This window comes from Agrobacterium vitis, assembly GCF_037039395.1.
Lineage (GTDB): Bacteria > Pseudomonadota > Alphaproteobacteria > Rhizobiales > Rhizobiaceae > Allorhizobium > Allorhizobium vitis_E.
Window position 1 is genome coordinate 749,182 of record NZ_CP146244.1, and the last position, 57,671, is coordinate 806,852.

The 57,671-nt window shown below is 58.6% G+C and carries 48 protein-coding genes (2 of these 48 only partly in view); 21 read left to right on the forward strand and 27 right to left on the reverse strand.

Translation table 11 applies throughout. From position 1 onward, the window contains the following. The 3 genes in view from V6582_RS24720 to V6582_RS24730 are tightly spaced (each overlapping or abutting the next) and all read left to right on the forward strand, a layout consistent with a single transcriptional unit that may run on beyond the window. Window positions 1-536, forward strand: partial view of a branched-chain amino acid ABC transporter permease gene (locus V6582_RS24720; RefSeq protein WP_156630229.1) — the 3' portion only. Its footprint begins 463 nt before the window's first position; 536 of the gene's 999 nt are visible here — the last part of the coding sequence; its start codon lies off the left edge, out of view; it ends in the stop codon at window positions 534-536. Beyond that, complete coding sequence (locus V6582_RS24725; protein ID WP_156630228.1) at window positions 533-1,276, forward strand: ABC transporter ATP-binding protein; 744 nt, start codon at window positions 533-535, stop codon at window positions 1,274-1,276. The genes V6582_RS24720 and V6582_RS24725 overlap by 4 nt, the downstream gene beginning before the upstream one ends. Then, the gene (locus V6582_RS24730; protein WP_156630227.1) at window positions 1,273-1,980 is read left to right on the forward strand and encodes an ABC transporter ATP-binding protein; all 708 of its coding nucleotides are present in this window, start codon (window positions 1,273-1,275) and stop codon (window positions 1,978-1,980) included. The genes V6582_RS24725 and V6582_RS24730 overlap by 4 nt, the downstream gene beginning before the upstream one ends. 120 nt (window positions 1,981-2,100) lie before the next feature. Here the strand turns inward: V6582_RS24730 and V6582_RS24735 are convergent, their stop codons facing one another. Then, window positions 2,101-3,999, reverse strand: a complete 1,899-nt coding sequence (locus V6582_RS24735; protein ID WP_156630434.1) for a bifunctional sugar phosphate isomerase/epimerase/4-hydroxyphenylpyruvate dioxygenase family protein — start codon at window positions 3,997-3,999, stop codon at window positions 2,101-2,103. A gap of 149 nt (window positions 4,000-4,148) precedes the next feature. Here V6582_RS24735 and V6582_RS24740 point away from each other — a divergent pair, with 149 nt between their 5' ends. Continuing rightward, window positions 4,149-4,874, forward strand: coding sequence for a TetR/AcrR family transcriptional regulator (locus tag V6582_RS24740; RefSeq protein WP_420360149.1), 726 nt, complete (start codon window positions 4,149-4,151; stop codon window positions 4,872-4,874). Here V6582_RS24740 and aroQ read toward each other — a convergent pair. The 7 genes from aroQ to treZ all read right to left on the reverse strand — a co-directional run bounded on the left by aroQ (window position 4,846) and on the right by treZ (window position 11,593). After that, on the reverse strand, window positions 4,846-5,289 hold the full coding sequence (gene aroQ, locus V6582_RS24745) for a type II 3-dehydroquinate dehydratase (RefSeq protein ID WP_156630223.1): 444 nt from the start codon (window positions 5,287-5,289) through the stop codon (window positions 4,846-4,848). The genes V6582_RS24740 and aroQ overlap by 29 nt on opposite strands. Further along, on the reverse strand, window positions 5,286-6,155 hold the full coding sequence (locus tag V6582_RS24750; protein WP_156630221.1) for a shikimate dehydrogenase: 870 nt from the start codon (window positions 6,153-6,155) through the stop codon (window positions 5,286-5,288). Before V6582_RS24750 ends, aroQ begins: the two co-directional genes overlap by 4 nt. Before the next feature lie 71 nt (window positions 6,156-6,226). Beyond that, window positions 6,227-6,985, reverse strand: coding sequence for an amino acid ABC transporter ATP-binding protein (locus V6582_RS24755; RefSeq protein WP_156630218.1), 759 nt, complete (start codon window positions 6,983-6,985; stop codon window positions 6,227-6,229). 13 nt (window positions 6,986-6,998) lie between these two features. After that, on the reverse strand, window positions 6,999-7,838 hold the full coding sequence (locus V6582_RS24760; RefSeq protein ID WP_156630433.1) for a transporter substrate-binding domain-containing protein: 840 nt from the start codon (window positions 7,836-7,838) through the stop codon (window positions 6,999-7,001). Between the two features lie 131 nt (window positions 7,839-7,969). Further along, complete coding sequence (locus tag V6582_RS24765; RefSeq protein WP_156630216.1) at window positions 7,970-8,620, reverse strand: amino acid ABC transporter permease; 651 nt, start codon at window positions 8,618-8,620, stop codon at window positions 7,970-7,972. Window positions 8,621-8,630: 10 nt separating this feature from the next. Further along, complete coding sequence (locus tag V6582_RS24770; RefSeq protein WP_070165318.1) at window positions 8,631-9,299, reverse strand: amino acid ABC transporter permease; 669 nt, start codon at window positions 9,297-9,299, stop codon at window positions 8,631-8,633. Window positions 9,300-9,829: 530 nt separating this feature from the next. Then, window positions 9,830-11,593 carry a malto-oligosyltrehalose trehalohydrolase gene (gene treZ / locus V6582_RS24775; RefSeq protein ID WP_156630214.1) on the reverse strand — a complete coding sequence of 588 codons (1,764 nt, stop codon included), beginning with the start codon at window positions 11,591-11,593 and terminating at the stop codon, window positions 9,830-9,832. A 212-nt stretch (window positions 11,594-11,805) separates the two neighbouring features. On the opposite strand from treZ, the gene treY reads away from it, so the two are divergent. From treY to V6582_RS24795, 4 genes are all read left to right on the forward strand, one after another. Beyond that, complete coding sequence (gene treY, locus V6582_RS24780) at window positions 11,806-14,337, forward strand: malto-oligosyltrehalose synthase (protein ID WP_156630212.1); 2,532 nt, start codon at window positions 11,806-11,808, stop codon at window positions 14,335-14,337. A 113-nt stretch (window positions 14,338-14,450) separates the two neighbouring features. Next, window positions 14,451-14,882: an OsmC family protein gene (locus V6582_RS24785; protein ID WP_156630210.1), complete on the forward strand. Its 432-nt coding sequence runs from the start codon at window positions 14,451-14,453 to the stop codon at window positions 14,880-14,882. 197 nt (window positions 14,883-15,079) lie between these two features. Continuing rightward, window positions 15,080-16,003 (forward strand): SHOCT domain-containing protein, encoded by a 924-nt coding sequence (locus V6582_RS24790; protein ID WP_156630208.1) that lies wholly within the window; start codon window positions 15,080-15,082, stop codon window positions 16,001-16,003. Between the two features lie 322 nt (window positions 16,004-16,325). Next, the gene (locus V6582_RS24795; RefSeq protein ID WP_197434263.1) at window positions 16,326-17,807 is read left to right on the forward strand and encodes an FAD/NAD(P)-binding protein; all 1,482 of its coding nucleotides are present in this window, start codon (window positions 16,326-16,328) and stop codon (window positions 17,805-17,807) included. A gap of 392 nt (window positions 17,808-18,199) precedes the next feature. On the opposite strand, the gene V6582_RS24800 is transcribed toward V6582_RS24795, so the two are convergent. Genes V6582_RS24800 through V6582_RS24810 form a run of 3 tightly spaced genes read right to left on the reverse strand, consistent with a single transcriptional unit; the run spans window position 18,200 to window position 20,884 of the window. Then, entirely contained in the window at window positions 18,200-19,027 is an 828-nt protein-coding gene (locus tag V6582_RS24800) for an ATP-binding cassette domain-containing protein (protein WP_156630204.1), read from the reverse strand. Window positions 19,028-19,032: 5 nt separating this feature from the next. Then, on the reverse strand, window positions 19,033-19,875 hold the full coding sequence (locus V6582_RS24805; RefSeq protein WP_234889543.1) for an ABC transporter permease subunit: 843 nt from the start codon (window positions 19,873-19,875) through the stop codon (window positions 19,033-19,035). Between the two features lie 40 nt (window positions 19,876-19,915). After that, window positions 19,916-20,884, reverse strand: coding sequence for an aliphatic sulfonate ABC transporter substrate-binding protein (locus V6582_RS24810; RefSeq protein ID WP_156630202.1), 969 nt, complete (start codon window positions 20,882-20,884; stop codon window positions 19,916-19,918). Window positions 20,885-21,266: 382 nt separating this feature from the next. Between V6582_RS24810 and V6582_RS24815 the strand changes: the two genes are divergently transcribed. The 3 genes from V6582_RS24815 (at window position 21,267) to V6582_RS24825 (ending at window position 24,185) form a co-directional block, all read left to right on the forward strand. Next, window positions 21,267-22,232, forward strand: a complete 966-nt coding sequence (locus tag V6582_RS24815) for an aliphatic sulfonate ABC transporter substrate-binding protein (protein ID WP_156630200.1) — start codon at window positions 21,267-21,269, stop codon at window positions 22,230-22,232. Between the two features lie 25 nt (window positions 22,233-22,257). Then, window positions 22,258-23,448 carry an FMNH2-dependent alkanesulfonate monooxygenase gene (gene ssuD / locus V6582_RS24820; protein WP_156630198.1) on the forward strand — a complete coding sequence of 397 codons (1,191 nt, stop codon included), beginning with the start codon at window positions 22,258-22,260 and terminating at the stop codon, window positions 23,446-23,448. 269 nt (window positions 23,449-23,717) lie between these two features. Then, on the forward strand, window positions 23,718-24,185 hold the full coding sequence (locus V6582_RS24825) for an RrF2 family transcriptional regulator (RefSeq protein WP_070147699.1): 468 nt from the start codon (window positions 23,718-23,720) through the stop codon (window positions 24,183-24,185). Window positions 24,186-24,396: 211 nt separating this feature from the next. On the opposite strand, the gene V6582_RS24830 is transcribed toward V6582_RS24825, so the two are convergent. The 3 genes from V6582_RS24830 to V6582_RS24840 form a co-directional block, all read right to left on the reverse strand. Continuing rightward, entirely contained in the window at window positions 24,397-24,945 is a 549-nt protein-coding gene (locus V6582_RS24830; protein ID WP_156630196.1) for a flavin reductase family protein, read from the reverse strand. 310 nt (window positions 24,946-25,255) lie between these two features. After that, complete coding sequence (locus V6582_RS24835; RefSeq protein ID WP_156630194.1) at window positions 25,256-26,428, reverse strand: acyl-CoA dehydrogenase family protein; 1,173 nt, start codon at window positions 26,426-26,428, stop codon at window positions 25,256-25,258. A 172-nt stretch (window positions 26,429-26,600) separates the two neighbouring features. After that, window positions 26,601-27,512 carry a LysR family transcriptional regulator gene (locus tag V6582_RS24840; protein WP_156630192.1) on the reverse strand — a complete coding sequence of 304 codons (912 nt, stop codon included), beginning with the start codon at window positions 27,510-27,512 and terminating at the stop codon, window positions 26,601-26,603. 210 nt (window positions 27,513-27,722) lie between these two features. Between V6582_RS24840 and V6582_RS24845 the strand changes: the two genes are divergently transcribed. The 3 genes from V6582_RS24845 to V6582_RS24855 all read left to right on the forward strand — a co-directional run bounded on the left by V6582_RS24845 (window position 27,723) and on the right by V6582_RS24855 (window position 33,149). Continuing rightward, window positions 27,723-28,520: an alpha/beta hydrolase fold domain-containing protein gene (locus tag V6582_RS24845; protein ID WP_156630432.1), complete on the forward strand. Its 798-nt coding sequence runs from the start codon at window positions 27,723-27,725 to the stop codon at window positions 28,518-28,520. A 58-nt stretch (window positions 28,521-28,578) separates the two neighbouring features. Then, window positions 28,579-29,769, forward strand: coding sequence for an efflux RND transporter periplasmic adaptor subunit (locus V6582_RS24850; RefSeq protein ID WP_156630190.1), 1,191 nt, complete (start codon window positions 28,579-28,581; stop codon window positions 29,767-29,769). A 179-nt stretch (window positions 29,770-29,948) separates the two neighbouring features. After that, window positions 29,949-33,149, forward strand: coding sequence for an efflux RND transporter permease subunit (locus tag V6582_RS24855; RefSeq protein ID WP_156630188.1), 3,201 nt, complete (start codon window positions 29,949-29,951; stop codon window positions 33,147-33,149). Window positions 33,150-33,290: 141 nt separating this feature from the next. Here the strand turns inward: V6582_RS24855 and V6582_RS24860 are convergent, their stop codons facing one another. Continuing rightward, entirely contained in the window at window positions 33,291-34,601 is a 1,311-nt protein-coding gene (locus V6582_RS24860; RefSeq protein WP_156630186.1) for an ABC transporter ATP-binding protein, read from the reverse strand. A gap of 78 nt (window positions 34,602-34,679) precedes the next feature. Beyond that, a complete protein-coding gene (locus tag V6582_RS24865) occupies window positions 34,680-36,413 on the reverse strand; it encodes an ABC transporter permease (protein ID WP_156630178.1) in 1,734 nt (577 codons plus the stop codon). Window positions 36,414-36,772: 359 nt separating this feature from the next. Between V6582_RS24865 and V6582_RS24870 the strand changes: the two genes are divergently transcribed. Beyond that, entirely contained in the window at window positions 36,773-37,843 is a 1,071-nt protein-coding gene (locus tag V6582_RS24870) for a sensor histidine kinase (protein ID WP_156630176.1), read from the forward strand. Then, window positions 37,843-38,478, forward strand: a complete 636-nt coding sequence (locus V6582_RS24875) for a response regulator transcription factor (RefSeq protein WP_156630431.1) — start codon at window positions 37,843-37,845, stop codon at window positions 38,476-38,478. Before V6582_RS24870 ends, V6582_RS24875 begins: the two co-directional genes overlap by 1 nt. Before the next feature lie 55 nt (window positions 38,479-38,533). Here the strand turns inward: V6582_RS24875 and V6582_RS24880 are convergent, their stop codons facing one another. The 11 genes from V6582_RS24880 to V6582_RS24930 all read right to left on the reverse strand — a co-directional run bounded on the left by V6582_RS24880 (window position 38,534) and on the right by V6582_RS24930 (window position 51,211). Beyond that, window positions 38,534-39,439 (reverse strand): sugar phosphate isomerase/epimerase family protein, encoded by a 906-nt coding sequence (locus V6582_RS24880; protein WP_156630173.1) that lies wholly within the window; start codon window positions 39,437-39,439, stop codon window positions 38,534-38,536. Then, window positions 39,436-40,584, reverse strand: a complete 1,149-nt coding sequence (locus tag V6582_RS24885; RefSeq protein ID WP_156630170.1) for a sn-glycerol-3-phosphate import ATP-binding protein UgpC — start codon at window positions 40,582-40,584, stop codon at window positions 39,436-39,438. Before V6582_RS24885 ends, V6582_RS24880 begins: the two co-directional genes overlap by 4 nt. A 40-nt stretch (window positions 40,585-40,624) precedes the next feature. Further along, complete coding sequence (locus tag V6582_RS24890) at window positions 40,625-41,512, reverse strand: ABC transporter permease subunit (RefSeq protein WP_156630168.1); 888 nt, start codon at window positions 41,510-41,512, stop codon at window positions 40,625-40,627. 7 nt (window positions 41,513-41,519) lie between these two features. After that, window positions 41,520-42,410 (reverse strand): carbohydrate ABC transporter permease, encoded by an 891-nt coding sequence (locus tag V6582_RS24895; RefSeq protein WP_156630166.1) that lies wholly within the window; start codon window positions 42,408-42,410, stop codon window positions 41,520-41,522. A gap of 76 nt (window positions 42,411-42,486) precedes the next feature. Further along, the gene (locus V6582_RS24900; protein ID WP_156630164.1) at window positions 42,487-43,830 is read right to left on the reverse strand and encodes an extracellular solute-binding protein; all 1,344 of its coding nucleotides are present in this window, start codon (window positions 43,828-43,830) and stop codon (window positions 42,487-42,489) included. Window positions 43,831-44,140: 310 nt separating this feature from the next. Further along, window positions 44,141-44,983: an ABC transporter permease gene (locus tag V6582_RS24905; RefSeq protein ID WP_156630162.1), complete on the reverse strand. Its 843-nt coding sequence runs from the start codon at window positions 44,981-44,983 to the stop codon at window positions 44,141-44,143. Window positions 44,984-44,986: 3 nt separating this feature from the next. Then, window positions 44,987-45,865: an ABC transporter permease gene (locus V6582_RS24910; RefSeq protein ID WP_156630160.1), complete on the reverse strand. Its 879-nt coding sequence runs from the start codon at window positions 45,863-45,865 to the stop codon at window positions 44,987-44,989. Beyond that, the gene (locus V6582_RS24915) at window positions 45,862-46,959 is read right to left on the reverse strand and encodes an ABC transporter ATP-binding protein (RefSeq protein ID WP_337739155.1); all 1,098 of its coding nucleotides are present in this window, start codon (window positions 46,957-46,959) and stop codon (window positions 45,862-45,864) included. Before V6582_RS24915 ends, V6582_RS24910 begins: the two co-directional genes overlap by 4 nt. Window positions 46,960-47,080: 121 nt before the next feature. Beyond that, the gene (locus V6582_RS24920) at window positions 47,081-48,256 is read right to left on the reverse strand and encodes an extracellular solute-binding protein (protein WP_070165695.1); all 1,176 of its coding nucleotides are present in this window, start codon (window positions 48,254-48,256) and stop codon (window positions 47,081-47,083) included. Between the two features lie 196 nt (window positions 48,257-48,452). Further along, on the reverse strand, window positions 48,453-50,198 hold the full coding sequence (locus V6582_RS24925; protein WP_156630158.1) for a GH116 family glycosyl hydrolase: 1,746 nt from the start codon (window positions 50,196-50,198) through the stop codon (window positions 48,453-48,455). Between the two features lie 17 nt (window positions 50,199-50,215). Then, window positions 50,216-51,211 carry an ROK family protein gene (locus tag V6582_RS24930; protein WP_156630156.1) on the reverse strand — a complete coding sequence of 332 codons (996 nt, stop codon included), beginning with the start codon at window positions 51,209-51,211 and terminating at the stop codon, window positions 50,216-50,218. 536 nt (window positions 51,212-51,747) lie between these two features. Between V6582_RS24930 and V6582_RS24935 the strand changes: the two genes are divergently transcribed. The 5 genes from V6582_RS24935 to V6582_RS24955 all read left to right on the forward strand — a co-directional run. Beyond that, complete coding sequence (locus V6582_RS24935; protein ID WP_156630155.1) at window positions 51,748-53,649, forward strand: ABC transporter substrate-binding protein; 1,902 nt, start codon at window positions 51,748-51,750, stop codon at window positions 53,647-53,649. 219 nt (window positions 53,650-53,868) lie between these two features. Next, window positions 53,869-54,855 carry an ABC transporter permease gene (locus V6582_RS24940; protein ID WP_156630153.1) on the forward strand — a complete coding sequence of 329 codons (987 nt, stop codon included), beginning with the start codon at window positions 53,869-53,871 and terminating at the stop codon, window positions 54,853-54,855. A 9-nt stretch (window positions 54,856-54,864) separates the two neighbouring features. Continuing rightward, window positions 54,865-56,004 (forward strand): ABC transporter permease, encoded by a 1,140-nt coding sequence (locus V6582_RS24945; protein WP_156630151.1) that lies wholly within the window; start codon window positions 54,865-54,867, stop codon window positions 56,002-56,004. 8 nt (window positions 56,005-56,012) lie between these two features. Next, the gene (locus tag V6582_RS24950; protein ID WP_156630149.1) at window positions 56,013-57,047 is read left to right on the forward strand and encodes an ABC transporter ATP-binding protein; all 1,035 of its coding nucleotides are present in this window, start codon (window positions 56,013-56,015) and stop codon (window positions 57,045-57,047) included. Beyond that, on the forward strand, window positions 57,044-57,671 hold the 5' portion of the coding sequence (locus tag V6582_RS24955) for an ABC transporter ATP-binding protein (protein WP_156630147.1). It continues 404 nt past the right edge of the window; only the first 628 of its 1,032 coding nucleotides appear in the window; the start codon lies at window positions 57,044-57,046; the stop codon falls past the right edge of the window. Before V6582_RS24950 ends, V6582_RS24955 begins: the two co-directional genes overlap by 4 nt.

The following is a 57,671-nucleotide window of genomic DNA, read 5'->3' on the forward strand; positions in this document are numbered from 1 at the left end:
GCTTGGTGGGCATGGAGACCTGGCCGGTTTTGGGCCTTTATGAATTCGATCTGCTTGGTCAGGTCGGTTATTGGTTCTCGGCCCTTGTCTTTCTGCTTGTCTGGCTTGGGGTGCGCCGACTGGTACATTCGCCTTTTGGACAATCGATCATGGCGATCCGCGACAATCCCGGTCGCGCCGCTGCAATCGGCATCGCGGTCCGGCCGCGCACATTGCTGATCTTCGTCATCTCCTGCTTGCTGGCCGGGCTCGCTGGTGCCCTGCAAGCCGAGGTCAATCAATTCGTTGGCCTGAAGGATATGAGTTTTGAACTGTCGGCAACTATTCTTGTGATGTTGGCGCTTGGTGGTTCAGGGCGGCTTTACGGCGCGATTATTGGACCTGCTGTCTATCTCATCGCCCAGGACATCTTGTCGAAAGACAATCCTGTCATGTGGCAGCTCTGGCTGGGGATCATCCTCGTGGTGCTCGTTCTGTTCGCACCGGGGGGTATTACGCGGATTTTGGCTCAACTGCGCGGAAGGATCGGTCGATGAGCGCTTTGCAGCTTGAAAACCTTACCTTGCAATTTGGTGGACTGGTGGTCACCAACAATGTTTCGCTTGTCCTCGAAAAGGGCGCGCGCCATGCATTGATCGGGCCGAACGGTGCTGGCAAGACGACGCTGATCAATCTCATCACCGGTAGACTGACCCCACGCAAGGGAAGGATATTTCTCGACGGTATCGACCTTACGGGCATGGCGCAGCACAAGCGCGTTGGGCTGGGGCTGGTGCGCAATTTCCAGGTCACCAATCTCTTCACCTCCTTCACCGCCCTGGAAAATATTGCGCTTGCGATTGGCGAACGTGAGGGTTTTGGGCTTTCCGTAGCACGGCATCAGGGCTTTCCGGCAAAAGTGGTGGCGGAAGCTGAAGAGATCGCCCGCCGCATGCGCCTCGCCAATGTCCCGCATGTCCCGGTTCGCGATCTGGCCTATGGCCAGCAGCGCCTGGTGGAACTGGCGGTCGCCATGGCCCTGCGCCCGAAAGTGCTGCTGCTGGATGAGCCGGCTGCGGGCCTGCCTGCGGCGGATCATGAGGTGATCCTCACTATTCTTGACGAATTGCCTGATGACGTCGCCGTCTTGCTCATCGAACACGATATGCCATTGGTTTTCCGCTTTGCACGGGAGATCACGGTTTTGGCCGAGGGAACCATCATCGCGCGTGGCACGCCAGAAGAAATTCGTCATGACGCCAATGTCCGTGCCGCTTATCTGGGGAACCGTTCATGACCGCAGACCTGCTCGAAATCAGAAACGTCGTCAGCGGTTACGGCCCGACCCGTATTATCAATGGCATTGACCTGACCCTCCCCATGGGCGGCGGGCTGGCGCTGCTTGGGCGCAACGGCGCGGGCAAAACCACGCTGCTCTGCACCATTGCCGGGCGCTTGCCGCTCAAGGAAGGCAGCATTCGCTTTAACTCTGCGGAAATCGGCGGGCTTTCCCCCAGTCAACGTTGCCGGCTTGGCATAGGCTTCGTGCCGCAGGAGCGGCAGATTTTTGCCACCTTGAGCGTCGAGGAAAACCTGCGCATTGCCGATCTCCGCCGGGGATGGACGATTGAGCGGGTCTACGAGCTTTTTCCCCGCCTTGCAGAGCGCCGGAAAAATGGTGGCAACCAGCTTTCCGGTGGAGAGCAGCAGATGTTGGCAATCGGCCGTGCGCTGATGAGCCAGCCGACCTGCCTTCTGCTTGATGAGCCTTTCGAGGGCCTGGCTCCTGTTATCGTCGATATGCTGCTTGAAGCGCTGATCAAGCTTCGCAAAGAAAGCGAAATGTCGATGATCATCGTTGAGCAACATGCCAAACTGGCGCTTGAAATCGCCGAACAGGGCATGGTTATCGAACGCGGCCAGGTCCGCGTCAGCGGTTCGCGTGAAAGCTTGCTCCAGGATTGGACCGAGATCGAGGATATGCTGGCCGTGACGCATTAAAGTTTGCCTTAGGAAAAGCGGGGTTCGATTTCCCGAAAAGGCAAACAAAAACAAGAGCATTGACGATCTGTCTGGTTCAGATTGAGGCGGACAGATCGTCAGCGATAGCGGCAGTCATTCTTATCTCGGAACGCCATCCGGGCGCAGCTGCCGTCGCTGGGCTGCGATACGGAACGGGGCGTTCATCGCACCATAACCACCATAGGCACCCCGCCGCTCGACGATTTCGAAGAAAAAGCCCTCACCGAAGGTGCGGCTGTAGATCTGGAAATACTCGCCATTGTCGTCGCGGTCATAAAGGATGCTGGCCGAACGCAGGGCATCGGCAAAATCCGGTTCCAGACCGAAACGGGCTTCCAGATCGTCGTAATAATTGCGCGAGATGGTCAGCGCCTGGAAGCCGCAGGCTGAGAGCGCCTGCGCCGTCGCGAAGATATCGTCGGTCGCTAGGGCGATATGCTGGATGCTGGTGCCGAAGCCTTCTTCGAGAAATTTTCCGGCGACGGTTTTCCGGTTATCGGCGCCGTTCAGCGTCACCCTGAACCGAGGGTCTGGTTTGCTTTCGATCGCCTGGCTGCGTACCAGCCCGCCCGGATCGACCACATCGACCATGGGTGTGCGCCGCGTGGCAAAGATCGAGCCGTAAAACAGCAGGCATGTCAGCATCTCGTCATAGCGGGTTGTCTGGGCGAGATGGTCGATGCGGGTCAGGCGGGTGTTGGCCGGAGCCGGATCGGCGTCGAGGTCTTTGAATTCCTGTTTCCAGATGCCGGATAGGGCAGGCGTGTCATCGAGGAAATAAATGACGCCATTGCTGACCCCTTGAATGGCGGGTACGGGCACTTCGCCTGATTTGCGGGGCTCGGAGAAGCTCTTTGCCCCAAGCGCCGTGGCACGCTTCAAGGCGTCTTCGGCGTGACCCACCTTCATGCCGAAGGCGTAGGCACTGGTTCCGTGGATTGCGTAGGACGCGCCGGCAAAACTGTTGTTTGTCGTATCGGTATTGATGAGAATGCGGATGTCACCCTGGGTGTAGAGGTCAAGATCCCTGTTGCGATGGGTCGCGGTTTTCGAAAAGCCGAGTGTCGCTAAGAATGCCGCCAGATCCTGTTTTTCCTCGACCGACGTCGCAAATTCCACGAATTCCACACCCCGGGTTTCGACAGGGGCTGGCATGGGCGGGGCGCTGAGCCGGATATCGGGTTCGAGGCGTTGGACCTGGTCCATGAGGTAGACCAGTGAGCGGTGGCCGTCCTCGGCAATGGCCCGCGGTGAGCCTCCCCGGAACTGGTCGTTGAAAATCTCCAGGGATAGCGGCCCGGTATAGCCTGTGGCGGCCACGGCGCGCATGAAATCGACCACCGGCAAGTCACCTTCGCAGGGCATGTTGCGGAAATGGCGGCTCCAGTAGAGCAGATCCATGTCAAACAGCGGCGCATCGGCGAGCTGGACGATGAAGATCTTGTCGCCGGGAATAGAGCGGATCGAGTTCGGATCGATCTTGCGCGACAGGGTGTGAAAACTGTCGAGGATCAGGCCGACATTGGCATGGTTTGCCCGGCGGACGACTTCCCAGGCATCCCTGTGGTCGTTGACGTGGCGGCCCCAGGCAAGTGCCTCGTAGCCGACGCGGACGCCATGCTTTGCAGCGCGTTCCCCGAGCTCCTGGAAATCGGCGGCGGCCCGGTCGATGCCGCCCAGCGAAATTGGAGAGACATTCGAGCAGATCAGCATCAGGTCGGTGCCAAGCTCATCCATGATCTCGAATTTGCGCTCGGCCCGCTCGAAAGCGCGGGCCCGGTGCAGTTCCGGCATGCCTTCGAAATCGCGGAAGGGTTGGAACAGGGTGATGTCGAGACCGTGGTCGGCGACCATTTTCGCCACATCCCGGGGGGAAGCGTCATAGGTCAGGAAGTCGTTCTCGAAAATTTCAACGCCGCTGAAGCCAGCCTTGGCAATGGCTGCCAGCTTTTCCGGAAATTCCCCACTGATCGATACGGTTGCAATCGATGTCCGCATGGTTACTGTTCCGGGGTGTGAATGGGGGCTGGCATGGGTGCTCGTCCGGTCGCTTTTGTCTGGGCTTGCCATATTGCTTCCTTTCCGGCTTTATGTACTGCTTGGTTAAGAAGTAGAGCCTGGCGTTGCGGCCTGGCGGCGGATGGATGATGAAACGGGACGCAACCACGCGAGATGGTAAAGAGGCTCGCCCGGTCAAAGGGGAGCCTGGCAAACGGGACCCGGCCAAAAGGGACCCAGAAGGCGTTCGCCGCGACATCCTGTCGGTGGCGATGGAAGAGTTCTCGCAAAACGGCCTGTCTGGTGCGCGCATTGATGAGATCGCCGCGAGAACCCGCACGTCCAAGCGGATGATCTATTATTATTTCGGTGACAAGGAAGGGCTTTACCAGCGCGTGCTGGAGGAAGCCTATGGCAAGGTGCGCGGCGGAGAAATGGACCTGGAGCTGGAAGGGCTCGATCCTATCGCCGCCCTCGACAAGCTCTGTCGGTTTACCTTCGACCATCACCGCCGCAACCCTGCCTTCATCCGCATGGTGATTATCGAGAATATTCATCACGGCCGTCATATGCAATTGTCCGAGACGATTAGGGGTCTCAACCAGCCGGCAATCGAGGCGCTGCACGGCGTTTTGCGGCGCGGGCAGGAGCAGGGACTGTTCCGGCAGGGCATCGACCCACTCGAATTGCACTGGCAGATCAGCGCGCTGTCGTTTTTCAATGTGTCGAACGCGGCCAGTTTTTCCGTGATTTTCGGCAATGCGCTGTTTACGGCCGACGGCCAGGAGACCTTGTCGCGCCACGTGGCCGACATGGTCCTGCGCTATGTGCTGCGCGCCGAGCATATCAGCCCGATCGAGCAACGCGGCCGATAAGATGGCGCAATGCCATTTCATAGCCCTCGATGCCCAGACCTGCGATGACGCCCTCCGCCCGCGTTGAGACGTAGGAGTGATGCCGGAACACCTCCCGCTTGTGGATGTTGGAAATATGCACTTCGATGACCGGTGCCTCAAAGGTGTTGAGCGCGTCGAGGATCGCCACCGATGTATGAGTGAAGGCGCCGGGATTGATGACGATTCCAGCGGCCTTGCCGCGCGCTTCGTGGACCCAGTCGATGATCTCGTATTCCCGGTTGCTTTGCGCGAAAAAGATCGAATGTCCTGCCGCCTCGGCAATCGCCCGGCAATTGTTCTCGACATCGACAAGGGTTTCACGACCGTAAATCTCAGGCTGACGTTGGCCGAGAAGATTGAGATTTGGACCGTTCAGGATGAAAAACAGGCTCATGCGGCTCCCTCCGAAAGACAAAGTTCAGTGAAATGGGCGCTCATGCGCTCGGCATCCGGCTCGTAGCCGCAGAACAGACGGAAAGCGCCGACTGCCTGAAACACCGCCATACCGCCGCCGGGCAGTGTTTGGCAGCCCTTGTCGCGCGCTGTTGCGATCAGTTCGGTGACAAGCGGCATATAGACGATGTCGGCAACCCAATGGCGCGGCTCGATCAGATCAGCGGTGACCGGCAGTCCCGGATGAGCCGGCATGCCGACCGGGGTGGCGTGAATAAGGCCATCGGCCTCAGCTAAAGACTGACCAGGATTGGTGACGGCATGGGCGCGTCCCGCGTTGAACCGCTCGTTGAGTGCGGCTGCCAGCCCTTCGGCTCGCGTTAGGTCCTGGTCGAAAATGTCCAACTGTTCGATCCCCAATTTCAGCGCGGCATGGGCAACGGCAACCCCCGCGCCGCCTGCGCCGATCAGCAAGGCACGCTTCAGTCCTGCATCCGGCAGGCCGCGCCGGAAGCTTTCGTAGAAGCCTGACCAGTCGGTATTATGGCCAATCCGCTTGCCATCCCTGAAGACCACCGTATTCACGGCACCCAGCATACGGGCATCTTCGGAAAGATCGTCAAGATATGGAATGACCGCCTGTTTGAAGGGATGGGTGATATTGGTGCCGGCAAACCCGCGTGCCTGGCACTCGTCCAGCAGATCAGGCAGCGCGCTTTCCGGCAGGTTGCGCACATGAATGTCGATCAATTCGTAGCGATAATCCAGACCGTGAGCGGCCCCTTCGCGCATATGCAAAGCGGGAGATTTGGAGAGCTGGATATCGGTACCGATCAGACCGACGTGAAGAATGGGTTTTTCTGTCATGGTTGCGTCCACTTGGTCGGCGTGGTGAAAGCTGTTGCCGGCCTGTTGCGTTGTCGCGGCGGCAATACCGCTCAGTGATGGGCGAGAATTTCGCCCAGGAAGGCGCGGGTGCGCTGATGCTGAGGATTGCGGAAGAACTCCTCCGGTGGGCCTTCCTCGACAATCTGCGCGGAGGCCATGAACACGACACGATCTGCAACCTGACGGGCAAAGCCCATTTCATGGGTGACACAGATCATCGTCATGCCGTCGCGGGCAAGACCGATCATCGTGTCCAGCACTTCCTTGACCATTTCCGGGTCAAGAGCCGAGGTGGGCTCATCAAACAACATCGCTTTCGGCTCCATGCAGAGCGCCCGGGCAATAGCGGCGCGCTGCTGCTGACCGCCTGAAAGCTGGGCGGGATATTTGTCCGCCTGGTCCAGAATGCGAACGCGATCCAGATATTTGCGAGCGACTTCTTCGGCCTGTGGCTTCTGAAGCCCCTTCACGCGCATTGGCGCAAGGGTGCAGTTTTCCAGGATCGTCATATGCGGAAACAGGTTGAAGCTCTGGAACACCATGCCAACCTCGCGGCGTACTGCGTCGATGGTGCGGCTCGCGCTGGTGAGCGTGGTGCCTTCGACGGTGATCTTGCCTTCCTGGATTTCCTCCAGATGGTTTATGCAGCGGATCAATGTCGATTTTCCGGAGCCGGACGGCCCGCAAAGGACGATTTTTTCGCCTTTGCGGACTGTCAGGTTGATGTCTTTCAGCGCGTGGTAGGCTCCATACCACTTTCCAACGCCTTCAAGTGCGATCAGTGGAACCTGTGCGGTGGATTGTTGCATGGAAGCCTCTCCATCACTTCGCGGTGAACGGGATGTCCGGAAGCGAATCCGGGAATGCCGGAACGTCGCGCTTCATCCACTTGGCGTAGATCTTTGCCAGTTGGCCATCAGCCTTGATCTTGTCGATGAAGCTGTTGATGCTTTCGTTCCAGTCCTTCTCGCCCGGACGCATCCCGGCGCCGTTATAGAGCGTGACAAGGTCGAATTTGGTTTCATACTTGCCTGCGGCGGCAGCGTTCAGGCGGTCGCCATAGAACTGGTTGCCGCCAACGGCCTCGACCTGACCTGACACCAGAGCCTGGATATTTGCCGCGTCATCGTCGAAACGCAGGATGCTGGCCTTGGTGCCTGCGCCAGCGGTGATGGCGGTATCCATGGCGCTGGATTTCGGCACGCCGACGGACACGCCGGTGAGATCGTCATAGCTGCCGATCTTCTTGTCCTTCGGTCCGTAGACCGACAAGACGTTGCCGGCATAAGGCTTCGAGAACTGGATGGTCTTGGCGCGGTCGGCGGTCATGCCCATGGTGGCAAACAGGATGTCGACCTTGCCGGTCATCAGGGCCGGAATGCGGTTTGCCACAGCCAGCGGCACGAATTCGGCCTTGACGCCGAGATAGTCCGCATAGGCCTTGCCGATATCGGCATCCAGACCGTCCTGCACGCCGCTGGAATTGACAAAGCCCCAAGGTGAATTGTCACCCTGAATGCCGATCACGACCTTGCCCTTGGCCTTGGCCTGTTCCAGCGTGCCGGCGAAGGCCGTGGCGGGGGCGACGAGCGGCAGGGCCGCCGCTGCCGCGATGAGGGCGAGCGCCGTGCGGCGCTTGATTGTCATTGTCCTGGATTTCATCATTTGCTCCTCCTTACAAAGCTGATGAGAGTGGTGCTTGGCACCAAACCTGGTGTTATCTCTTGCGGCGCTTCCCTTGGCTGAGTGCCTGTCTTCGGGAAAACCGGGTTCGTCTTGTGGACTGATAAACGTTAACGGGCGGCGGCTTGCAGCCGCCTTTCCTTTCTGGCGCCCCAGAGCGACAGCGGCCAGCAAATCAGGAAGTAGATGATGCCGACGATGGCAAAGACCGTCAGCGGCCGGAACGTCTGGTTGGAGACGATCTGCCCCGCCCGCGACAGTTCCACGAAGCCGACAATGGCGGCAAGCGAGGTGCCTTTTATCAATTGCACCAGAAAGCCGATGGTCGCAGGCAGGGAAATCTTGAAAGCCTGCGGCAGGACCACGTCTTTCATGATCGATCCGTAATGCAGGCCGAGCGCCTTGGCGGCTTCCGTCTGCCCCTTGGGAACGGCCTGAATACCACCCCGCCAGATGTCGCCCAGGAAGGCGCTGGCATGCAGCGTGAAGGCAATGGCGACAGCAATCCAGGCATCCACGTCCAGACCAAGCAAGGCCACGCCGTAATAGACGACGAAGAGCTGCATCAGCAGCGGCGTGCCCTGGAAGACAGCGATATAGCCAGCCGTTGCCTTGCGCAGGGTCGCGCTCTCGGCCACCCGGGCCAAAGCGACGCAAAGGCCGAAAAAGCCGCCGCCGACAAAGCCGATGGCGGTCAACGCCAGCGTCCATTTCAAGCCTTGCAGCAGGAAGAACAGTTCATTGGGTCCGATAGAAGCCATCGTCTCTTCCTCACTTTACCGGGTAACTGAAGAAAATGCGGGAAATGAGCGCGAAAGCCCCCATCATCAGCGAGGAAATCACCAGGTAAAGCAGGGTGATCGAGAAATAGACCTCGAAGGACCGGAATGTATCCGCTTCGATTTTCTGGGCAACCGAGGTCAATTCGTAAGCCGCAATGGACGTGCAGACCGATGTCGTCAGCGTCAGCATGATGAACTGGCTGGTCAGCGATGGATAGACGGCGCGCAAAGCTGGCTTGAGAATGATGTGGCGCAGGATTTGTGCTCGGTGCAGGCCGAGCGCAAGACCCGCTTCGACCTGCCCCTTGCCAATGGAATCCACCCCGCCGCGAATGATCTCGATGGCATAGGCGCCGCCGTTCAGGCCGAGCGCCACGATTGCCGTCACTGTCGGGTTGAGCCGGACGCCGATTTGCGGAAGGGCAAAGAAGATGAAGAAGATCTGGACGAGAAAAGGCGTATTGCGGATCAATTCGACAAAGCCGATCGTCGCGCCTCTGAGGATACGCGACGGCGACCGACGGGCAACAACCCCGAAAATGCCGATGACGGTGGCAATGGACATGCCTGCAATGGCAAGACCAATGGTTGCGAGGCATGCCAGGATCAATTCCGGCAAACGCTCGATCACAACCGAAAAGTCGAGAGTGTAACCCATTTTCCCTCCCAGGCATTGTCTAAGCCCTGACAGACAAGGCTTTTAAGCTCCCAATGCAAGCCGATAAGGCTGGCATGCTCCCTTTGTTTTCCGCGGGTCGTGGCGCTCTCTCCTCGCGCTCAACCTCTGTCGTTAATATGTTTGTACCAGTTAGTTCATACTGAGGCAATATGATTTGCAAAAGATCAATTGATGTTGATTCACTTAGTTTGGGTGTTTCAAGCGCGGGTAAGGGACTTTCCCCGTTTCATGTCCGGCCCCGTCTTCATTCTCCTGAATTGGAGGTAGCCAGACTTGGTTCTGCCAATATCTTTGCAGTAAAGATCGGCTGAGCGGGGAAATGGGGGGTACGACGGAGCATACCTCTCAGGCACCTCATGTAATATAGATATGCATCCAAAACATCGTGCATAAAAATGCTGTCTGCGCGATGTGTAATATTTGGATGCTTTCATGCGCGGGCATGTTTATGCGGTCATGAGATTTAATGCCCGGCGCTGTAGTCCAGATCGGCATGGACGCGCTTCGCGTCAGCGCGATTCGATATGCCAAACAACGGCCCAGGAACCGAGCAGGTTTCCCGGCTGGGTGCCGAACGTGAAGAAGCATTCGCCGCTTGCCTCTACGGGGCTTTTCACATCCTCAGCAGACAAATTGGCGGTGAGTGTCAGGACGTGTTCGCTGAGCGTCCAGCGCACAGTTGTCACGGGTCCCTGGCTGCTATGGCTGGCGACATGGCCGCGCATATTGCGCAGAAGAGGGGTGATTTTCTCTTTGCGCAGCGCCAGCAAGGCGCGGTAAAATTGCAAAACTTCGCCGTCTTGCTGGGCTGGTTCCCATGATAGTTTGGCGCTGTTGAATGTTGTCTGCGCTGTTGGGTCGGAGGCATCCTCGGCATCGAAGCCGGGCAGCCTGGACAGTTCCTTGCGTCGTCCCTGCCTTACCGCTTCATTCAGCTCTTCGTTGAAATCGCAGAAGAACGGAAATGGGGTCTTGGCGCCCCATTCCTCTCCCATGAACAGCATGGGTATCTGCGGGGCGAGCAGATAAACCGCAGCCAGCGCCTTCATCGCCTCTGATGGTTGGGATGCCGCCATCCTGTCGCCCATGGCGCGATTACCGATCTGGTCATGGTTTTGGATGAAGGAAATAAAGGCAGTGGGTGGCAGATGGGCGCTCGGCATGCCTCTTTCCTTCCCACTATAGGGCATGTGCTCGCCTTGGTAGACAAAGCCCTCCGCCAGCGCCCGGCCCAGTTTCGAGGTGTCGTTTGCGTAATCCTGATAATAGCCGAAGCTTTCACCGGTGGCAGTGATGTGCAGGACATGGTGGATGTCGTCATTCCATTGCGCGGTGAAATGGAGGGGCGCACCATTTTCATCACGCTCGAGCAGGGCGGCATTGTTGTCTTCATTTTCAACGATCAGATGCACGGCCCGTCCGGGCGCGCAAGCGCGTGTCCGCCTGGCGATATCATGCAGTATATGGGGTTTGCGCTCGTCCTCTATGGCATGCACTGCGTCGAAACGCAGTCCGTCAACCCGAAACTCCTCCACCCAGTACATGGCATTGCGCACGACGAATTCACGCACGGCTTCCGACTGGTCGCCGTCGTAATTGACACCCGATCCCCAGGGCGTGATGTGCTTGTCGGTAAAGATTGGTGCATAGGCGGGAAGATAATTTCCGTCCGGGCCAAAGTGATTGTAGACCACATCGAGAAAGATGCAGAGGCCCCGCGCATGGGCCTCGTCCACCAGCCGCTTCAGATCTTCCGGCCGGCCATAGCTGCTATCGGGTGCATAGGGCAATACGCCGTCATAGCCCCAGTTCCACCGGCCTGGAAAGTCATTGATCGGCATGAGTTGCAGGGCGGTTACACCAAGGTTTTTCAAGTGGTCCAGCCGCTCGATCATCGCTGTAAATGTCCCAGCCGGCGTGAAGCTTCCCACGTGCAGTTCGTAGATGACGATGTCTTCCCAGGGCAGCCCTTGCCATTGGGTCTGCTGCCAGTCGTAGGCCGGGTCTATGACCTCGCTTGGCCCATGCACATCGTCAGGCTGGTAGCGTGAGGCGGGATCGGGAACAGCAAGACCATCTTCCAGGATGAAATTATAACGGCATCCGGCACCGACTTCTGGCACTTCGATGCTGTGCCAACCATTTTCACCGGCTGTCATGGGACGAGGCTCCTGGCCCTCGATCTTCAGCAGAACCTTTTCCTGAAGTGGTGCCCAGAGCCTGAAGATCGTGCCGTTGCCGGAAAGAACCGGGCCAAATGTCATGTCCTGCATCGTGTCTCCTGCGCATTTCAATGGGTGATCGGCGGGGTGGTCGGGTAGTGATCGGGCAAACCGAGGCTTTAACTTCCAAAGTGCTCCGGTGTTCCGTCTTTCCCGGTATTTGATGCCGCAGGTATCGGCATTCCCATGCCATTATTGCCCGGGACCGTGTGGAACCGATGGCGGCCAGCCGTGTTACTGGCAAACACCATCAAGAGGGCAGCATGACCATCCCAACAGCGACCTACCGTCTGCAATTTCGAAACGGCATAACATTCGATCATGCCATCGATCTTATTCCGCATTTGAAATCGATGAGCATCAGCCATCTCTATGCATCGCCGATCTTCACGGCCACCCGTGGTTCCACCCACGGTTATGATGTGGTGGATGCCAACGAAATCGACCCGGTTATCGGTGGGAAAGCCGGTTTCGAGCGGATGTGCGCTGCTCTTGCGAAGGCGGATATCGGCCTCATCCTCGATATCGTTCCCAACCATATGGCGGCCTCGGTCGAAAACGCCTGGTGGTACGACGTGCTGCGAAATGGCAGCCAGAGCGCCTATGCCGGGCATTTCGATATTGACTGGAGCCGGAAGCTGACCTTGCCATTGCTTGGCAAGACCCTTGAGGATGCCCTTACCGATGGTGAGTTGACTGTCATACGGGATGACAACACCGACCGGTTCAGCCTTGGCTATTTCGAGACGCATATTCCCTTGAGCGATGAAAGCATCGCGCAGGCGCTTGTCTCTGAAAATACCGACCGGGCGGCCTTGGCCGAGGTGCTCGCGTCGCCTGAAAAAATCAGGGCTTTACTCGATGCCCAGCATTGGCAGCTTCAACATTGGCAACAGGCTGCCGAAAGCCTGAGCTATCGCCGCTTCTTCGAAGTCACCGGCCTGGTGGGTGTCTGCGTGGAAAAACCGCAGGTGTTTGAAGACAGCCACCGGCTGATCCTCGATCTGGTGCGGTCGGGGCAGGTTCAGGGATTGCGGATCGATCACGTCGACGGGCTGGCTGACCCGGCGGGCTATCTTGCTCGTCTGCGCGAGGTGGCGGGACCGCAGACTTATATCACTGTCGAGAAAATTCTGGGGGCAGGCGAGGTGATTGCGCCGAGCTGGCCGGTGTCCGGCACGACTGGGTACGAATTCATCACCGCCCTGTCGCACCTCTACATCAATGGCGAGGGGCTGGAGCGTCTTCAGCAGGCCTATAACGACACCGACGCCGGAGCTGCGGACTATGTCAAAGGCCTGCGGGACGCCAAGACCCGGATGGTCCAACGCAATTTCAAGGGCGAAGTCACCCGGCTGGTGGCGCTGGCGCAATCGATTGGCACCGGTCACGACGAGGACGAGTTGCGCAAGGCGATACAGGAATTGCTGATCGCTTTTCCAGTCTACCGGACCTATGGCTATCACGGCGACCTTGATGCGCAGGACAAAATTGTCCTGGAAAAGGTCGTTGCACAGGCTCGGCTCTGGGGAGTGGACGATGGCGCGCTTGGCGTTATTGAGCGCCTGTTGCTCGGCGGGTTCGAGGCGGAAACGGCGCATGAATTCCGCATCCGCTTCCAGCAGTTGAGCGGTCCTGTCATGGCCAAGGCATTGGAAGATACGCTGTTCTACCGCTACAATCGCCTGATTGCCGCAAACGAGGTTGGTGGCGAGCCAGCCCATGCGCCGGGTGGTGTCCGCGCCTTCCACACCGCAATGATCGAGCGCTTGCAGACCCAGAAGCATGGTCTGTCTGCAAGCTCCACCCATGACACCAAGCGCGGCGAGGATGCGCGCGCCCGTCTCTATACCTTATCGGAAGGGGCGGATGCCTGGATCGACGGTGTGAGCCGCTGGCGCCAGATGCATCGCGGCAGTCTCGTCTCCTTGCCGGATGGTCCAGCGCCAGATCCGAATGTAGAGTGGATGCTGTACCAGGCTTTGGCAGGGATCTGGCTCGCGCCGACCGAAACAACCGATCCAGCCACGCTGGCCGATCGCTTTCTGGCCTATACTGAAAAAGCGCTTAGGGAAGCCAAGTTGCGAACGGATTGGGCCGAGCCAAACGAGGCTTTCGAACAGGCGGTTCTGGCCTATGCCGAACAGCTGGTGTCGCCGGAAAACCGAAGCTTCCTGACGGATTTCAGCGATACCCTTCGGCCCTTCATGGCGGCGGGTGAGGTCAACAGTCTGTCCCAGACGCTGATCAAGCTCACGGCGCCGGGTGTGCCGGATATTTACCAGGGAACCGAGGGCAAGGACGACAGCCTTGTCGATCCGGACAATCGTCGCACCATCGATTATCAGGCGCTGGCAGCCGAAATGACTGCGCCCGCAAATGAGCGCCCGGTCTCTTTCATCCAGCGCAAGCAAAGGCTGATCCAGGAGGTGCTTGCCCTTCGTAGCCGCCATGCCAGCCTGTTCAATGACGGTGATTACGTGCCGTTGGAGGTCACTGGCCATGCCAGGGATCACGTCATCGCTTTCGCGCGCGTGAAGGGCAATGACAAAGCGCTGACCATCGCGCCGAGATTGGTGTTTGGCCGGCTTGATCCTGAGATGGCACGGGTTGCAGCAGAGTTCTGGGCGGATACCATGATTGTTTGCCCTGAAAGCGTGCAGGGGCCGTTGCACAATATTCTGTCAGGCCGGTTGTTCAATCGTGAACAGATGCTGGTTTCGAACTTGCTTGAAGGCGACGATATCGCCTTGCTGGTGACGCCTTCACTCACTGCAATCGACAGACAGGCATAAGCGGAACCGATCTTGCGCCGGGGTGTTAACCCAACATCCCAGCCCATGACCCGCTTATGAACGGAGAGGCGGGGGCCCAGATTTGGGCCACTATGTATAAAAAGGAGATTGCCATGAAGATCGAAAAATACGGTTCTGCCCAGTGGTCCGGTGGTTTGAAAGACGGAAAAGGCAAGGTTTCGACGCAGAGCGGCGCCTTGGATGCCTATCCTTACGGCTTCAACACCCGCTTTGAAGGTGTCACCGGCAGCAACCCGGAAGAACTGATCGGAGCTGCCCACGCGGCCTGCTTCACCATGGCTTTATCGATGATGCTGGGCGAGGCTGGACTGACCGCCGAAAGCCTGGAAACCAAGGCCAATGTGACCCTGGAAAAGCAGGAGGCTGGTTTTGCCATCACGGCCATCGAGCTTGTCTTGAAGGGTAATGTGCCCGGTGCCGATGAAGCCCGGTTTACGGAAATTGCCAATCAGGCTAAGGCGGGATGCCCGGTTTCCAAGGCTCTGGCCGCCGTGCCAATCAGCCTCAGTGTTACCCTGGGATAACCAGTTATCCTGGGATAACTACGTTACTCTGGGATAACCGGTCCGGTCTGGCTTGAATGCCAGGCCGGGCTTTTGCGCTTTTTTCAAGAGATGATATCGCTGTCCTTTCAAAGCCCCTGTGATCACCGGCTGGCACGTGCTAGGCAAACTCAGCAGCTTGACATCACGGATCGCTGCCAACCGCGAGGGACGCCGTTATGCCGACACTGAGTGACGAGGGCCAAGCGCGTCTGAGCGACATTGCCACACGCCATGGGGTGAGCTTCGGGGCGGTCGAGCATTTGCTGATGGCGTTGATGGCTGGCAACGGCTACCAGGCCCAGTTCAACCACCCGGATCTTGGTGGCATGGGGCAATGGTCGCAGGGTGGCATGACCATGGTTGGCGATATGTTCAACAATGGGCTGAAGGCCCGGGTCGACAATCTTTGCTCGGATATCGCCACGTTGCTGCAAACCAGTGATCTGCATCGCCCGGCATCCGGCTATGCCTCATCCTCGCAATCACAATCGCAGGGAAATGGCGGGTTCGGTGGCTTTGCCAGCGGCGTTAGTCTCTTCATCCCCGGCAGTCTTTCAGCAGCAAACTGGTGGCCAGCGGATCTTGGCTTTCCGGCTTCGACCGGCGCCCAGAACAATTTGCGCTATGCGTTTTTCCCGTCAAGCCGCAGGCTGGCGATCGATATCGGTGGGCGCACGACAGTCTACGATACCAGAGACCACCAGATCGGCGGATTTTCCCAGCAACAGGGCGGCGACCAGACGTTGAGCTTCACCTCCCAATATGGGCTGGTGCGGCTCTCGGAGCTTGAAGTCGTGTCTCCCGGTACGAATTCGCCCGTTACGAATGTGGTAGGCGAAGCCGCGACTGCGCCCCTCGCGCCGGTCATGCCACCCGTCGCCCCTGTTTTTGATAATCCTGAACCAGCGAGTGAGCCTTTGGCGTCGGAGATCCAGGCATTTTCGGCAGGGACTTCTCCCAGGCATCCAGCCGCTCCCCCGGCAGCCAGTGACGATGAGATCTTTGCCAAGATCGAAAAACTCGCCGCCCTGCATGGCCGCGGCATCCTGACCGACAAGGAATATCAGGACAAAAAGGCCGATCTTCTGTCGAGGCTCTGATTGCAGACGAATTCTGCTCGATGATGGACATTCGGGATCTGGGATGATGGGGTGGCCGAACAGGCCGCCGCATAGTTACGCCTGCATGGCCGTATCGTGTCATTGAAAAAGCGCTGTATAAATAGGCGCTTAACACCTGCTTTTTTCCACAAGGATAGATCATGTTATCCTGGACGCAAATAGGTTCAGTGGACATCTTTCAATTTAAATCTATATATTTTATAGTGAATACGCAGTGGCAGGAGTCGAGGACTGGCAAATTCAACAGGCACTCAGGGCATGCCTGTATGGCTATCCTGAAGGCCGCTTGATGGAGGGCATCATGCTCCAGTTTATTTCAGGGGTTTCTCACTTGGGGGTTTCCCAAGCGAAAAGCAGCATTTCGCCTGCCCGTAAGACGGTCGTTATTGTCGGTGGAGGGTTTGCCGGCGCGTCAGTGGCAAGGTTTCTGGCGCAGCGGCAGGACGATGATCTGCAAATTCTGGTTTTTGAGCCGAGATCCACGCTGGGGGCCGGGCTTGCCTATGACACGGACGATCCGGCTCTTCGTCTCAATGTGGAAGCAAACCGGATGATTGCCGACGGCAAGGAGCCGCTTGCCTTTGCCGAGTGGTTGCGGCAATCCGGCGCGCTTGCGGACGATCCGGACGCCCGGGTCGAATGCACAGGCAGTGATGCCACCCAGGTATTTGCGCGCCGTGAAGCCTTCGGGCGCTTCATGGCGGAGCGGATGGCGCCTTATCTGGAAGACGGTCGCATCCAACACATCCGCGAGACGGTGGAAACCGTGACCCGGATTGGGAGCCGCTGGCTGGTGACCGGCAATTTGGGCGCCTGGATCGAGGCCGATATCGTCGTCATGGCGGCCACCCACCCGGCCCCCAAGGCACCGCGGGCATTGCAATCAGCCCTGCAAGGTCATCCACGGTTTATTACCAATTCCGTCGCGGGCCAGAGCCTTTGCGGTATCCGTGCGACGGATCGGGTTCTTGTCGTCGGCATGGGTCTGACGGCAGCGGATATTGTCGCCAGTTTAACGGCCCGTGGCCATCGTGGCGAGATCACCGCCTTTTCAAGGCGGGGTATGTCGTCCCGTGGCCATACTCTTCAGCCCCAGGACTGGTTTTGCTCGTTCAGCGAGGATGATTGTCGCTCAGTGCGGTCGTTGATACGTGCCGTGCGGCGTGCGGTGGCCGATGCGCAGGCCCATGGTGTGACCTGGCATGCGGTGACCGACGCCCTGCGTAAACAGGGCCAGACCATCTGGGCGCGGCTCGATGCGACGGAAAGAAAACGGCTGTTGCGCCACGCCCGCCGTCTTTGGGACGTGCATCGCTACCGGCTGCCACCCCAGGCGCAAGCCATTTGGCAGCAGCGGTTGGCTGAGGGCAGTCTGACACTTGCCTCAGGCCGGATGATCAAGATCGAGCGGGGTATCGAGACCATCGCCATCGATCTCGTGGCAGCCTCTACCGGGCTGGTGGAGCGCAAGCTGTTCGACTGGGTGGTGCTGGCAACAGGCCCCGATCATGCCAGTGTCCTGAAATCGCAATCGATGTTGCTGACGCTGGAAAGCACGGGCCACCTCCAGGCCGATGCTTATGGGCTTGGTATCGCCTGTGATGAGAGCGGTCAGGCCATTGCTATCGACGGCCGGCCGCAAGCGGATCTGTTCATCGCAGGCCCGCTGGCACGCGGTACGTTTGGCGAGCTGATGGGCGTCCCGGAAGTCTCCCGCCAGGCCGAACTGGTGGCACATCGTATCGCCGATGCCGTTATCGTCAGCCGCAGCGCTACTGTATAATTCCTTAAATCTGCGTGGATTTGAGGAGGAAAGCGCTACTGAGAAGCTTTGATGGCCTTCACAGGACGCCCACGTTTTGGTGTGCCGTTTACCCCCTCTGTCCTGCCGGACATCTCCCCCCAAGGGGGGAGATCAGATTGTCTGAACTGCCAGTTTTTCAGAAAATTACCGGTATCGATAGAAGATGGGTAAAAGACAGGGCAAGAAGCCTTCTGTTGGTCGATCTCCCCCTTTGAGGGGGAGATGCCTGGCAAGGCAGAGGGGGGTGAGCCGCGCATCAAAACGTTTGCGTCGCTTATTGTCGCGCGCCATATAACGCAAACGGCGTTGCAAAGCGCCATAATATCATGGTTTGCCAGCCCGGTCGCATCGATGCTGGGCTGGTATTCTCTTTATGCGGGGGCCGCGTCTCCCAGCAGTTTCTCCAATATCTGTGCTTCAATTGCCGCGCATTCCGCCGTGGCGTGCCGCCTTGGGCGTGGCAATGCAACCTTGTGGTCGAGCGCGATGCGTCCGGCGTCGATGACGACGATCCGGTCGGCCAGGGCGACGGCCTCAGACACGTCATGGGTGACCAGCACCGCCGTAAATCGCTGCTTTTGCCAGATCCGTTCCAGCAATTGCTGCATTTCGATCCGGGTCAGCGCATCGAGCGCGCCCAGCGGTTCATCCAGCGCCAGGATATGCGGATGCGCCGCCAAGGCGCGGGCAAGCGCGACGCGCTGTTTCTGGCCGCCTGAGAGAACGGAGGGCCATTCGCTTGCCCGTGTGCCAAGGCCAACCTCTTCCAGCAGGGCGCGGGCGGCCGAAAGCGCTTCCTTGCCCTTGGCGATTCCGGTCAGTCCAACGGCGACATTGTCGTCAATCTTTGCCCAGGGCAGAAGGCGTGGCTCCTGAAACATCATTCGAACCCGGGCGGCATCGCTCTTGTCGGCATGATGGACAAGTTCGCCGGAACTTGGTTTGTCCAGCCCAGCCAGCAACCGCAGCAGGGTGCTCTTGCCGCAGCCGCTCTTGCCGATGATCGCCAGGAACTCACCTTCTGCGACATCGAGGTTTATGCCGTCGAGCACGGTCTGGGTTCCGAAATTCTTTCGGACATTGCGGAAGGAAAACGCCGGGCGGGGGCTGGCAAGCACCGGTTGGGATGCCTGTTCCTGTCTTGTTGCAGGATGTGCTTCCTGAACTGGCCGAAGCCGCGTCATCGTCGTTGCGGTCATGGGTCTTACCTCGCTGTCTGGTAGGCCGGATGCCATTGCAGGAACACGCGCTCCAGGAAACGGGCAAGCAGATCCGCCAGTTTGCCGAGCAGCGCATAGATGAGAATGGAAAGAACAACCACGTCGATCAGCAGGAACTCACGCGCCTGCATGGCCATGTAACCGAGGCCGGAAGAGGCGGCGATGGTTTCCGCGACGATCAGCGTCAGCCACATGATGCCAAGGCCATAGCGCAATCCCGCAAAAATCGCGGGCAGGGCGCCCGGCAGGATAACCTTGCGAAACAGCCGGTAGGGCTTCATGCCGTAAAGGCGGCCCATTTCCACCAGTTGTGGATCGACGCTCTGGATGCCCAGCAGGGTGTTGACATAGATCGGGAAAAACACGCCGAGCGCGACAAGAAAGAGCTTGGCCTCCTCATCAATTCCGAACCACAGGATGACCAGCGGGATCAACGCCAGATGGGGAATATTGCGCACCATCTGCAAGGTTGTATCGGTAATGCCACGGCTCAATGCGGACAGGCCGTTGAGCAGACCGAGTGCAAAACCGATGCCGCCGCCAATGGCAAAGCCCGCCAGCGCCCTTACGGTGCTGACGCCAATATTGGTTGGCAACTCGCCCGATAATGTCAGCCGCCAGAAGGCTTCGGCGACGGCAGACGGTGCCGGTAACACGTTTTGCTGCAACAATCCGGCGCGCGACGATGCTTCCCAGGCAATCAGGATCAGCAAAGGCAGCGCCCAGCCGATACTGTTGCCGGCCAGCCGCGACAAGCCAGCCCCGAACCATGCAAGTCCATGCGAGGGTGCATGTCCGGCATCTTGTCTGAGGTTTGAATTCTGCATCGCTTCAACTCCGGATCATTATCTTCAGTTGCCTGGGTCTTCAGTTGGTTGGCGCAACCCACACGGCGTCTTTGATGTTGATTTTCTTCGGGATCAGGCCGAGCCGGAAGAAACGGTCTGCCGTCTCTTGCTGGGTTGCCACGATCTCGTCGGTAATCTTGAAAATGCCGAACTCGGCCCGGTTGGCGGCCAAAGTCTGGGCATTGAGCGGCACGCCGGTAATGTCATGCAGGGCGGCGGCCAATTGACCGCGATTGTTGGCGGACCATTCCGCCGCGACGGCAAGCGCCTTCAATACGGTCGCCAATGTGTCGGGATGGCTTGCCGCAAAGTCACGATTGGCGAGAAAATAGGTTTTGACGTCAAGCACTTCGCTGGAGCGGGCGAGCGTCACCAGATCGTAACGGGTCTCGGCAATCGCCAGGAACGGGTCCCATACGGCCCAGGCGTCCACCTTGTCGCTGGCAAAGGCTGCCGCCGCATCAGCAGGGCCGAGATAGACCGGGGTGATCTCGTCAAAGCCGATCCCGGCCTTTTCAAGGGCAACCACGACGAGGTTATGGGCGCTGGTGCCTTTTCCGACTGCGACCTTGCGGCCTTTGAGACCGGCCAGATCCTTGATGCCGGAACTGGCCTTGACGACGATGCCTTCGCCTTTGCCATTTGGTGGCAGCGCCGCAGCATAGACAATGGCTGCCCCGGATGCCTGCCCGAAAATCGGCGGCGCATCTCCCGTCCAACCGACATGGACGGAGCCGACATTCAAGGCCTCGACCAGCGGCGGCCCGGCAGCGAACTCCACCCAGGACACCGAGGTCCCCTGCGACTTGAGGGCGGCTTCGATGACGCCCTGCTGGCGTGCAATGACTGGCAGACCGGTTTTCTGATAGCCGATTTTCAAGGTACCCAATCCTTCGGCCCGCGCGCGGAAGGCAGCGCCAAGTGTCAGGGATAAAGCGAGGGAGCCAAGGGCACCGGTCGCGAATAGGCGGCGGGTCAATTCTGTCATGTTGCGTCTCTTGAAAACCTAAGTCCGGGCGATTGCGCCTTAGGTTAGAGTATATAGTCTATGGAAATAATGGAGATAAAATCGATCAATATTCCCCGAACAGCGAAAACATTTTTCCTCATTGGACAGTTTTCCGGGTTGGGGCGTGCGCCGATGATGCCCTCATGCGGTTGGGGCCTGATGGCGCGAAAACCGGCTCTCATGTCTAACTTCGGTCTCGGCATCTTCAGAAGAGACGAAATTCCGACCCCTGGAGACGGTAAAATGGCGGCAGGAAATTTCCGCAATCGCCCATAAAGCGAAAAATATTGCTTACAAATTCCATAGACTAAATCATCATATAGGTCTGACGAACGTGACAGACCGAAGAAAGAGACCGCTGATGATCAACCGCAGACAGACCCTTGGCTTGCTTGGCGCTGCCAGCACCATCCTCGCCTTGCCGGCAATCCGTACCGCCCAGGCGGCCACCACGACCCTGCGGATCGGCTGGCAGAAGAATGGTGTGCTGGCACTGGCCAAGCGCACGGGCGCGCTTGAAAAGCGTCTGGCTGCACGCGGCGTTACCGTGACCTGGGCCGAGTTCACCTCCGGCCCGCCGCTGCTGGAAGCGCTGGGCGCCGGTGCGCTCGATTTTGGTCCGACAGGAGATGTGCCGCCGCTGTTTGCCCAGGCGGCGGGCGGCAATCTCCTTTATGTCGGCACTTACAAGGGAGCACCCTCCGGCACGGCATTGCTTGTTCACAAGGATTCGCCGATCCAGACGATTGCCGATCTCAAGGGCAAGAAGCTAGCCTTCAAGCGCGGCTCGAGCGCCCATAATTTCGTGGTCAAGGCGCTGAAAACGGCAGGATTGACGCCAGCTGATGTCAAGGCAGCGGATCTGTCGCCTGCCGATGCGGGGGCGGCGTTCAAATCTGGAAATGTCGATGCCTGGGCGATTTGGGACCCCTATTTTGCGGTGGCCGAGACCGATCCCAATGCGAGAGTGCTGACGACGGCCAGCGGCATTGTCGATAGCTGGAGCTTCTATTTCGGCAATGGTGATTTCACCAGTAAAAACCCGGAGGTGATCACTGACGTTATCGATGAATTGCGCAAGACCGGCGTCTGGGCGCAGAGCCATCTGGATGAGACGATCACCGCGCTTGCCGAAATCACTGGCGTGCCGCGCGACACGACAAAGACCGTGCTGAGCCGGCCCGGCGCGGATCTCGGCAGCGTTTCTACCCTGAACGATGAGGCCATCGCTTATCAGCAGGCCTTGGCCGACGAGTTTCACGCCCTGCAAATTCTGCCGAAGCCTTTGAAGATCGCCGAGATCGTCTGGCGCCCGAAGGCCAGCTGAACCATTTTCATGAAAGGACTTGTCCATGTCTAAAACGTCCAATGCGCAAAATGCGCGGCCCATCGACTTTCTCTGGTTCATCCCCACGTCGGGTGACGGCACCTATCTCGGCTCCAACGACCTGACCCGTCCGGTCGATCACGGTTATCTGCGTGAAATTGCTATTGCCGTCGACCGGCTCGGCTATTACGGCGTATTGCTGCCGACGGGGGTCGCCTGTGAGGAATCCTTCGTCACGGCGGCGTCGCTGGCCGCCCATACGCAGAAACTGAAATTTCTGGTCGCCATTCGCCCCGGCACGGCATCGCCCGCCTATTACGCACGGTTGGCGGTGGCCCTGGACCGGGTCTCGAACGGCCGAACGCTGCTGAATATCGTTGTGGGCGGCAGCCCTTCCGAATTGGCGGGTGACGGTATTTTCGTCTCCCATGACGAACGCTATGCCCATGCCGACGAGTTTTTTACCGTCTGGGAAGATCTTCTGAGCAAGGGCCATGCCGATCTGAATGGCAAATATATCCGTGCCGAAGGCGCGCGCCTAGGCTTCCCGCCGGTACAATCGCCGCGTCCGCCGCTCTATTTCGGCGGCTCTTCGGATGCCGGGATCGATTTTGCCGCCCGTCGCGTCGACAAATACCTGACCTGGGGCGAACCGCCAGCGCAGGTCAAGGAAAAGGTCGAGGCGGTGCGCGCTGCCGCTGCCCGCAGCGGGCGGGATGTCTCCTTTGGCATCCGTCTGCACTTCATCGTCCGCGAAACCGATGAAGAGGCCTGGGCCGCCGCAGACAAGCTGATCTCCAAACTGTCAGATGAAACCATCCGCGAAACCCAGGCGCGCTTTGCCAAGGAATCCGACTCGGTGGGGCAGCGCCGCATGACGGAATTGCACAATGGCCGACGCGACAAGCTGGAAGTCTCGCCCAATCTCTGGGCCGGGGTGGGACTGGTGCGGGCAGGGGCCGGTACGGCCCTGGTCGGGTCGCCGGAAACGGTGGCGGAGCGCCTGCGGGAGTATCAGGCCATCGGCATTGATACGGTGATCGGCTCCGGCTATCCGCACCTCGAAGAAGCCTACCGTGTGGCGGAACTGCTGTTTCCGAAGCTTGGCCTGGGCAGGTCGAGTGAAAACGACATCAAGCACAGCGACTTCGCCGATTCGAAAGTCTTTGCCGGCGGAGGCCATTCCGGTGGTTTCCGGGTCGTTTCCGGTTCCTGACGCCCTTCAATTGTCGCTCATGCGCCATACCGCTCTGGATTAAACCGGGGCGGTGTTGCCTTTTTTGATGTTTCCATGCAACGAACGGCGGTGAAACGTCGGTCGATCTGTCGTTTGCCAGCCACAATCCCTTGCGGCGAAGCTTGAATATGAAATACATAATTTTTATATGTTTTTAAAATTCGTGCTGTAGTTTGGCTTTATTGCCATGGTGAAATGCGGATGGGGCCGAGATTTGTTGGTCCGGAATGTTGGGAAAGCAGATAGTCATGCTGACGAAAAAAGGCAAATACGGTTTGAAAGCGCTGGTGGATCTGGCTCAGCTTGGACCGGGTGAAACAGCGTTCATCAGCGAGATTGCGCTCAGAAACAACATTCCGAAGAAGTTTCTCGACACCATTCTGCTTGAATTGCGCAATGGCGGCATCCTGCGGTCCAAGAAAGGCCCGGGCGGTGGTTACTCCCTGTCGCATCCCGCCAGTGAAATCCGCATTGGCCACGCTATTCGTCTGCTGGATGGGCCGCTTGCGCCGATCCGTTGCGCTAGCCGCACCGCTTTTGAAGCTTGCGACGATTGTGCCGATCCGGTCAACTGTCAGGTCCGGCGGTCGATGACCCAGGTGCGGGACGCCATCGCTTCTATTCTCGACAATATGACCCTGGAACAATTCGTCGCTACGCCAAGCCTGAATGAGCTGACGCAGGATGAGCAGCAGGAAAAGCGCGCTACTGCATAATTCCTTAAATCTGCGAGGATTTAAGAAGGAAATCATGCAGGAGCTATCAAGCGCGTCAGCGAACCTTCGTGCGCTATATAGGGCGCACGGCGATCTCGTTAAAATTGCTGGTTTCCGTCACTTTCCACTATGAACCATATCTACCAGACCATGGATCAGCCTGCCGGATCTGAATGATCCGGCAGGCTGATTTTTTGTTTTGGCCGCAGAGTCAGCCCAGAAGCGGTGTGAAATTGCCGTAACGGCCGTTCTGATAGGCCAGCGGACTGCCTTCGCCGAGCTGGATCGAAATGACCCGACCAATGATGATGCCGTGGCTGTGGCGGTCGATGATCTCTTCCACTTCACAGTCGATTGCGGCGAGCGCACCGACCAGCAGCGACGCGCCGCTAGGCCCGACCAGCCAATTTGACCCGTCATAGCGGGCCTCTCCCTTCAGCCCCCCAACGCCGGCAAAACGATTGGCGACAGGCTCGTCATGACTGGCAAGGATGTTGAGGCCGAAATGACCGTATTTCCGGATCACCGGATAGCTGGAAGAGGTCCGGTTGATATTGACGATAACCGTTGGAGGATCGACGGACAAAGCGGTAGCGGAGGTGACGGTTGCGCCGGTGCGCTCTGCCCCTTGGCCCGCCGTGATCACCGAAACCTGGCCACTGACAGTGCGCATGGCCGATTTCAGCAGACCCGGCTCCACGGAAGGCTGCGGATAGGGCGTAGCGTTGGCGTCCTTGCGCGGCATGGTGAGGATCGTCATGAGCAATCTCCAAATGGTGGCTTTTCCTGCCGGTAAAATGGAATCTCACTGCTCTTTTGTCAATGTAATCCATAATTTTAATAGACTAAATTATGAGAAGAAAATTCTAAAAAATGGAGATATTCAGCATTCCTAGACTAAGAAACATTTTAACTCTACGATGCAGCCGATATAATGTGCTAAAAATGCGAGAGCCTATCAGGTTCAGTCTGAACAGATAGGCTCTTACTTCTCTTGATGTCGTTTGTCTTTTTGCGAAAACCGGGGTCCAGTTTTTCTAAGACAAACAATGGCAGCGTTTCTCAGCAAGTCACCCGGTGGAATCATCATCCGAAAAACCGCTCAACCCAAGTGTTCCCTTGCGCAAAAGCGAAACGATGATACCGGCGTCAGCGCTTTGGAATTCGGCTACGCCAAGAGGCGCGGTTGCATATGCAAAGCGCGGGTCCGCTGCGGCAGACTGAGCGATTGTCGAGGCTTCCAAGGCTGCTGCATTGGCTGCCGATGCGATCAGGAAGGCGGTATGGCGATGCCGGTCCTGGGTGCCGATCTGGGCGGCATCGATGGCGCTGGCGGCTTTTTCGATGACGGCTTCGGCCGTTGCCAGCCGCAGGGCGGCATCGGCGATGGCGCCGGTTTTTGATGGGTCAAAATCGGGTTCGAACGTGTCATCAGGCAGATGAGAGGGGGCCAATACCGGGCTTCCGAACAATTGGCCGAATGCAGCTTTGCCTCTCCCCAGTTCCACCGCGGCCTGCAAGAGCAGATCCATGGCCTGAGGCACATCCGGCCCCTGGGCCGGACGCCGGGTTTGCAGTTGTGCGTCCTTTTCGCCTCTCTGGTCGCGAAACAGCACAGGCTCACCCCGATCCGGCTGGCTTTTGTCCGAAAGAGAATTGGCGATCGGCGTCATCGTCGCCGTTCCCCCAGGGAAAAACAGATGGGCTGGCTCTTCAGCCTGATCATGGACGGACACCATGATCCAATCGGCAGATGTGGCATTCGGCGAAGCCATGCCGGTGCCATTCAGTGACCAGCCAAGTCCATTATAGGAAAGGTGCAGGCCGCTGTCTTTCAGGCTTGCCGCAGACGGTGCTTTGACGCGGCCTAAGCGCATGCCTGCCAGTGCGGCAGCAAAGAAATAGGATTTCTGTGCTTCGCTGCCATGGCTGCGTAACAATTCCAATGCACAATAATGGCCGGCAAGCATGGCCCCCAATGTGGGACAAGCCTTTGCAAGGACACAGCAAATGGTCGATAGCAACACATTTGAAACGTCGATCCCGCCGTAATCGGTCGAGACGGAAATGCCAAGAAGCCCTGACCTCAGCAGATGGTCGAGGATTGGTTTTTCATAGGACCCGTCATCTGCCGGCACTGCACTTTCGGCCAGCACATGCGCGGCGCCAAGGGCTTCGTCCTCGGCTTTGATGAAGGCAACTGGTCTAGCCAGTCGGTCGAAAACGGGCGAGAATGTTCCCATGACGGCATCTCCCTTTTGTCTCGATTTCGAAATTCCGGGCCAGTGAGGTATCTTCCCGCTTCACGAGAGCCGCAGCCCGCCAAACAGGTGAGCAATAAACGATATTATCATATCGATAGATTTTGTATAGTTTCCTTTTCAAAGGGTTGTGGGCGTCTGTGACGTCGTTGTTTCAGCCCTCATTGAGCCTGGCTTCGAGCAAAAGTTTTACCAGCCAATCCACGAAGACCCGGACCTTGTTGCTCAAATGCCGGTTCGGTGGATAGACGATATAGAGAGGAAGCGGCTCGCGCCTCCAGTCCGCCAACACCTGTACCAATTCACCTGATGCGATGAGGCTGGCGGCCATGAACCGGGGAACCGGCGCAATACCGAGACCGTTCTGGGCGCAGGTCATATAGGTGCGGCTATCGTTGACCGAAACGATATAGCGGGCGCTGATCTCCAGCTCTTCCTTGTCCTTTTTGAACGTGAATGGCATTTTACGGCTATTGTTGCTGCTGAAATAGTTCACGCAATAGTGGTGGTTTTCCAGTTCGCGCGGATGGGCCGGGATGCCGAATTTTTCGATATAGCGGGGGGCGACGCAGGTGATCATTTCCACGTCGCAAACCCGTCTGGCGATCAGTGACTGATCGGATGGCGTACCAGCCCGCAAGGCACAATCGACGTTTTCGGCAAGATAATCGACCATCCGGTCGCTGACGCCGAGATCGATGTGCATATCTGGAAATTTCTGATGAAAGTCGCAGAGGGAGGGCACGACGATCCAGTCTGAAAACGCGCCGGACATTTCGACACGCAAGCGTCCGCGGGGTGTGCTTTGCGCATTGGAAAGACTCTCGTCCAGCTCAGCCAATTCCGAAACGATCTGGACCGCCCGCTCATAATACAAGGCCCCGTCCGTCGTCACCATGACGCGACGGGTGGTCCGGTTGAGCAGTTTGGTCTGCAAATGGGCTTCCAACCCCTGGATGAGATTGGTGACCGTCGCCTTTGGCATATCAAGCCGTTCAGCCGCTCGGGTAAAATTGCCGGTTTCCACCACGCGAATGAAGGCGCGCATTGCCGAGAGCTGGTCCATGGGAATCCGCCTTATCGATGTGCGTTGCACTATTGTTCGAAAATACGAACAGTGTTGTAGCAATATGCCAACTTGTTCCATTTGGCGAATAACAATAGATTTTAACTGAAATTGCAAGCGTGCATATCACTGTGGTCTCGGTCCGTCAGACCAGGGAAAATCAAAGGTCCCGGAAGTGGGCTGAGGAGGGTCGAAGCAATGTCGGTGCCAATGCCGGTGCAAGTGAAAGATATGGTGCTGGACAAAGTGGCCGTCGGGCCGGTGTCGGCGCGTGTCTATCAGGGCGCCGAATATGGCAAGGGTCCGCCGGTCGTGTTGTTCTTTCACGCAGGTGCCTTCATGGCATCCGGCGTGGTGGACAGTTCGGTTGCGGCATGTCTGGCGAGGACCGGCGCTATTGTGGTGGTGCCGGACTACAACGCGCCGCTTGGGCCGGTCTTTCCCAGTCCGCTTGAGGTGGGCTTTTCGGTTTTCTCTTATCTCGCCAACAAGCGAGCCGGGCTTGGCGACCGTAAATCGCTGCTGTTGCTGGCTGGTGTTGAGGCGGGTGGTAATATTGCCGCCAGCGTCGCGCTGAAGGCACGGGATCATTTCGCTGACCAACTTGACGGCCAGATCCTGCTGTCGCCGCTGCTCGATCCATTCATGGGGACGGCTTCCATTCGTGAAGCTGAAGCCATCGGCATGCGGGAGCGCTGGGCGGAAGGCTGGAGCCGCTATCTCAGCGGTGGCGGATGCCATCCTTATGCGGCACCTTGCCTCTGTTCGCGTCTCACAGGCGTTGCACCCGCCTTGGTTTTGAGCGCTGAGGACGATCCTTTGCGTGATGAAAGCCTTGGGTTCGCGCAAAGCCTGAAACAGGCCGGTGTTAAAACCTGTAGCCAGATCCTGCCCTCGGGCAAGGGTTGGTCATCCATCTATGGCGGTCAACAGATCCATGCATCGACATGGGAGCCTGAGCTTGAAAGCCAGTTCGAAGACTTCGTTAAACAGATCAGCATTCGCTAGAATGCCGTGAAACCTGAATGAACAATGGCGGCCTGTGGGGGCCGCAAGGAGATTGCCAATGTCATCCAGAAAACACCGCTGGGCCCTTATGGGCGCCGGCCTGGGCCTTGTTGTGTCCATTTCAGCCGTGTCCGTGGTTCTTCAATTGCCGATGAGTACTGCTGCAACGGCGGCCTCGGCGGCTGCACCGGCTCCTGCCGTGCCGGTTACGGTTTCCAAGGTTTCCAGCCGGAATTTCACCCATTGGGAGCTGTTTTCCGGCCGTCTCGAGGCCGTTGAACGGGTCGATGTGCGACCACGGGTCGGTGGAGCCATCCAATCCGTCCATTTCCGTGAGGGCGCGTTGGTCAAGGCAGGCGATCTGCTGTTCACCATCGATCCCGCCCCTTATCAGGCCGCTGTCGATCAGGCGGAAGGCCAGTTCGCTTCAGCTGAGGCCAAGGTCGATCTTGCCAGAATCGAACTGGATCGCGGCTTGAAACTATCGGGCAACAGCACGATTTCGCAAAGCGACATGGACCAGCGCCGCAATAGCTTTACCCAGGCTCAGGCCGCCATGGGAACCGCGAGAGCACAGCTGCAATCGGCTCAACTGGAGCTGGATTATACCCAGGTGCGCGCCCCGGTCTCCGGCCGCGTCGGTAAGCTTGAGGTTACAGCAGGCAATCTGGTGGCCTCGGGGTCGTCTTCTTCGGTCCTGACCACACTGGTGTCTGTCGATCCGATCTATGCCAGCTTCAATGTCAGCGAACAGCTGGTTGCCAAGGCTCTGTCGCAACTGCCGCAAACCGGGGCTGCCTTGGCCGATATCGACCGCATCCCCGTTGAAATCGGTACTTTGGCCGATGACGGCACGCCGATCAAAGGCAAGCTGCAATTGATCAACAATCAGGTCGATGCCGCCAGCGGTACGATTGGCGTGCGCGCCGTCTTCGACAATCCGGGCGGCAGGCTTATCCCTGGCCAGTTCGTGCGGGTGCGCATGGGACAACCCGTGCCGGAAAACAAGATCCTGGTCAGCGAACGGGCGATTGGTACCGATCAGGACAAGAAATTCGTTTTCGTGGTCGATGGCGATAACAAGGTGAATTACCGCCAGATCCAGCTGGGTGCCGTGGCCGAAGGCCAGCGTGTGGTGGAAAGCGGGCTTGCTCCTGGCGATACGATTGTCGTCAACGGCCTGCAACGCATTAAACCGGGCGCAATCGTAGCACCGCAGCCGGAAGAAAAGCTCGCGGCGTCGAAGTAAGCACAGCCTCCGCATCGACCTGACGCTTTTTTCGCAAAGCGCGAGCAATCGTCAGGTCCAATATCCTCCCGGCAGCAAAGGCCGCCGGGCAGGACTGTCATACACATATCCACCGTTTGCCGGACGAACATCGCTTTTGTCCGAGGGCGGAGTTGTTTCACGCCGGAGAGGGCTTTGAAATGAACATTTCCCGATTTTTTATCGACCGTCCGGTGTTTGCCGGGGTGCTGTCGGTGTTGATCGTCGTCGCCGGATTGATTGGCATGCGGTCGCTGCCGATTTCCGAATATCCCGATGTCGTGCCGCCGTCGATTGTCGTGCGGGCCACCTATCCTGGCGCCAATCCGAAGGTGATAGCTGAAACCGTGGCAACGCCGCTGGAAGAGCAGATCAATGGTGTCGAGGGCATGCTGTACATGTCGAGCCAGGCGACCTCGGACGGCGTGATGACGCTGACCGTGACCTTCAAGCTCGGCACCGACCCCGATCAGGCACAGCAACTGGTGCAGAATCGGGTGTCGCAGGCCGAACCGCGTCTGCCGGAAGAGGTCAAGAGCCTCGGCGTGACCACGGTCAAAAGCTCTCCCGATCTGATGATGGTCGTCAATCTGATCTCCCCCGACAATCGCTATGACATTACCTACCTGCGCAATTACGGCGTCCTGAACATCAAGGATAGGCTGGCGCGGATTGCAGGTGTCGGTCAGGTGCAGATCTTCGGTTCCGGCGATTATTCCATGCGTATCTGGATCGATCCGCAGCAGGCGGCCGAGCACGGACTGGCGGCCAGCGATATTACCACCGCCATCCGCGCCCAGAATGTCCAGGCTGCCGCCGGTATCATCGGTGGATCACCAAGCCTGCCGGGGGTTGACGTACAGCTGAATGTCAACGCCCAGGGGCGGCTACAAACGCCTGAGGATTTTGGCAATATCATCGTCAAGAGCGGTGCAAACGGCCAGATCACCCGATTGCGCGATGTTGCCCGTGTCGAGCTTGGCGCTTCCGATTACGCGCTCCGCTCGCTGCTGGACAGCAAGGCCGCTGTCGCCATTCCGGTCTTTCAGGCGCCAGGTTCCAACGCCATCACCATTTCCGATGAAGTGGTGAGGACGATGGATGAGCTGCAATTGGCCATGCCGGAAGGCGTGAAATACGAAATCGTCTACGACACCACCAAATTCGTCCGCTCTTCCATCGAAAAAGTGGTCGATACCCTGCTGGAAGCCGTGGCGCTGGTCGTGCTGGTCGTCATCCTCTTCCTCCAGACCTGGCGGGCTTCGATCATTCCGCTGATCGCGGTTCCGGTGTCGATCATCGGCACATTTGCCGTGATGTATGCCTTCGGCTTTTCCATCAACGCGCTCAGCCTGTTCGGACTGGTTCTGGCCATCGGCATCGTGGTGGATGATGCCATCGTCGTTGTCGAAAATGTCGAGCGCAATATCGAAAATGGCCTGTCGCCACGTCAGGCGACCTACCGTGCCATGAAGGAAGTGTCGGGGCCGATTATCGCCATTGCCCTGGTTCTGGTGGCGGTCTTTGTGCCGCTGGCGTTTATTTCCGGTCTGTCGGGCCAGTTCTACCGCCAGTTCGCCTTGACCATCGCCATTTCGACCGTGATCTCGGCGCTGAATTCGCTGACCCTGTCACCGGCGCTTGCCGCTCTGCTTCTGAAGGGCCATCATGCACCGAAGGACCGGCTGACGCGCGGCCTGGATTTTCTGCTGGGCTGGTTTTTCCGAGGCTTCAACCGGGTCTTCGGTGCTGGCTCCCATGCTTATGGAAGAAGCGTCGGTGGTTTGCTGTCGCGCAAAAGCATCGTCATGGTCGTTTATCTGGCCCTGGCCGGTGCCACCTATGGCCTGTTCAATGCCGTGCCGGGCGGGTTCGTGCCAGCACAGGACAAGCAATATCTGATCGGCTTTGCCCAGTTGCCGGATGCTGCCAGCCTTGACCGCACGGAAGATGTGATCAAGCGGATGAGCGACATCGCACTTGCCCAGCCGGGCGTGGCTCACGCCATCGCCTTTCCAGGCCTGTCGATCAATGGCTTCACCAATTCCTCCAATGCCGGCATCGTCTTCGTCACCCTGAAGGATTTCGACCAGCGCAAGACGCCTGATCTGTCCGGTGGGGCGATTGCCATGCAGTTGAACCAGAAGTTTTCCTCCATCCAGGATGCCTTCATCGCCATGTTCCCGCCGCCGCCCGTCCAGGGGCTCGGCACGACCGGCGGCTTCAAGCTGCAATTGGAAGACCGGGCGGGACTGGGGTATCAGGCGCTGGATGAAGCCACCAAGGCCGTGTTGGCCAAGGCCTACCAGACACCGGAACTGACCGGCCTGTTTTCCAGCTTTCAGATCAATGTGCCGCAGCTCTATGCCGATCTTGATCGCGCCAAGGCAGAACAGCTCGGTGTCTCCGTCACCGATGTGTTCCAGACCCTGCAAATCTATCTGGGGTCGCTCTACGTCAATGACTTCAATGCCTTTGGGCGCACATACAGCGTTCGTGCCCAGGCAGATGCCAAGTTTCGGGCCACGTCCGACAATATTGGTCAGTTGAAAGTACGCTCCGCATCGGGCCAGATGATCCCGTTGTCTGCGCTGCTGCGGGTCGATCCGACAACGGGCCCGGAGCGCACCAACCGCTATAACGGCTTTCTGGCTGCCGATATCAATGGCGGCCCGGCGCCGGGCTTTTCATCCGGCCAGGCCCAGGCGGCAATTGAAAAGATTACAGCCGACGTCTTGCCGAAAGGCATCGGCTACGAATGGACCGATCTGACCTATCAGCAGATCCTGGCGGGAAGCTCGGGCTTCCTGGTGTTCCCGCTGGCTTTGCTTTTGGTCTATCTCGTGCTTGCCGCGCAATATGAAAGTCTGACCCTGCCTCTGGCGATCATCATGATCGTGCCGATGGGCGTATTGGCGGCGCTGACCGGGATATGGCTGACCGGAGGAGACAATAATATCTTCACCCAGATCGGCCTGATCGTGCTTGTCGGGCTCTCGGCCAAAAACGCCATCCTGATCGTTGAATTTGCGCGGGAGCTGGAATTTGAAGGCAGGACCCCGGTTCAGGCGGCTATCGAGGCCAGCCGGTTGCGTCTGCGCCCGATCCTGATGACATCCATGGCCTTCATCATGGGTGTCGTTCCGCTGGTCACCTCAACCGGTGCCGGGGCCGAAATGCGCGCTGCCATGGGTATTGCGGTGTTTTCCGGCATGATTGGCGTGACGTTCTTCGGCATTTTCATGACGCCGGTCTTTTACGTGCTGATCCGCAAACTGGCCGGCAATCGTCCGCTGGTGCAGCATAACCACGATGACCATGGGCAGGACAATGACAAGCCAATGCCCATGGCGGCCGAGTAAGGAAAACGATGTGCCGTTGCGCTTTCCAGGCGCAGCGGCACATCGATGTTTATTTTCTATTCTTGTAGTTCGCCGACAGCACTCAGCCTGAAACCGTTTCCTACTTGCCCGCCTGTCGGGATCAAGGGCGGCCTGATCAGCCTATTCCGGGTTTTCCAGGCTGAACATTTCGGTGCGTTCGTCATAGGCGAACAATTCGGCATAGCGCGCCCAGGAGACGATGGTCTTCAACGTATCGTCGGCATAGGACTCGCTCATGTAATCCTCCAGCTCGTTGCGGAACCGCGCTGCCGGTGCGGTGTGGCTTGGGCGTTCATCCAGAACCCGGCGGATCAGGCCCATCAGAGGCACATAGCTGACCAGATGCTCGGCAAACAGTTTCTTGCGGGCATCGGTTTCCAGATGGGCAAAGCGGGTTCCGGCCTCGGTCAGCACCAGATCGCCTTCGCTCAGATGGGCAAAGCGCAAAAGCTGGAGCGCTTCGCCAAGATGAAACAGCTCGTCGGCCTCCAGTTGCAACTGTCCAGCCAGTACCGGAAGATCGGCGCGGCCATGATAGGGCGCTCCGGCCAGGGCCTCGATCAGGCCCGACAGGATATTGGTCGAAACCGGCTCCAGCACCATGCCCATGCCGGTGCCGGGAATACCGTCCATGGCGGGCAGGCGGGGTTCGGCCCGCGCTGTCATCAGCGCGTAGATGCTGTCCACGAGCTGGCGGAACACCGGGTCAAGCCGGTTACGCGGATGCGGCAGATCGACCTTCAATTCACGTGCCACGCGGCCCGGATTGGAGGAAAATACCAGGATGCGGTCGCACATCAGCACCGCTTCCTCGATGTTATGGGTGACGATCAGTACGGATTTGATCGGCAGGCGGCCTTCGATCCAGAGGTCGATCATGTCGGTGCGCAGGGTTTCGGCGGTCAGCACGTCGAGGGCGGAAAAGGGCTCATCCATCAACAGCAGATCAGGATGGACCACCAGGGCGCGGGCAAAGCCGACGCGCTGGCGCATGCCGCCGGACAGCTCTTTCGGATAGGCGTTTTCAAACCCGTCGAGGCCGATCAGGTCGATGGCTGCCAATGCCAGGGAGCGCCGCTCAGTGCGGTCGACGCCCTTGGCTTCCAGGCCGAGTTCGACATTCTGAAGCACGGTCAGCCAGGGAAACAGCGCAAAGGACTGGAAAACCATCGAGATGCCGGGCGGCGGCCCGTCGATTTCGGTGCCGCGATAGCGGGCGCTGCCCGAAGACGGTGTCAGCAAGCCGGCAATGATGCGCAGCAATGTCGATTTGCCGGAGCCGGAGCGGCCGAGCAAGCCGACGATTTCGCCTTCCTTGATGGCGAGGTCGACATTTTCGAGCACGACAACATCATTGCCGCTGGCCTTGGGAAAGGAGCGAGAGACCTGGGCGATATCGATCAGCGGGGACTTGGCGATGAGATCAAGCATGGGAACAATCCTTTTGTCGGATGACATCATGTCTGTGGTGTTTGGGGTGCCAAGGCACCCCGTTTGATGCGGTTTGGATCAGCCCAGGCGCAGGCGGCTTTCGCCATAGGCATAGAGCGGGCGCCAGACCAGGCGGTTGAACAGCGTCACGAAGGTACACATGACGATGATGCCGAGCACGACCCGTGGGAAATCGCCTGCCGTCGTCGCATTGGCGATGTAGGAGCCAAGGCCCGGCGTGGTCAGCTGAGTATCGCCCCAGCTTGCCACTTCCGCGACGATGCTGGCATTCCAGGAGCCGCCCGAAGCCGTAATGGCGCCGGTGATGTAGTACGGGAAGATGCCGGGCAGGATGACCTTGAACCACCAGCGCCAGCCGGTGATGTGGAAACTGCGGGCGGCCTCCTTGAGATCGCTTGGAAAGGCGCTGGCACCGGCGATCACGTTGAAGAGGATGTACCATTGGGTGCCGAGGATCATCAGCGGGCTCAGCCAGATATCGGCATTGAGCCCGAAATGCACGATCACCACCACGAAGACCGGAAAGGCGATATTGGCGGGAAAGGCCGCCAGGAACTGGGCAAGCGGCTGAACTTTTTCCGAGAGCTTCGGACGCAGGCCAATCCACACCCCGACCGGCACCCAGACCACGGTTGCGATGGCCATCAGCACGATGACACGCAGCAGGGTAATGGAGCCGTAGAGGATAACGGTCGGTATTTCCGACCAGCCGATGCTGGTACGCAGATAATCGAAGCTGATATAGGCGGCCCATGCGGCCAGACCCGCAATGATGGCGATCCAGATCCAGTCGATGGCCCGTGACGCGGCTGGGCTTACAGCCTTGGAACCGAGGCTTGGCAGCTTGGGCAGGCGCAAGGTCCAGACCTGACGGGCCAGCCAGTTCAGCGGAGCGACCAGCAGGCGGGTGACGCGGGCCTTGCGAAACAGGTCGAGCATCCAGGAGCTGGGAGCAACCCCCGAGGCCGTGGTTTCGAAACGGAACTTGTCAGCCCAGGCCACCAGCGGACGGAACATCAGCTGGTCATAGAGCAGGATAATGGCCAACATGGCGATGACAGCATAGAACACCGCGAGGATATCCTGTTGCTTGATAGCCAACGCCACGTAGGAACCGATCCCCGGCAGGGTGATCGTGGTGTTGCCGACGGTAATGGCTTCAGAGGCGACGACGAAGAACCAGCCGCCGGACATCGACATCATGGTGTTCCAGACCAGGCCGGGCATGGCGAAAGGCACGTCAAGCCGCCAGAAGCGCTGCCAGCCGCTCAGCTGGAAGCTGCGGGTGGCTTCTTCCAGGTCCTTGGGCTGGCTGCGCATCGACTGATACATGCTGAAGGTCATGTTCCAGGCCTGGCTGGTGAAGATCGCAAACACCGAGGCCAGTTCCGCGCCGATCACCCGTCCGGGAAACAGGTTGAGGAAGAAGGTGACGGTAAAGGTCAGGAAGCCAAGAATCGGCACCGATTGCAGGATGTCGAGGACCGGGATCATCACCATTTCGGCGCGCCGGCTCTTGGCGGCAACCGAAGCATAGATCAGCGTGAACACCAGTGAAAACAGGATGGCTGCCAGCATGCGCAGAATGGTGCGCAGCGCATAGATCGGCAGATTGGTGGGATCGAGCGACATCGGAGCGGCATCGAGCACTGACAGCGGAACTGTCGTCACCCGCTCGCCATAGGCAAACAGCACGATGACGCCGATAATCAACAAGAGAGCCATCAGGTCCCAATGGTTCGGGAGATGAGAGCGGCGGATGGCAAGGGGAGCGAATTTTGGATGGATCATGGGACGGGCCTATATTTCGCAAAGCGACATCAGGACGGATGGCACTGCAATTTTAGGGTCGGGCAATTTTAGGCAGGGCAGAGAGAGCGGATGGCATGACGATCTGGCTGGACGGTTTGATCCGCAGATCTCCGAAGCGCCTGATAATCCTATAGAATGGTGCGCGACCTCGTGCCACCTCGCATGAGGAAAGGCAGGCATGGCTTAGGCATAGGGGGAATATACTTTTGTATATTCGCCCCGGCGGGACTGTCGCTGCGACGCTTTCCTGCGTAATTTGGATTGAGCCGATCCGGCCCTTGATACCTTGCACCAGGGCGTCAGCCTTTTGCAAAACAGACAGCTATGGCCACCGAAGGATGAAACACATTCTGTTTTCGCAGCACCAGAACCGGCCGAAGCTGAGAGCCGTGTTCATCCTGTTTCTGCTGGTCTGTATCTTCGCAGCCGATACGATCACCAATTTCGAGATCGCTTTTGCGGTGTTTTATATCGCGGTCATTCTGATCGCCATCGGCTTCCTGTCGATGCGCGGGGTCGTCGCACTCGCCATGATCTGTATTGGCCTAACGGTGCTCAGCCTGTTCCTGACCCGGCGCGGATCGTTCGAATCCGGGTTGCTGAATTGTGGCATCAGCACCTGCGCCATTGGGGTGACGACCTATCTCGCCTTGAAAATCGTTGCCGCCCAGGCCGCTATTTACGATGCACAGGCGCAATTTTCCCGCATGGCGCGGCTGACGCGGCTGGGGGAGCTGACGGCCTCTATTGCCCATGAGGTCAATCAGCCGTTGGCTGCCGTCGCTACCAGCGCCGATGCGTGCCGCCGCTGGCTCGATCACACACCGCCCAATCTGGATCGCGCCCGCCAGGCAGCGGAGCGGATTGTCGGCGAGGTGAAACGCGCCAGCGATGTGATCGTGCGGGTGCGCAGACTGGCGAGGAGCGAACCGCCGCAATGTGAGAGTTTCGACCTCAATGCGGCGACGACCGAGGCCATCGGCCTTGCCGAACACGAACTTGAACGCAACAGCATTGCTCTGGAGATGGCCCTTGCGGAAGACCTGCCGCCGGTGCTGGCCGATCGTATCCAGATCCAGCAGGTAATCGGCAATCTCCTGCTCAATGCGATCGAAGCCATGGCGGCTGTTCCCAGTTTCAAACGCGAGCTTTTGGTTTCGACCTTTCTCGATGGGGATGACAGGATCGTGCTTGCCGTTGCCGATTCAGGTCCCGGCATGAAGCAATCGACGCTGGATCATCTGTTCGAAGCGTTCTGGACCACCAAGGAAAGCGGCATGGGCATCGGCCTTGCCATCAGCCGATCGATCATCGAGGCGCATGGTGGACGTATTTCCGTAACGTCTGCACATCGCATGGGAACGGTCGTTCAATTCAGCTTGCCGGTCGGCGAGGAGAACGCAACGTGATGATATCCCAGTTCATGCAGGAGAATAGTGAGCCGATTGTCTATGTGATCGACGATGACGCCTCGGTGCGCGCAGCATTGGAGGATCTGCTCGCCTCTGTCGGCCTGGCGGTGCGCTCGCACGGATCGATCCAGGAGTTTTTGGCCGCGCCGGTTGCCGACGCGCCGGGTTGCCTGGTGCTCGATGTGCGGATGCCCGGCCAGAGCGGTCTTGAATTCCAACAGCAAATGGCGAAACTGGGCATAAGGCTGCCGGTGATCTTCATTACCGGTCACGGCGATATCGCCATGTCGGTCAAGGCGATGAAAAACGGCGCCATCGAGTTCCTGACCAAACCGTTTCGGGATCAGGATCTGCTGGACGCTATTCAGCAAGGCATCGAAAACGACCGCGCGCAGCGACGGCAGGATCATCTGTCCTCTGGCCTGCGGGAGTTATGGCAGACGCTGACGCCGGGCGAGCGGGAGGTCATGGAGTTCGTTGTCCAGGGGCGTCTCAACAAACAGATTGCCGGGGATCTCGGTGTCAGCGAAATCACCGTCAAGGTTCGCCGCGCCCAGTTGATGCGCAAGCTCAATGCAAAATCCGTCGCCGATCTGGTGCGGATCTGGGATCGGCTCGCGGGGCCGGACTGAGCGGATAGCGCCGCGCACTCAAGATGCACGGCGCTATTATTAGCAATGACCAAAATCAGCGCAGGTTTACCAGCTTTGCCAGTTCGCGGGCGCGGTCCAGGCAGCGGGGCTGCTGGTCGAGGAAGCGTTCGGCGCCGATTTCCATGATCAGCATGGTGTCCGGCAGGAAGGTGAGTTCCGCAAAGATCTCGTCCCAGGCGATGTCGCCCCAGCCGAGCGGCAGATGCAAATCGCCGATGCCGAGCGCGGTTGCTTCCGCATTATGGAAGAATTCCTTCATCGTATAGGGCAGGCCAAAGCTGTCATGAACGTGGAGATGGCCGGTTACCGGTGCCATGGCGCGCAATTGTTCACGGAAATCCAGGCCCTTGAAGGTCGATTCGATATAGGCATGGGAGAAATCGATCAGCGCCACGACATGGTCATGGCCGATGGCCTTGACCGTTTCGGCCACCTGGCTCGGTGTCTGGCGATATTGGCCGGTCTCAGTGGTGAAGATGTTTTCAAGCGCGATGCGCACGCCATAGGACTTGGCGATATCGGCCATTTCCAACAGGGCCTCGCGCTCCATCTTGTCGAGATCCGCGCCGTCAACGCCGTCTGCCATCTGGGCTGCACCCGAATGGTGAACGAGGATACCGGCACCAAGGCGGTCGCACAATTCCAGCATGGCGCGAACCACGTTTTTTTGCAGGCGCAGATGCTCGCGGTCCATGAAATTGGAACTGATCTGGCCGTGCAGGGACAGTTTCTTGAAGCTGTATTGGCTGACAATATCAGCGACGCGCTGGGTGCGATCTTCGATAATACGGCCACCGGAGATGATTTCTTCGCCATAAATACCGATTTCGCAGGCAGTTGCGCCGGAATCGGCGATTTCACGCAGTGAGGCGTCCAGTGTCGTCAGATCGCCTTTGCCGGTGCGATTGCAAAAGCCGATGGCGGAAATGATGTCGGTCATGAAAGAACTCCAATGGTCTGTGTCGCTGAGGTCTGGTTATGGGGGGAAGGGCTGTTTGCCGCGCCCGTCATGGGAGAAAAATCGATCCGCTTCTGGCTCTCGCTGTCGAAGAAGTGCAATTGCTGCTGAGGCAGCAACAGCCCGATCGTATCGCCTGCCGCCACCTGCGCTTCTTCGGGAACGGCAATAGCAAAGGGCTGGCCAGCCAATTCGCAATGGACGACGCGGCCAACGCCCAGTTCTTCGACGAATTCGATCAGTGCCGGGACGCCCTGGCCGTGGCTGGCAAGCCGGCATTGTTCCGGGCGGATACCGACGATTACATCGCGGCCGCGCAAAGTATGGGCGACGACCGGATCGATTTCGACCGATGCACCACTGATGCGAATGGTGGAGGTTTCCACCTCGACGCGGGCGTCGAACAGGTTCATGGCCGGGGAGCCGATAAACGAGGCGACGAACGTGGTGGCCGGGCGATGATAGATGTCGAGCGGTCTGCCGACCTGCTCCACATGGCCACGGTTCATCACCACCAGCCGGTCGGCAAGCGTCATCGCTTCCACCTGGTCATGGGTCACGAACACCGAGGTGGCGGACAGGCGCTGGTGCAGTTTGCGGATTTCGGCGCGCATGGTCACGCGCAGCTTGGCATCGAGATTGGATAATGGTTCGTCGAACAGAAAGACCTTTGGCTCACGGATAATGGCGCGGGCCATGGCGACGCGCTGGCGCTGGCCACCGGAAAGGGCGGCAGGCCGACGATCGAGATAATCCTGCAAGCCGACGATTTTTGCGGTCTCGAGAATGCGCCGTTTCCGCTCGGCCTTGGCAACGCCCGCCACCTTCAGCGCATAGCCGATATTGCCGGCCACCGACATATGCGGGTAAAGCGCGTAATTCTGAAACACCATGGCGCAACCACGTTCGCGTGGCTCCAATGTGTTGACGACACGGCCATCGATGGCGATTTCGCCCGAGGTAATGTCTTCCAGTCCAGCGATCATTCGCAGCAGCGTGGACTTCCCGCAGCCGGAGGGACCGAGGATGACCACGAATTCACCTGAGGCAAACAGCAAGTCGATGCCATGCAGGGTTGGCGTCTTGCCGTAGCTTTTGCGCACCGCGCGGATGTCGATATCAGCCATTGTCTTTGAACCTTGTTGTTCTTGCAGGCGCTTTTCAGCGTCACTTTTCCGTGGAAACCAGACCGCGCACGAACCAGCGTTGCAGCACGGCAACCACGACCAGCGGCGGGGCCATGATCATCAGGGAGCCGGCGAGCGTGACATTCCAGTCCGGGATGCCGTTGTCGGACGGCAGCAGTGAGCGCAGCGACATCATCACCGTCTTGTAGTTCGGGTCAGTCACCATCAGCAGCGGCCAGAGATATTGGTTCCAGCCATAGACGAACATGATGGTGGTCAGCGCCAGCATGTTGGTGCGCGAGAGCGGCAGCAGCATTTCAAAGAAGAAGCGGATCGGCCCGGACCCGTCCATCCGTGCCGCCTCGGCCAATTCATTGGGCAGGGTCATGAAAAATTGCCGGTAGAGAAAGGTGCCGGTTGCCGTGGCGACCAGCGGCAGGGTCAGGCCTGCATAGGTGTTGAGCAGGTTCCATTCGATCTTGATGTCGATACCGAACAGCGCCGACAGGATGGATTTGACCGGCTGGAACAGGTCGGCTGCCACCGCATAGGTCGGCACGACCCGGACTTCGAGCGGCAGCATCAGGGTGATGAACACGCCCCAGAAAAACACATGTTTCAGCGGCGTGCGGAAAAACACGATGGCAAAGGCGGTCATGGCCGATAGCGCTACTTTTCCGAGCGTCACCAGGGCCGCCATGATCAGGCTGTTGGTCATCGCCGTGCCGAGATCGGCCCGCGTCCATGCCTGGCTGGCATTGGTCAGGAACTCGCCTTGCGGCAGGAAGCTGAAAGGAACGGCATTGACCTGCGGCATCGTCTGGCTGGCGCCAGCGATCACCACGATGAATGGTCCGATCAGCAGCAGGAGGCCCAGGACCATGATGAGATAGGTGAAGGCATTGGCAATCGGTGTGCGCTGGATCATTCCGGCCTCACTTGTAATGCACGCGCTTCTCGATGAAGCGGAACTGGATGAAGGTGCAGATCATGATCAGCCCGATCAGAATGATGCTCTGGGCCGATGCGCCGGAGTAGTTGAGACCCTTGAACGCCTCATCGACGATCCTGTAGACCATGACTTCGGTGCCATGGTTCGGCCCGCCGTTTGTCATGGAATGGACGATGCCGAATGTGTCGGCGCCGACGAAGCCTTCCGTCATCATGGTGACGAGCAGAAAAAACAGAGTTGGGGCAAGCAGCGGCACCTGCACATCGAAGGCGCGGCGCAAGGGACCGGCGCCGTCCATGGCAGCGGCCTCACTGAGGGCGCGTGGCACTGATTGCAAACCAGCCAGCAGGAAGATGAACGTATAGCCCGACCATTTCCAGATGAAGACGATGATAACAAGCGCCAGGGCGTGGCTGCCGTATTTGGCCGGGTTCCAGAGATCTGGAGAGAAGGAATTGACCATGGCCGCCAGCCCGCGATCGGGCGCCAGAATGAAGCGGAAGGCAATACCCGCCGCCGGTCCGGCAATGGCGAAGGGCAGGATGTAGAAGAACCGGAAGAAACCGGTGCCGGGCAATTGCCGGTCAACGGCAAGCGCCAGCACGAGCCCGATAAAGATGGCAAAGAACGGACCGACTGTGGCGAAGATCAAGCTGACAGTGACTGAATTCCAGTAGAATGGATCGGTCAGTGCTTCCTTGAAATTGGCAAAGCCGACGAATTCCGCAGCACCGCCAAACGGTGGTTCAAGGGTGAAGGCCCAGTTCACCACCGCAGCCACTGGCCAGTAGAAGAACAGGATGATCAGGATGATCTGCGGCAGCGCAAACAGGATAGGCAGCCACCAGTTCTTGAAAACGGCGCGTTGTTCCATGTCGTGACCAATATGCTGGAATGAAGGAGGAAGCCCGCCGATCCGGCAGGCTTCCGGGAGTAATGACCGCCGAGGCTTAGTTCAGCTTCTGACCGGCATAGGTCTTTTCAAAGCGGCGCAGGATGGCATTGCCGCGTTCGACCGTCTGGTCCAGCTGGGTCTGCACATCGGCATTCTGCATGAAGATCGCCTCAAACGAGGTCGTGACTTCCTTGCGGATCTGGGTGAAGCTGCCCAGGCGGATACCACGGCTGGTATCGGATGTCGGCGTATAGGTCAGGCTGGCAATGGCCAGTTCACGGCCCTTGTAAGGCGCCTTATCGTAGAAACCATTGGCTTTCATGGCGTCGAAGCCGGTCTTGGTGACGGGAATATAGCCAGTCACCGTCGACCACCATTGTACCATGTCCGGCTGGGCGAGGAAGTTAAGGAAGGCAGCTGCCCCCTTGTATTCCGCTTCCGGACGACCGGCGAGAACCCAGAGCGAAGCACCGCCGACCAGAGAATTCTGGCGCTCCGTACCCTTCCAGACGGGCAGCATGGCGACATCCCATTTGACGTCAGCCGGCAGTGTCTTGCCGACGGTGCCGTGGTCAGCAATCGACGACTGGATCATCTGGCAAGTCTGCGAGGTGAAGGCCGGAACGACATCCATGCCGAGCTGCTTGGTCTTCACCACGAACAGCTTCTCATCCTGCATCTTCTTGAAGAATTTTACATGATCCACGAATTTGGTCTTGTTGAACACCAGTTCGGCATCAAGACCCTGATAGCCATTGGCTTTTGTGGCGATTGGCTGGTTGTGGATGGCGGAAAACTGTTCCAGCATTGGCCATGGATCGAAATTGAAGCCCAGCGGGCACTCATAGCCAGCGGCCTTCAGCTTGCGGGCTGCTTCCTCGACATGTTCCCAGGTATCCGGCTTGAAGGTAATGCCAGCCTTCTCAAACGCGCTGACATTATAATAGAACATCGCGGTCGAGGAGTTGAACGGGAAGGACTGCAATTCGCCGCCAGCCGTGGCGTAGTAGTTTGCGATGCCGCCGAAATAGTTGTTCCAGTCGATCTTGTAGCCATTGTCGGCCATCAGCTTCTTGGCTGGAATAAAGGCCTTGGACAGCATCAGATCCAGCGTGCCGGCATCGTAGATCTGGGCAATGGCTGGCTGCTTCTTGGCGCGGTAGGCGGCAATGGTATTTTGCAGGGTGGTGTCGTAATCGTTCTGCGAGGTGCAGACGATTTCGAAATTGGCCTGGCTGTCGTTGAACTTGCGGCAGGCGTCCTGGACGCGCTCGCCAAGGTCGCCGCTCAGGCCATGCCAGAACTCGAACTTGACCTTTTCGGCCATAGCCGGTGCTGCCCCCAGCGTCGTGGCGGCCAAAAGGCCAGCCAACAAGGTTTTCAAAGCGTAGATTTTCATCGCAAATGCCTCGTTTTCAGGAAAACAATTCCGCTTTACCCCCGGAAATTGAGGGGGTTCTAACGGGCATTTATGATGGCTCGACTACGCTTCCATGACGCTTGCGTGAAGATTTTTCGTCTGATCGGTGACAGGCTAATACAAAGAGTCATTGAAAATCACTCTTTGTATTCCACTTTTGAATATCTCAAGTCTCTAATGCATTTGAGATATTCAAAACCCCTTCAAGTCGAGGATGCGTCAGCATCTTCGAGACTTGGTATAATCGACAGCACCGCGCTTTCCTTAGAGCGCGGTGCTGTTTATCGGTTCATGCCGCCGGTTGCTGTTTTGCCCTGGCGACAATCTGGGTGGGGCTGACGAATTGCAGGGCGATGACCAGCCAGAACAGGGTGGTGACCATATAGACCACGGCCATGGCATCGATGGATTGCGATGCGCGAACCCCGGACGCGAAGACCGCATAGTAGAGCGACACGACCAGCGTTTGCGTCGTCGGCCCGGCAATCAGGAAGGTCAGCTCGAACATGGCGATAGTGCGCACCAGCACCAGCAGCAGGGCCGCTAACATGCCCGGCAGCAGCAGCGGTAGCAGGATGCGGGTGAACAGGCTCCAGGTGCCAGCGCCGAAGACCTTGGCCGCAGCCTCGATGCGCGGATCGATCTGCTCGATGAAGGGGATCATGACAAGGATGACGAAGGGCAGCGACGGCACGAGATTGATCAGCACGACGCCCCAGAAAGTGCCGCCAAGGCCGACCTGATAGAGAACCGTGGCCAGCGGAATGCCATAGGTGAGCGGCGGTACCAGAAGCGGCAGCAGGAAGGTGAGGATGACAAGCTTTTTGCCGGGAAAATCCCGCCGGGCCAGCGCATAGGCGGTGACCACCCCGAGCAGGCCTGAAATAATCACCACGGTGAAGGTGATCTGGAAGGTGACGGCGACGACGCTGGACAGCTGAAACTCGCTCCAGGCGTCGGAATACCAGCGGGTGGTCCAGCCGGTCGGCAGCCATGTACCCAGCCAGCGCCGGGCAAAGGAATTGACCACGACGGAGGCAATCACCGCCACGAGATTGAGGATGAACAACCCGGCGAGCGCCCAGACTGCCATACGCCAGAGTTTTGAGCCGATGCCCTGATCGCGGATCATGATCTAGCCTTTCGTTCCGGCGACGGGGCCGCGATAGAAGAGGGAGCGCAAGGCCAGGATGGCCGCGACGATTGCCAGCTCGATAACGCCCATGATGATGGCGATGGCCGAGCCCAGCGAGTGATTATATTGCTCGAAGGCGGCCTGATAGGCAGCAATCGAGATCACTCGCGTCGGCCCGGCGGGTGCACCGAGCAACACAGCCGAGGGAAAGACCGCAAACGCCTGCACGAAGGACAGGCAGAAGGTGACGGCAAGGCCCGGCACCAGCAGCGGCAGAAACACGTTCATGAAGCGCTTGCGGGCATTGGCCCCCAATGTCGCCGCTGCCTGTTCAATGGCAGGATCGATGCCGGTGACGTAGGACAGCGTCAGCAGGAAGGCGAAAGGAAAGCCCGAAATCAGCAGCGACGCAAACACGCCCCAGTAATTGTTGGTGAGCTTGACCGGCGTATCGAGAATGCCGATCAGGATCAGGCTGCGGTTGAACCAGCCCTGGGGCCCGAGAAAGGTCAAAAGACCGTCCGCAATGAACACGGTGCCGAGCGTGACCGGCAGCACGAGAATGGTGGTCAGAAAACGCTGGCGGGTCATCAGCCGCACCCGGAAGGCAATCGGCAAGGCAAGCGCCAGATTGACCACGGTGACCGGCAGCGCCAGCCAAAGCGTGGCGGAAATGGTCTTGTATTGAAACGGATCGGTGAAGAAGGTGACGTAATTGGTGTACCAGGCGCCCTCTGCTGGTGTCAGTGAGTCAACGACGCCATACATGAACGGATAGATGAACAGCGCGAGGATGACCAGCAGGCCCGGCAATACCAGCAGCGTCGTGCCGTCTATTCCCCTGGCTGCAAGCGAGACACGAAGGGAAGACTGGCTCATGCATCACCTTTGAAGATCAGCGCGCGGCCTTCTGCCGGACGAACGCTGGTGGCGGTGCCGCGTGGTAGCAATATATCCGAGCGAAAATGAACCTCTGCGCCGTCGCTGGCTGCTGCGGCACCAAAATAGGCTCTACCGCGATATTCCATGGATTTGACCGTCACCGGAATGCCGCTGCCATCCTGGACGGCGATCATATCCTCCGGCCTGACGCTGAGCACAGCCGCATCGCCGACGCGAAGGGGTTGGCGCAGCGCGCCGGTAATGGTTGCGCCTGCTGCATCAATCTGGGCCTCGTCGCCGGAAACCGCTGTGATACGCCCGGCAATCCGGGTGCGAAACCCCATGAAATCGGCGACGTCGACATGGTTCGGGCGCATGTAAAGATCTTCCGGCGTGCCGATCTGGCGGATATGGCCCTGGCTCATCACCACGATCCGATCTGCCATCGACAGCGCTTCGTCCTGATCATGGGTGACATAGATGGTTGTCGAGCCGATCTGGTCGTGAATGGCGCGGATATCGGCGCGCATTTCCAGTCGCAGCTTGGCATCCAGGTTGGAAAGCGGCTCATCCATCAACACGACCGGCGGGCGGATGACGATGGCGCGGGCAATGGCGACACGCTGCTGCTGGCCGCCGGAGAGTTGTCCCGGCAATTTATCCGCCTGCGAACCGAGCCGTACCAGCTCAAGCGCCGCTTCGATGCGACGGTTGACTTCAGTGCCTTTGATACCCTGCATGGAGAGGCCGAAGCCGACATTGCGCCGTACGGTCATGTGGGGAAACAGGGCATAGCTTTGGAAGACCATGCCGAAGCCGCGCTTTTCCGGCTCCAACTGATCGATGCGCTGGCCGCCGACCCGGATCTCGCCACCCGTCAGCGGCAAAAGCCCGGCGATACAATTCAGCGCCGTGGATTTTCCGCAGCCGGAAGGGCCGAGCAGTGCGATGAACTCGCCCGGCTCGATGGCGAGATCAATACCGTCGAGCGCTTTATAGGCGCCGAAAGCACGGCGAAGGCCGATAAGCTCAAGCTTCGCCCCTTGTTTGGGCTGGGTAGCCTGCGTCGATAAGGGGGCTGGCGCGACCACGTTATTCTCCTGTCTGCGGAAAAATCATAGGCAAGCTATCCCGGACCCGGAGATCCGAGGGGAAAATACTGGGAAGACCGCGTATAGGCCCCGCCGCGCCAAGGCTCTGCGGGGCAAAGGCTCAGCCCTTGGCGGCGCCGATCTTTTCGTCCCAGATGCGGAAGGCATCGACGATCTTCGATGGGTCGAGCGGCACTTCCAGCGGGTTATTGGCGATCCAGCCGTCATATTCCTTGCGGCCAAATTCGGCGATGGCGTCCTGGCTCTTCTGGGGCGCCATGGAAATCGTCACGTCCTTGACCGCCGGGCCGGGATAGAAATAGCCGTCGTCAAAGGCAATCGCCTGTTGCTGCGGCTGAAGAATGAAGTTGATCACATCCAGCAGAACCGCGAGCTTTTCTTCCGAAACCCCCTTCGGAATGACGGCGTAATGGGCATCGGTGACCCAATGGAAGCCCTTGAGAGTTGCCACCTTGGCCTCTTCCGGCACGATGCCGAGCACGCGCGGGTTGATATCCCAGCCGGTGGTGGTGACGACAATGTCGCGGGTACCTTCGCCAAGCTCTTTCATCACCTGCGTGGTGCCGGTGCCGTAATATTCGACGTTTTCGCCGATTGCCTTCAGGTAATCCCAGGTCTTAGCCCAGCCATTGACGGGATCTTTGGGGTCCTTATCACCAAGCAGGTAAGGAAGACCCATCAGGAATGTCCGGCCCGGACCGGAATTGGCAGGGCGCGCATACATGAAGCGCTTTGGATTGGCCTTGGTCCAGGCCAGCAGTTCCTCGGCAGTGCCCGGCACCTGCTTGACCCTGTCAGGCATATATTCGATCAACGGCCCGGATGGATAATAGGTGACGACGACGCCCTGGTTCTGGGCCAGCGCCTGCATCTTGAAGGCCTGCGGCAGCAGGATTTTCTCCAGATCGGGCAGGTCTGCCTTATGGGCTGACAAATCCACCCAAAGCCCTTGAGAAAGACCAGCGGCCAGCGCATCGGTGCCGGTCAGAACCAGATCGATATCGACCTTGCCCGCGGCCTGCTGCGCCTTGAGTTTTGACGGCAGTTCCGGGGCGGGTGCCTTTGTGAAGGCAAAACGCGACACCCATTGCGGCTTTGCCGCGGCATATTTCTCGAACATGCCCTGGGTCAGCGCCAGATTGCCGGCCACGTCAGCGACGGTGATGGTGACAGGACTAGCCGGTTGTTTGGGGGCAGCCATGCCAAGACGCGGTAACAGGCCGAGCCCGGCCACACCAGCGGCCGTGCCCATGAATGTTCTTCTATTGATCGTCACCAACATATCCTCCCAGATTTCCACCCTCGGAAAGGGCTCCCGAAGATAGTGATATGTTAGTATGCGACTTGATGTCAACGTATAGATGCAGGCATATTACCGTAACGATATATATCCTGCGTTTCGGAACTGCCTTGAATGAAGGCGATAGTCGTAGCCCTATAAGCCCGAGGAGCCGTAAGAACGGCTCCTCGTCTCAGGCAATCTGGTCAGCGGCAATCGCTGTTTCAACCTGCTGTCTGTATTGCAGGATGGCTGCGGCGTGCATTCCGGTCCAGCCCTGGAGCAGCGAACCGCGCCCGAAGGGCGGTGAGAAATATTCGACTGAGCCGATCCAGCCATTTTCAAGACTTGTCTGCCACCAGCGCAGCATTGGATAATCCCAGCCGTCCATTCTGTATTTCAACCGCTGCTCGGCATAGAGGCCGGAAAGATAAGGCCAGTCGGAGCCATTGTGATAGCGATAGGCAAAGGCGGACTTGGCACGGGTATCGGCAGGTCGCTTGAAAGGCGGCCAGGCGCACATCACGCCCCAGTCGCCATAGGGCTGGCGGGCATTGTTGCGGGTTTCCAGCAGGGCCGCGACATGGCCAAGAACGGTCTTGGCGCGGTCATCCGACACGGCATCGAACCGCAGGAGTGTCAGGCTGTCGAGTGTCAGGTGATCCTCGACGAAATCGCTTTTCAGGCCGTAATCGGCATACCAGCCATGGGGGGTGAGAAGCGCTTCATCCAGCGATGCGCGGGCGGTGATAGCCGTCTGCTTTGCCTCTTTGGTCAGAGCCTCGTCCTGATCGACGCCGAATTCTGCGATTGCATCCAGCGCGCCGATCCAGAGTCCGAGATCATAGGCGACATAGCCATGGCGATAAACGTTGTCGGCCCAGTCACGGTCGTGCCGGGGCTTGATGGGCAAGCCGTTTCCGGCTGTGTCGAAGCCTTGATAGCGGCGGAAAATCGCTTCGATGGTTTTCCAGTGGCGGCTAAGGACGGTTTTGTCGCCGGTGGTGCGGATATAATCGCCAATCGTCAGGATGAAGAACAGCGGACTGCCGAAATGATCGCTCCACCAATCGGTGCGCCGCAGATGCTCCATCTTGTAGTCATCTGAGGTGGTGCGGAATTTCTCCCACTCCTCGCCCTGTTTCGGACCGGTCAGAATGACGCCGCTCGGGCTTTCGCCATCGGGCTGGATACCGGTCGCCAGCAGGTCGATCTGACCACGCACTGCCTCCGGCTCCAGATGCAGCAGGGCCTGCAAGGTCCAGTAGCCGTCACGGTAATAGGTGCGGGTCGGGGCGCTATAGGCCTGGCCTGCGGCAAGCCCCAGAAAGGAACCGTCTTCGGCGCGGCGAATGCTGGATAGCGAGGCATGCGCGCTTTGAATTGCCATGCTGCGCATCAGCGGTGGCGCTTGGGGCAGCAGATCGCAGCGCGTCACATGAGCCTTGCTCTCTGCGATGATCGTCTCGACGGGCAGGGCCATGCCCCGTTCGGCTTCCGCGTCGCTGGCACCTGCGGCAATGACAATCACGCCGTCGCCTTTGTCTTCGACAATGGCCACGCCCCATGGTGTACGGATGATCCGCCTTGCGCCGCTGCGCGTCACTTTTTCCGGCTTGGTCAGGGTGCCCCACCAGGCGCAGCGACGGGCCGGGCGTGTGGATTTCAATTGGCTGCCAGTCAGCACCAGGACCGGGGCGGATTGGGCGACATAGAGGCCATGGTCTTTGCCGGTCATCTGGTTCGGGGCAAAGACGAACGGGCCGCTCCAAGGGTGAAGGGCGATGTTTGCGATCCGGCCGCAGCCCCAGAGCGACAGTTCAAGCCGTCCTTCCGGCAGGAAATCACCTTGCAGGCGGGGCGCCATGAACGCCAATTGCAAGGGCAAGTCGCTTTCCACCAATCCGTCCGGCCGCGCAGTTGCCTTGGCTTTTTCCATGTCTCTCCCCTGTCAGGCTATAGGTTTTTCGTATCGGATTTTTCCGGATGCGGGACGCGATTTTTCAAGGCCAGTGCCACGGCACCAATCATCCCCGCCTGCACCCCAAGCCTGCTTTGTTTCAGTGGGCTTTCAAAAGGCAGCAAGGGTTCCAGATGGGTCTGCAGAAGGGTGAAGAATTCTGGCTGTGAGCCGATGCCGCCGCCAATTACCGTGACTGCCGGGTCCAGCAGCGCATGTATGGCGGCGATACCGATCGATGCCTGTTTTGCGACGCTATCGATGGCAAGCCGGGCCTGTTCACTGCCTGATCTGGCCAGCGAAAACAGATCGGCAACAGTCTCGCCGTCTGTTGTAAACCTTTGCCGGATGCCGTTCGTGCCGACACCATCTTCGTAAAGTCCGTTTTCCGAAAAGGGTGCGGTATCATGCGGCGCCGCGCCGACAGGCAGGTAGGCAATTTCGCCAGCTCGTCCAGCCGCCCCGCGCCATGGTTCTCCGTCCAGCACGATACCCATGCCAACGCCGGTTCCGAACGAAACGAACACCAGTGAGCCAAGCCCTTGACCGGCGCCAACCCATGCTTCGCCATAGGCGGCGAGATTGACATCATTTTCCACCGTCACCGGGCAAGAGACGAAGCGCGACATCAGGTCCGCGAGGGGCCGGTCAACCGGCAGAGCCAGGTTGGGAGAAAGAGACGAAAGGCCGGTTTGAGGATCGACGGCGCTCGGAACGCCGATCACCACATTGTCCAGCTCGTGCGCCAAGGCGCCCACATCCGAAAGGAGGGCGGTAATCAACCTTGCCATTTGCGCGAGAACGGGTGCATCCTCACCGTGCAGCGTGGCCTCTTCACGTGTGGCAACAATCTGCTCCTGGCTGCGGGCAATGCCGGCTAGGATTTTTGTGCCACCAAGGTCGATGCCAATCACCCAGCCACTGCCGGGGCCACGACCAGAGATCCGCGCACGTCCCGGCGCATCTCCCCGAGGGCTTGCGGTTGTTAGCAAATGCTTCGCCGAGCTGGGCACAATTGCATTTCCTGTTTTGTTCGGTGTGTTGACGAACTATTATGGACTGGTATTTGCCCTGTCAAGTCAATCTCGCCGAGAGGCAGGACATTGCGGAATTGCCGGTCAAGGAGCGGCAAACCTTAGGCCCAACCCCTGTAATCGTCCTGTCTGGTGGGCTTTTATCCCCCTCCACGAATTCGCTTGACACTCACCGACAAATCCTATTTCGTTCGTCATGTCAACGAACCAATTAAGAAGTTTCAGGGCATTCTCGATCCGGTTTTGTCTGGTGGAGGTGGCCAGACAAGACGATGACATGCTGCATGATTGCATCGGTTTTTGGGGAGGCCGGGCAGCAGATCATGCAGGGACAATAAGTTGCTACAGCGATTTTGTGGATGTGGTGGCCGCACGGCGCTGTATTTCCCATCATCCGCCGTCTCGCCTGCAAGGGAACAGCAAGGTGAAACCGGCCCGCGCAATTGCGTGAACCAAAGCTTGAGTTCACCGGTGGCCATCAGGAGGAAAATTCGATGCAGAAAAGCGTTTTGAAATGGGTTGGCGGTGGGTTTGGCGTCATGCTGTCGCTGACCAATGCCTATGCGTTCGGCGAGGCGCCGATGCTGAAGAGCCAGGTCGATGCGGGCAAGCTCCCGCCGGTCGAACAGCGCCTTCCCAAGAAGCCCGCCATCATTCCTGTTTATAACGAGATCGGCACCTATGGCGGCACGCTCCGGCGTGCCTATAGCGGCATCGGTGACCGCATGGGCTCCACCAAGCTGATCGAAGAGCGCGCCTTGAAGTTACAGCAATCGTCCGACGGCAAGGTCGATCTTGTGCAGCGTTTTGTCGAAAGCTGGTCGGCCAATGCCGATTCAACCGAATTTACCTTCACGCTGCTCGATGGCATGAAATGGTCCGATGGAGTGCCGGTTACGACGGAAGATGTGAAATTCTGGTATGAGGATCTGTTCCTCAATGCCGATCTCAATCCCAGCCCTCCCGGCTTCCTGTTTTCAGGCGGCAAGCCGATGAAGCTCGACATTGTCGATGCGCATACGTTCAAAGTCAGCTTCGCCCAGCCTTACGCGCTGTTTCCCTATGTTCTGGCGGTTCAATCGACGGGATGGCCGGGTCTCGACAAGCCGAGCTTTATCCAGCCAGCCCATTACCTGAAGAAATTCCTGCCGAAATACAGCACACCGGAAGAGCTGGACGCCATCGTCAAGGCCAAGGGCGTTCCCAACTGGCGGGCGCTCTGGGATCTGAAGGGCGTGATCCAGGCCTGGTGGTTGAACCCGGATCTGCCTGTCGTCACCGCCTGGAAGGTCGTGACGCCGCCACCGGCCAGCACCATCGTTTTCGAGCGTAATCCCTATTACTGGGCAACCGACAAGGCTGGCAACCAGCTTCCCTATATCGACCGGATCGAGGCAAAACTTTTCCAGGACCATCAGGCGGTCAACCTGATGATCGTTCAGGGACAGATCGACTTCCAGTCGCGTTTCGTCGAGGCGCGCGATTATCCGCTGCTGAAGGAAAACGAGCAGGCAGGCAATTACACCGTTCATCCTTGGAAGAGCGGCGAAAACCTGGCGATCATCCCCAATATCAACGATACCAATGAGGTGAAGCGCAAGCTGTTCGACGATATTCGCTTTCGCGAAGCGTTGAGCATTTCCATCGACCGCGAAGCCATTAATGAGACCGTGTTTTCCGGGCTGGCCATACCAAGAGCCGCCGCACCGGCCAAGGGATCACCCTATTACGACCCCGAATTTGAGACCAAGTGGACCGGTCTCGATATTGATCGCGCCAATATGCTGTTGGACGAGATCGGCCTGAAAAAGGGTGCCGACGGGTTCCGCACCGGGCCGGATGGCAAGCGCCTCAGCCTGGTGATCGAGACGATTGACGAGAATATTCCGCCTGAGATGGTGGAGGTGATCCGTCAGGGCTGGCAGCAGATCGGCATTGAAGGGCTGATCCGTTCGGTTGATGAAACCGCCAGCCTTCAGCATATCAAATCCGGCAATTTCGATATCATCACCGCCTATGCCGACCGTTTGCTGATGCCTCAGGCCGATCCGACCCTGCTGCTTGGCCGGGAATCCTACGCCAACGCCTATTTCGAATGGTATAATTCCGCTGGCAAGAGCGGCACGGAGCCGCCGAAGGATCACCCGATCCGCAAGCTGTTTGACGCCTGGACCGCCGCGTCAAGCTCCAAGACCGTGGATGAAGCCAACCGGCATATGAAGGACATGATCAATGTCATGAAGGACAATGTCTGGATGATCGGTCTTGTCGGCGAATCTGTCACGCCCTTCGTTGTCAACAACAAGATCGGCAATTTCCCCGATGTGATGACCAACGAAGAAGCCCTGCGCAATGAAGGCAATGCCATTCCGGCGCAGCTGTTCTTCAAGAAATGATCGGTCACGGCGGCCTTGCATCTTTGCAGGCCGCCGCAAATTTCCGGATGGGCGAAGACGCGACCGAACAATGCAATATCAGGGCGTGACGATGCTTATGCATCCTTGAATGCAGGGCGGTGCAGACATCTCAAATCCATCAGCGATTTGAGATGTCTGCAGAAGAAACTCGAAGGGTCATTTTCAATGACGCTTCGTCGGAATGGTCGGGAGAAAGTGATGACATCCTATATCTTTAACCGGTTTGCCTGGGCCATTCCCATGCTGTTTCTGGTTTCCATCGCTGCCTTCACGGTCATCCAGCTGCCTCCAGGCGATTACGCCACGGCCCTTGTCGCGGAAATGCGGGCGAATGGCGACACCCCGCCTGAGGGTACCGAGGAACGGTTGCGCCATCAGCTTGGCCTGGACCGTCCGATGTATGAGCAATATTCGCAGTGGATCGGCAATATCGTTCTGCACGGCGACTTCGGCACCTCCTTGACCTACAACCAGCCGGTCTCCAACCTGATCTGGGGCCGGTTGGCGTTGACGCTGGCAATCTCCTTTTCATCGCTGTTGCTTACCTGGGTGATTGCCATCCCGATTGGTGTCTATGCAGCAGCGCGCCAATATTCGTTTCTCGACTATTTCTTTACCGTTTTCGGGTTTCTCGGTCGTGGGTTCCCGGAGTTCCTCTCGGCCCTGATCCTGATGTGGCTGGCCTATTCCTGGATGGGCATGAATGTCGGCGGGTTGTTGTCGCCACAGATGCAGGATGCGCCCTGGAGCATCGCCAAGGTCGCCGACCTGCTCGGCCATTTGTGGATCCCGTTGCTGGTGCTCTCAACCAGCGGTGCGGCTGGCCTGATCCGCATCGTGCGCGCCAATATGCTGGACGAGCTGAACAAGCCCTATGTCGAAACCGCGATGGCGCAAGGCCTGACGGAATGGAGCGTCATCTGGCGTTATCCGGTGCGGGTGGCGCTCAACCCGTTTATTTCCACCATTGGCTGGGCGCTACCGGCGCTGATTTCCGGCGATGTTATCACATCCGTGGTCTTGAACCTGCCGACCACCGGACCGCTGCTGCTGCGTGCGCTGCAAAGCCAGGACATGTATCTGTCGGGTAGCTTCATCCTCATTCTCGGCGTCTTCACCATCCTCGGCACCATCGTGTCCGATATCCTGCTGGCGGTCTCCGATCCGCGCATCCGCTACCGATAGGAGCAGACCATGACCGATGTAACGCTCAACGACATGGATGAGGCCCGGCCCGAGGCGGGGCGGGCGGAAAAGCTCTATCAGGCCAGCCCCCGGCAATTGATGTGGTGGCGGTTCAAGCGCCACAAGGTGGCGATGGTTTCGGGGATGATCCTCATCCTGGCCTATCTGGTCACCGGACTTGCCGAATTCACCGCGCCCTATGATGCATTCCAGGGCAATGCCCGTACGACATTGCTGCCGCCCCAGGCACTGCATCTGTTTGACGAGGAGGGAAATTTCCACGGTCCCTTCGTCTATGCGACGACCCGCACCCGCGATCCCGTAACCTTGAGGCCGATGTACAAGCCGGATACGTCGAAGATCGTGCCGATCCGGTTTTTCGTTCAGGGACAGACCTATCGATTCTGGGGCCTTATCGAGGGGAACCTGCGTCTGTTCGGTGCTGCCGGGCAGGACAAGATCAACCTGCTCGGCACCGATACGCTGGGACGCGATGTGCTGTCGCGGTTGATCTATGGCGGGCGTATCTCGCTATCGGTCGGGTTGATCGGCGTTGCCGTCAGTTTCGTTCTCGGCCTGACATTGGGGTCGATTTCCGGTTATTTCGGCGGGATCACCGACAATATCGTCCAGCGGGGCATGGAATTCCTGCGCTGCATTCCCACCATCCCGCTGTGGATGGGGCTTGCCGCCGCCCTGCCGATCACCTGGGACCCGCTGTTTGTCTATTTCCTCGTGACGTTGCTGTTGTCGCTGATTGGCTGGACCTATGTGGCCCGCACCGTTCGGGGCCGTTTCCTGTCGGTGAAGAACGAGGATTTCGTGCTGGCCGCCCGGTTTTGCGGCACGTCGGAATCTCGGATTATCACCCGGCACATGCTGCCTTCGATGACCAGCTATATCATCGCCGCGCTGACCTTGTCGGTGCCGGATATGATCCTTGGGGAGACGGCGTTGAGCTTTCTCGGGCTTGGCCTGCGTCCGCCGGTGGTGAGTTGGGGCGTGCTGCTGCAAGAGGCGCAAAACCTGCGGACAATCTCGCAGGCGCCCTGGCTGCTGGCACCGGGGGCGGCCATCGTCATCGTCGTCCTTGCCTTCAATTTTCTCGGCGATGGCCTGCGCGATGCAGCCGATCCCTATAGCAAATGAGTGACGTCATGCCCGAAGAGAGCGTAAAGCCTGTCATCGAGATCGATAATCTCAAGGTTCACTTTCAAGTTCGAGAAGGCGTGGTCAGGGCAGTCGATGGCGTCAGCCTGAAACTCATGCCGGGCGAAGTGCTTGGCATCGTCGGGGAAAGCGGCTCCGGAAAATCGATTACGGTGCGGGCAATCATGCAATTGCTGCCCAAGGTTGGCAAGATTTCCGATGGCCAGATCCTGTTCAATGGCGTTCCCGGCAAGACCACCGACATCGCCAAGCTGGATCGCAATGGCCGCGACATGCGCGCCCTGCGCGGTGGCCGGATCGGCATGATCTTTCAGGAGCCGATGACGGCTCTATCGCCGGTACACACCATTGGCCATCAGGTGATGACGCCGATCCTGGTGCACAGCCAGGGCAGCAAGGCGGATGCTGACAAACGGGCGCGAGAAGTGCTCGACATGGTCCGGCTGCCGCGTATCGATGAGATGATGCGCAGCTATCCGCACCAGCTATCGGGTGGCATGCGTCAACGCGCCATGATCGCCATCGCGCTCGCCTGCCGACCGCAGGTGTTGATTGCCGACGAGCCGACGACGGCGCTGGACGTGACCACCGAGGCGCAGATCCTTGATTTGCTGAAGGAGTTGAGGGCCGAGCTTGGCATGTCGATCATCTTCATCACCCATAATTTTGGGGTGGTCGCCGATATCGCCGACCGGGTTTCGGTGATGTATCTCGGCAATGTCGTGGAGACCGGCCGGACCGAGGATATTTTCTACGATCCGAAACACCCCTATACACGGGCATTGCTCAATTCCATCCCAAGGCTTGGGGCGGCAAAACAGCACCGGCTGAACACCATTCCTGGCATGATCCCCGATCCCTTCAACCTGCCTGACGGTTGCGTGTTTCACCCCAGATGCGAGCTTGCCAGAGACGGTGACTGTCGGCGGATTTACCCACCCGTCACCCGGATTGACGACGAGCGCATTGCCCGTTGTCATGTTGTCGCGGAAGCGATGGAAACAGGGAGTGCCGCCCAATGACGGACCTATCCATGGCGCCTGAGCTCCTGATGGATGTCGCCGATCTGAAGAAACATTTCCCCATCCATTCCGGCTTTCTCGGACGCCAGACCGGCGCCGTGCGTGCGGTGGAGAATGTCAGTTTTCAATTGCGCAAAGGGGAGACCCTGGGGCTGGTCGGTGAAAGCGGTTCGGGAAAATCCACCGTCGCCCGGCTGCTGCTGCGGGCTTTTCCGGTCACCGAAGGACGGGTGACATTCCGACGCCGCAATGGTTCGCTGATCGACATTGCCAAGGCGGGCAATGCCGAGATGCGCGAATTACGCGATGAAGTCCAGATGATCTTTCAGGACCCGTATTCGTCGCTCAATCCGCGCCTGCGGCTGCTGGAGATTATCGGCGAGCCGCTGATCAACAAGAAGGTAGCGAGGTCCGAAATCGAGGACCGGGTGGCGGACCTGCTGAAGCTCGTTGGCCTTCGCCCCGAATTCATGAGCCGTTATCCACATGCCTTTTCCGGCGGCCAGCGCCAGCGCATCGGCATCGCCCGGGCGCTTGCCGTCAACCCCAGCTTCATCGCCGCCGACGAAGCGGTTTCGGCGCTGGATGTTTCGGTCGCGGCCCAGGTCGTCAACCTGATGCAGG

Excerpts from the sequence above, each read along its gene's own strand:
- V6582_RS24890 (WP_156630168.1), bottom strand. The coding sequence starts at position 41,512 with ATGATCCAGCGCACACCGATTGCCAATGCCTTCACCTATCTCATCATG.
- V6582_RS24810 (WP_156630202.1), bottom strand. The coding sequence starts at position 20,884 with ATGACAGAATTGACCCGCCGCCTATTCGCGACCGGTGCCCTTGGCTCC.
- V6582_RS24875 (WP_156630431.1), top strand. The coding sequence starts at position 37,843 with ATGATATCCCAGTTCATGCAGGAGAATAGTGAGCCGATTGTCTATGTG.
- V6582_RS24825 (WP_070147699.1), top strand. The coding sequence starts at position 23,718 with ATGCTGACGAAAAAAGGCAAATACGGTTTGAAAGCGCTGGTGGATCTG.
- V6582_RS24935 (WP_156630155.1), top strand. The coding sequence starts at position 51,748 with ATGCAGAAAAGCGTTTTGAAATGGGTTGGCGGTGGGTTTGGCGTCATG.
- V6582_RS24865 (WP_156630178.1), bottom strand. The coding sequence starts at position 36,413 with ATGATCCATCCAAAATTCGCTCCCCTTGCCATCCGCCGCTCTCATCTC.
- V6582_RS24845 (WP_156630432.1), top strand. The coding sequence starts at position 27,723 with ATGCCGGTGCAAGTGAAAGATATGGTGCTGGACAAAGTGGCCGTCGGG.
- V6582_RS24860 (WP_156630186.1), bottom strand. The coding sequence starts at position 34,601 with ATGCTTGATCTCATCGCCAAGTCCCCGCTGATCGATATCGCCCAGGTC.
- ssuD (WP_156630198.1), top strand. The coding sequence starts at position 22,258 with ATGTCTAAAACGTCCAATGCGCAAAATGCGCGGCCCATCGACTTTCTC.
- treY (WP_156630212.1), top strand. The coding sequence starts at position 11,806 with ATGACCATCCCAACAGCGACCTACCGTCTGCAATTTCGAAACGGCATA.
- V6582_RS24855 (WP_156630188.1), top strand. The coding sequence starts at position 29,949 with ATGAACATTTCCCGATTTTTTATCGACCGTCCGGTGTTTGCCGGGGTG.
- V6582_RS24785 (WP_156630210.1), top strand. The coding sequence starts at position 14,451 with ATGAAGATCGAAAAATACGGTTCTGCCCAGTGGTCCGGTGGTTTGAAA.
- V6582_RS24905 (WP_156630162.1), bottom strand. The coding sequence starts at position 44,983 with ATGATCCGCGATCAGGGCATCGGCTCAAAACTCTGGCGTATGGCAGTC.
- V6582_RS24800 (WP_156630204.1), bottom strand. The coding sequence starts at position 19,027 with ATGACCGCAACGACGATGACGCGGCTTCGGCCAGTTCAGGAAGCACAT.
- V6582_RS24925 (WP_156630158.1), bottom strand. The coding sequence starts at position 50,198 with ATGGAAAAAGCCAAGGCAACTGCGCGGCCGGACGGATTGGTGGAAAGC.
- treZ (WP_156630214.1), bottom strand. The coding sequence starts at position 11,593 with ATGCAGGACATGACATTTGGCCCGGTTCTTTCCGGCAACGGCACGATC.
- V6582_RS24770 (WP_070165318.1), bottom strand. The coding sequence starts at position 9,299 with ATGGGTTACACTCTCGACTTTTCGGTTGTGATCGAGCGTTTGCCGGAA.
- V6582_RS24840 (WP_156630192.1), bottom strand. The coding sequence starts at position 27,512 with ATGGACCAGCTCTCGGCAATGCGCGCCTTCATTCGCGTGGTGGAAACC.
- V6582_RS24850 (WP_156630190.1), top strand. The coding sequence starts at position 28,579 with ATGTCATCCAGAAAACACCGCTGGGCCCTTATGGGCGCCGGCCTGGGC.
- V6582_RS24765 (WP_156630216.1), bottom strand. The coding sequence starts at position 8,620 with ATGGCTTCTATCGGACCCAATGAACTGTTCTTCCTGCTGCAAGGCTTG.
- V6582_RS24940 (WP_156630153.1), top strand. The coding sequence starts at position 53,869 with ATGACATCCTATATCTTTAACCGGTTTGCCTGGGCCATTCCCATGCTG.
- V6582_RS24725 (WP_156630228.1), top strand. The coding sequence starts at position 533 with ATGAGCGCTTTGCAGCTTGAAAACCTTACCTTGCAATTTGGTGGACTG.
- V6582_RS24945 (WP_156630151.1), top strand. The coding sequence starts at position 54,865 with ATGACCGATGTAACGCTCAACGACATGGATGAGGCCCGGCCCGAGGCG.
- aroQ (WP_156630223.1), bottom strand. The coding sequence starts at position 5,289 with ATGAGCCTGTTTTTCATCCTGAACGGTCCAAATCTCAATCTTCTCGGC.
- V6582_RS24885 (WP_156630170.1), bottom strand. The coding sequence starts at position 40,584 with ATGGCTGATATCGACATCCGCGCGGTGCGCAAAAGCTACGGCAAGACG.
- V6582_RS24910 (WP_156630160.1), bottom strand. The coding sequence starts at position 45,865 with ATGAGCCAGTCTTCCCTTCGTGTCTCGCTTGCAGCCAGGGGAATAGAC.
- V6582_RS24900 (WP_156630164.1), bottom strand. The coding sequence starts at position 43,830 with ATGAAAATCTACGCTTTGAAAACCTTGTTGGCTGGCCTTTTGGCCGCC.
- V6582_RS24760 (WP_156630433.1), bottom strand. The coding sequence starts at position 7,838 with ATGAAATCCAGGACAATGACAATCAAGCGCCGCACGGCGCTCGCCCTC.
- V6582_RS24880 (WP_156630173.1), bottom strand. The coding sequence starts at position 39,439 with ATGACCGACATCATTTCCGCCATCGGCTTTTGCAATCGCACCGGCAAA.
- V6582_RS24755 (WP_156630218.1), bottom strand. The coding sequence starts at position 6,985 with ATGCAACAATCCACCGCACAGGTTCCACTGATCGCACTTGAAGGCGTT.
- V6582_RS24805 (WP_234889543.1), bottom strand. The coding sequence starts at position 19,875 with ATGCAGAATTCAAACCTCAGACAAGATGCCGGACATGCACCCTCGCAT.
- V6582_RS24835 (WP_156630194.1), bottom strand. The coding sequence starts at position 26,428 with ATGGGAACATTCTCGCCCGTTTTCGACCGACTGGCTAGACCAGTTGCC.
- V6582_RS24830 (WP_156630196.1), bottom strand. The coding sequence starts at position 24,945 with ATGACGATCCTCACCATGCCGCGCAAGGACGCCAACGCTACGCCCTAT.
- V6582_RS24790 (WP_156630208.1), top strand. The coding sequence starts at position 15,080 with ATGCCGACACTGAGTGACGAGGGCCAAGCGCGTCTGAGCGACATTGCC.
- V6582_RS24735 (WP_156630434.1), bottom strand. The coding sequence starts at position 3,999 with ATGCGGACATCGATTGCAACCGTATCGATCAGTGGGGAATTTCCGGAA.
- V6582_RS24795 (WP_197434263.1), top strand. The coding sequence starts at position 16,326 with ATGCTCCAGTTTATTTCAGGGGTTTCTCACTTGGGGGTTTCCCAAGCG.
- V6582_RS24950 (WP_156630149.1), top strand. The coding sequence starts at position 56,013 with ATGCCCGAAGAGAGCGTAAAGCCTGTCATCGAGATCGATAATCTCAAG.
- V6582_RS24815 (WP_156630200.1), top strand. The coding sequence starts at position 21,267 with ATGATCAACCGCAGACAGACCCTTGGCTTGCTTGGCGCTGCCAGCACC.
- V6582_RS24750 (WP_156630221.1), bottom strand. The coding sequence starts at position 6,155 with ATGACAGAAAAACCCATTCTTCACGTCGGTCTGATCGGTACCGATATC.
- V6582_RS24740 (WP_420360149.1), top strand. The coding sequence starts at position 4,149 with ATGAAACGGGACGCAACCACGCGAGATGGTAAAGAGGCTCGCCCGGTC.
- V6582_RS24895 (WP_156630166.1), bottom strand. The coding sequence starts at position 42,410 with ATGGAACAACGCGCCGTTTTCAAGAACTGGTGGCTGCCTATCCTGTTT.
- V6582_RS24870 (WP_156630176.1), top strand. The coding sequence starts at position 36,773 with ATGAAACACATTCTGTTTTCGCAGCACCAGAACCGGCCGAAGCTGAGA.
- V6582_RS24730 (WP_156630227.1), top strand. The coding sequence starts at position 1,273 with ATGACCGCAGACCTGCTCGAAATCAGAAACGTCGTCAGCGGTTACGGC.